The organism is Epilithonimonas zeae (assembly GCF_900141765.1).
Lineage (GTDB): Bacteria > Bacteroidota > Bacteroidia > Flavobacteriales > Weeksellaceae > Epilithonimonas > Epilithonimonas zeae.
Window position 1 is genome coordinate 922,745 of the sequence record NZ_FSRK01000002.1, and the last position, 41,890, is coordinate 964,634.

The following is a 41,890-nucleotide window of genomic DNA, read 5'->3' on the forward strand; positions in this document are numbered from 1 at the left end:
AAAGAAAATATAAAACCCTCTTGAATTTTCAGGAGGGTTTGTTTTTTACTTCAAAGATTTGATGTAATCAGCATATCCGCTTTTCTCGAATACAATTTGAGAATCCATTTTATAAATATCTTTCCAGCTATCCTTTCCGTGTTTTTCAACGTATTTTTCTATAATTCTAAAACCCATCCAATAGTTTAAACTTTTGGGAGCGTCTGCAAATAGTTTGAATTTTTCATTTCTCAGCAAAGGATTATTACCACTTTTATCGTAAAAATATTTCTCTAATTCCTGATAAAGCTTTTTCTCATTAGTCAAATACCAAGCCCAATCTTTTTCGGACATATTTTCAACAGCTTCGTTTTTTGCAATTTTCTTGTCAAAAAATATCCAAGTAAAATAGCACGCAAAACCTTCATCAATGGTTTGTGCTAGAGCCGTTTCTTTATTAGAGTCATTGGTATGGAAAGGTTCATAAACCAAATGATTGAGTTCGTGAGGAATTCCTTTTTCGATCGTGTAATTGACGTTGTATTCTTTATTATTCAATTCAAAAGCAAATTCTTCTGCGCTGCAACCACCAAAACCGATTCCTTGTAACGGCGTAAACAGAATGCTGATTTTGGCTTTCGGTGGATAAGGAACCAATTTTTCGAATTTTTGAAGATTCTGTTTTAAAGTTTTTTCTAAATTAATGTTCAAAAGTTCTGAAGTCCGATTGTCAAAAAAGTCTTTATTATCAGGATAAAGCTTTTTATTCCAATCAACCATTCCTTTTGAATTATTGAATTTTGAAGCATTTTCTTCTCCGAAAATCATTCCGTAACAGTTGTTCCAAAGTTCTTTATGTGGCTGATAAACCTTTTGAACAATTCGTAAACTGTCATATTGGGATTGATGCGCTAAAATTTGATTTTTGAAAAGATTAAGAATAGTGATGTTTCCAACTTTAACGCTGTCTGGGACTTTTTCTAATTTTTCAAAAATATTTGATGATTCATTTTGAGATTTTGAAACTTGATTTTTACAAGATGTAATTAATAACGAAATTAAGATGGATGGTAATATTAGCTTTTTAATCATACAGAATTCTTACAATTCAAATATAATTAAATTCACTCCGCCACCCAAACACTCACACTCCCTGCTGGACAAGGGAAATTGGCCCAGCCATTTTCATCAATTGTAATTTTTTCCTCAAGATGTCCGGTGAAATCATAAAATGTTTTTCCCGCGTATCGTTTTCCTATTTCCATAGATTTTTGATTCACATCCTTGTTACTCAAAACAATGGCACAACCTTGGTGTTCATCGTCACCTTCACGAGTCCAGCCAATGCAATGCGCATCATCAAAATAATCTCTTTGCTCCCCATAAGCAAAATCCTTTCTGGCTCGGATGAGTTCTTCAATCGCATCTACTTTGTCGAGGAAGATTTCATATTCGTTGCCATCTTTTCCTTGGTCTTTGTAGCTCGCGCCGTATAAATCGGGATAGAAAACGCAAGGATAACCATCTTTTCTCAGCAAAATCAAAGCATAAGCAATCGGTTTGAACCAAGTTTCAACCGGAGCTTCCAAAGCCTGAAGCGGCTGCGTGTCGTGATTGTCAACAACTGTTACAGCTTTATTAGGATGAGAACCGACAAGCGTTCCATTGAAAATTTCTCTCAAATCATAATCCGGATTTTTGGAGGCCTGATGCAAATTATGCTGCAAGGAAGAATCAAACAAGCTCATACAACCTTCGGTAGAATCTATGTAAGCTTCCAAAAGTGGCAATTCTCCAGGAGCCCAATATTCACCAACTGCAAAAATATTTTTTCCGGAGTTGGAGCGCAGAAGCGTTAACCATTCTTTATAAAAATCAGGCGAAATATGTTTTACGGCATCCAGTCTCACACCGTCAAAATCCGTCTGGTCAAAATACCATTTTCCCCAATGATTCAGTTCTTCGCGAACAAAAGGATTACGATGTTCGATATCATTATACATCAAAAAATCATAATTTCCTTTCTCATCAGAAATAATATCATCCCAGCCATCGGCGTGTTCGTGGATAAGACGGAAAATACCTTTTTCTTTACCTTCCGCATAATCTACACCTGTAAAACAGTTGAAATCCCATTTGAAATCAGAATAAGTATCGCCTCTTCCAGGAAAGGTGAATTTGGTGTAAGATTCGATTTCCATAACATCAGAAATATCTTTGTTGCGGTCTTCTTCATCCACCTGTATAACCTTGAATTTCTCAAGCTCATCACCGCCAGCTTTGTGATTCAGAACGACATCTACTATGACTTGAATGTTTTTTTCTTTCAAAGATTTGATGGCGTCAAGATATTCATCCTTCGAACCATATTTTGTAACAGTCGTTCCTTTTTGATCAAATTCTCCCAAGTCAAAAAGATCGTAAGCATCATAACCAACGGAGTAGCCACCGTTAGTGCTTTTGTAAGCCGGAGGAAGCCAAACTGCTGTGATTCCTAAGTCGGAAAGATATTGTGCAGAGTCTTTGGTGTGTTTCCAAAGGAAAGAATCCCCATCGGTATACCAATGGAAAAACTGAATCATGGTCCCGTTCATAAGATTGTAGATTTTTTCAGATTGTTTGATTTGATGTTTCGTTCTATGAAAATATCAAGCCACTTCAAAAATTCAAGATAAAGTAAAAAGAATCGAGGAGAATTATTTGGGCGCCTTTATCCGCCTTCCGTTCCCGCTTTTTTCTTTTTTTCTCAAAAAGAAAAAGAGCTCCACTCAAGTCGGGGCGGGCTTCGCGAAGTTGAAGATTTGTCATAAATCCAAACTTAACACAAACACAATTTTGTCATTCCGGAGGAATCTCAACAGTCTAGATTCCTCCGGAATGACAAAATGAACTTTAAAACTAAATTATTTGCTGAGCAAAGCGCCTTTGCGGAATTTGCGTTTAAAAAACTTAATCACCAAACTCCTCAAAAGGAATTTTCAACTGGACAGAAATCTGTTTTTTTTCTTCTGTATTAAGATTGGAAAGTGATAATCCAAGCAAGCGAATCGCTTTGTCAAAAGGCCTCAATTCCCAAAGTTGTTTTGCCGTGTTGTAGAATTTCTCCGCATTTTCAAAATATAATTCCTGAGTTTTGCTTCTCGTATAAAGTGAAAAATCTTTGTACTTGATTTTAAGCGTTAAGGTTTTTCCTTTGATTTCTTTTCTCCCGAGACGTTCTTCCAGTTCCTGACTCAGGGATTTTAGTTTTTCATCAATTTCCTCATCTTCATTGATGTCATCCCAAAACGTTCTTTCAACTGCCACGCTTTTCTGGATTCGGTTAGGTTTTACTTCACCATTATGAATTCCTCGCACAACATTATAATAATATACTCCGGATTTTCCGAAAAGACCTTCGAGCTGTTCCAAAGTCTTGGCCTTCAAATCTGCCCCTTTGAAGATGTGAAGCGTGTGCATTTTATTAGCAGTCACTTTTCCGACACCATAAAACTTCTCAATGGGGAGATTTTCCAAAAATTCATCAATTTTTGTGGGATGAATGGTTTTCTGCCCATTCGGTTTATTGATATCAGATGCGACTTTTGCTAAAAATTTGTTGACAGAAATGCCTGCAGAAGCGGTTAATCCGGTTTCTTCAAATATTCGTTTTCGGATTTCTCTGGCAATATCGTTGGCAGATTCTATATCTTTTTTATTTTCCGTAACATCCAGATAAGCCTCATCCAAAGAAAGTGGTTCGACCAAGTCTGTATAATCGTAAAAGATGTTTCGGATTTTGTTGGAGATTTCTTTGTAACGTTGGAATCTCGGCTTTACAAAAATGAGATGCGGACATTTTTCTTTGGCAGTCTTACTTGGCATCGCAGAACGTACCCCGAATTTTCTTGCCTCATAACTTGCTGCTGCAACCACGCCACGATGCTGTCCGCCAACAGCAATAGCTTTCCCACGCAGGCTCGGGTCATCAAGCTGCTCCACGGAGGCATAAAATGCGTCCATATCTACGTGGATGATTTTGCGTTGCGATTGCACCAAACAAATTTAGGCAAAAAAAATCCCGAAATTTTCGGGATTGTCAATTGTTATTTTGTCAGTTTATCGATTGTCGATTGGATTTCCGGGTCTTCCGGAGAAATTGCATAATATTTTGCAATATCCGATTCTTGGTCAACCACAATGTATCTCGGAATCCAGTTGAGGTCCACATAATTGTTGAAGTCATTTTTCCAACCGGAAGCGAACCAATAATTTTCTTTGTCAGTCATTCCGTGCTTTTCGAGGCTTTTATCAAAACCTTCTTTTGAGCGTTCCAGTGAAAGGAAAACAAAATCGATATTGGGGTTGTTTGCTTCCAGTTCTTTAGCTTTTGGAAATGCTTTTAGACAGTCTCTACACCAACCGGCCCAGAAATCTAGTATCAAAACTTTTCCTTTGTGCTGATGCAAAATGTCTTTTATGGAAGTTTCTTTTCCATTTTCATCTTGTAATTTTTGAGCGAGTGCTTCTTTGGAAAATTTGGTTTTCAGAACTTTTGGAACTTCCTGAGAAAATCCCAATTGAAACACAAATAATAAGATGTAAACTAATATCCTCTTCATTTTTTTTAAATTTTGATGAACGAAGTTAGTAATTAATATCGAATTTGTAAGTGTTAAGAATCTTTGTGTTGAAAAATGATTAATCCGTAAGATATTTTTAAATTTGTTTTGAATTTGATTGAAATTATCAAAATATATTTAATTTTGATTAAAAATTATTAATGGGAAACTCGGATTTTATTAAAAGAAAATTTGAAAAATTTGATGAAGGTTTTTATCAGGAGCTCAAAGAATACGGGATTTTTACCTCGGTCAATGCTAAACAGGAATTGATTGCTGAAGGTGATAAGGTAAAATTTATCCCTATACTTATAAAGGGTTCGGTAAAGGTGTATAATTTGAATGACGGGAAAGAGCTTGTTTACTATTATATATCACCAGGTGAGAGTTGCATTATGACTTTTTCTACGATATTCACCGATAAAGTGAGCCGAATCTACGCCGTCTCTGAGGAAAAATCCGATGTTCTCCTTCTGCCTGTTTCTCAATTTTTAATTTGGCTTCAGAAATATCCCATGCTGAACCAAATGTTTTTCCTGGAATATGATTCCCGATATAAGTTTATGATGGAAACAATTAATAAAATTGTTTTCCAAAAGCTTGACCATAGGGTGTTGGAATATCTCCACGAACGAATCAGAAGAAATGGGGCTGATGCTGTGAAGGTTTCACATAAAAAGATTGCTGATGAATTGGGAACGGCGAGGGAAGTCGTAAGCCGTATTCTGAAAAAATTTGAAAAAGAGGGGTTGATTACACAAAGCCCATTGGGTATAGGAATAATTGAAAAACGGTGACTTTAGTCACCGTTTTTTTGTAGAGAGACGTTATAATTTTGACATTAAAAGGTTAATATGTCAAAATTTTTATCATTTATTTCTCTGTTTGTTTTAATTTTCTCTTATGCACAGGATGATTTGTTAAAAGAAATTGATACTGTGAAAACAGAGAAGCCATATTCTCCCAGTTTCAAAGCACTGCAGGTTGTTACTGCACAATCCACAAAATTACCTGCAAGAAAAGAATTCTATCTTGACATCTCTCATAGATTCGGAGATGTAAGTGATGGGTTCAAAAATTTCTTCGGATTAGATAATGCGACCACAAAATTAGGTCTCATCTATGGATTGAAAGATTGGCTTGCTTTGAGCGCTTCCCGACATACTTACCAAAAAACTTATGAGTTTGGTGCAAAATACAGACTTTTCAAACAAGAAAAAGAATCACCATTTGATATTGTCGGGTACAATGTTTTGGATATTAATTCTGAACTTAGAAAAGATGATTTTCCAAAGCTGGAATTCTCGGACAGATTTGCCTATCTATCTCAATTATTGATTTCAAGAAGATTCACAGAAAATCTGACGTTACAATTGATGCCAAGTTTTGTTCATAAAAATCTCATCGAGCCAACCATTGATAGCAAAACTCTCTTTTCTACAGGCTTAGGCGGACGATATAAAATCTCGAAACGCGTTTCTATCAATGCGGAATATTTTTACAATTTCGAGGATAAAAACTTTTACAAAAATCCTTTGTCTGTAGGGATGGACATCGATACCGGCGGACACGTGTTCCAGTTGGTTTTCAGCAATTCCCAAGCTAATACGGAAACTGGTTATATCACCAATGCAACTGGTGATTGGGGAAAAGGGCATTTCTTTTTTGGATTTAATCTTTATAGAGTTTTTTAAAAATGCTGATTATGAAAAAAACAATAAAATTAGTCATTCCGGTTTTAGGATTTTTGATAGTGATGAGTTGCGATACCAAAACTTATGAAGATATTTCTGATGCAAAACCAATTACAGAAACCGTTACGTACAACAAAAATGTGAAAACAATCATTGATAATAATTGTGTTGTTTGTCATTCTGCAACAGGTTCTAATCCCTATTTCCCGCTGACAGATTACACGGCTGTGAAAAATTCGATTGATAATATTATGGACAGAATTCAGAGAGCTAATGGCGACCCTTTGAAAATGCCTCAGGGCGGAACATTGTCTCAGGATAATATCAATATGATCATCAAATGGAAAGCAGACGGTTTACTGGAAAATTAATCTATAAACAAATGAAAAAATGAAAGCTTTAGTTTTTTTAATGGGCATTATTCTAACCTCGAATTTTGTTTTTGCTCAAAAATATTCTACCAAAACCGGGAAGATTACTTTTGAAGCTTCAGTCCCGCTATTTGAGGATGTTTATGCTGAGAATAACAATTCAACAGCAATTCTAAATTCTGATACAGGCGATATTGCTTCGCTTGCAATGGTTAATGGATTTACGTTTAAAGTCACTCTCATGCAGGAACATTTTAATGAAAACTATGCAGAATCTGTCAAATATCCCAAGACGAGTTTCAAAGGAAAAATCCAAAATTTCAATAAAAATGATGTGTCAGGCAAACCAAAAGCTTACACCATTTCCGGAACGCTAAACTTCCACGGTGTTGACAATGCGGTTCAATCAACGGCTAACGTCTATCTGAAAGATGACAAAATTGTTGTTCAGGGAAAATTTGTCGTAAAAACAGCAGATTATAAAGTTAAAATTCCAAAAATGGTGGCTGCAAAAGTAGCTGAAAATGTGAATGTCAATTATAACTTCTTACTTCAGAAATAATGAAAAAGTATTTTACAGTAATTCTTTTAGTAATGTTTTTCGGGTTGAGTTTTTCTCAGACTAAAAATGTTTTTGATATCGCCCGAAGCGGAACTCTTGACGAAATGAAAGCTTTGGTGAGTCAAAATCCAGAGATCATTAATTCTAAAAATGAAAGAGGTTTTACACCCTTGATTTTGGCTTGTTACAGAGGCAATACCGAAGTTGCAAAATATCTGATTGATAACGTAAAAGACTTGAACTATCTCAGTCAGGAAGGAACAGCACTTTCGTCACTTTGTATTAATTATAATAAAGAGCTTGTAGAAAAAATGCTATCAAAAAATGCTGACCCTAATATTCAGGATTCTTTTGGAAATACACCACTTTTATGGGCCGTAAAAAGAGGAAATCTAGAACTCGTAAAAATACTTTTACAAAATAAAGCGGACAGAACTATAAAAGATTCGCTTGGAATTTCCGCGTTTGAATATGCCGTAAAATCTAATAATAATGAAATGATTAATCTTCTAAAACTTTAATAATATGTTTAAAAAAAATCTACTTTTAGGAATTCCGCTTTTTATGAGCGGTATGTTTTTTTCTCAGTTTTCTACTGGGATGGTCAGTTTGCCCACAACTTCTATGTCAGTAAAAATTGATGTTGATGCTACAAATGTCACTATGACTTTAACGGGGAGTAGTACCAGTTGGTTAGGAATTGGATTCAGTGATGAAGGGATGAAATCAGGAGCAGATGGATTTATTTACAATAGCAGTGCTGATAGAGACTACACTTTTAATGGAGTAGGAGTAGCTCCATCGGCAGATGCTGTACAAAACTGGACAGAGCTTTCTAATATAGTCGCTTCCGGAATACGGACTTTGGTTGTAAGAAGAACTCTTGCAGGAGGAGCTGGTGATTACGCATTTACGAATGCTGCAGGAAGTCTTCCTATATTCTATGGTAAAGGAACTTCCACAGCTTTGGCATACCATGGCGTAGGAAATAAAGATTTTGCAACCTTGACATTCTCTCCTGCTTTGGCTGTTGATGATGTTAATTCTTCAGCGAAGAAAATAGGCGTTTATCCTAATCCGGTAAATGATGTTTTGAATTTTACTAATGCGGATAAAATCAGTTCGGTTAAAATTTATGATTCGACTGGAAAACAAGTGGTGTCTCAAAAATCTGTTGTAAGTCTGGATGTTTCTCAATTGATGAAAGGTGTTTATTTCATAGAATTTGAAAATATAGACGGCTCCAAGAGTTATGAAAAGTTAATCAAGAATTAAAACAAAATCCTCAGAATTTCTGAGGATTTTTAATTTTATTTAATTGTAATTTTTTACAAGACCTTTTACGATTTTGATGACGTTAGGCATTGCTTTATTGGCTGCTTCCAAAACTTCTTCGTGAGAAACAGCGAAGGAAATATCCGGACCTCCTAAATCTGTGATGATGGAAAGACAGAAACAATCCATTCCCTGATGTTTTGCAACAATGACTTCCGGAACAGTACTCATTCCAACAGCATCTCCGCCAATGGCTTTTACCATTCCGTATTCTGCAGGTGTTTCAAAAGTTGGTCCTGTCAAAGCGACATAGACACCTTCTTTTAAATCTATGTTTTCCTGAACAGCAATGTTTTTAGCTAATTCAATCATTTTGCGATTATAAGGCTCACTCATATCCACAAAACGAGGTCCTAATTCATCAATGTTTTTACCTCTCAAGGGATGCTCGGGCATCATATTGATATGATCGGTTAAAACCATAATATCCGCTACTTTGAAGTTGGGATTCACGCCCCCACAAGCATTAGACAAAATCAAATTCTTAATTCTTAACAAATGAAAAACTCGGAAAGGAAAAGTGACAGTTTCCATAGAATGACCTTCATAATAATGAAAACGACCACTCATCATCAAGACTTTTTTGCCTTCTAGGATTCCGTAAATCAATTTTCCGCCGTGACCAATAACTGTAGTTTGGGGAAAATTCGGAATGTCTTTATAATCTAAAGTATGAATCGCCTCAACCTCGTTTTGAAGTTTTCCAAGACCAGAACCCAAAACAATAGCAAAATCAGGAGCTTCCCCAATAATGTTTTTGATGAACTCTGCCGTTTCTTTAAACTTTTCTAACATAGTTTTGAATGATATTGTTGAACTCCTCCGGTTTGTCTATCTCCACATTGATTGGCCAATAATATATTTTATTTCGAAGATAATCAAATGTTTTCAGGCGGACATAATCTTTCTCGGTTGTCAAAATGATTTTGTACTCGCATAATTTTTTATACTCAGCAGTAATCTTTTTGATATCATCGTCAGTAAAATTATGATGGTCTTTGAACTGGAGATGTTTAATCTTTTTGTTGTATTTGGAAATCTCTTTCAGAAGTTGAGAAGGATTTGCAATTCCGGTAATCAGTAAAACATCGTAATAATCCAAGTTCTTTACAGGCATCATTTTATCAATGCCAAGAATATTCTCATCATAAGAAATTGATGAAAAAAATACTTTCTGGTAATGTTGTGGTCTGATTCTGGAAATATAATATTGCTTTTTTTCCTCAGTCAAATCATCCGGACATTTCGTTACCATTATAACATTCGCACGGCTCATTCCGTGTCGGCTTTCACGAAGATCACCAGCAGGTAAAATGAAATCTTTAAAATAAGGATCGTTGTAATCTGTTAAAAGAAGATTCATCCCAGGTTTTATCGCACGATGCTGAAAGCTGTCATCCAGAAGAAGAACATCCAGATCCATATCTTCGATGATTTTTTTTGCACCATAAACACGGTCTTCACAAACACCAATAACGAAACGATTACGAAAACGTTCGAACAACTGCATAGGCTCATCACCCACCAATTTATAATTGCTGTCGTAGTTAACAATGCTGTAGCCTTTTGTGATTCTTCCGTAACCACGTGAAAGAACACCAGTTCTGTAGAATTTGGATATATAATCTGCCAAATACATAACCATTGGCGATTTTCCGCTGCCACCAACTGACAGGTTTCCGACGCCAATTATTGGTGTTCTGAATTTCGTAGAAGAAAAAATTCCCCAATCATACATTCGGTTTCTAATAGAAGTTCCCAAATGATAACCCAAGGAAAAAGGGTAGAGATACCATCTTTTCATATGTGGCAAAAATAAGGATTTCTATGGAATTAAAAGTATGTTCTGACTGATGAAAATTTATCTAACCAAAGATTATTATTTATCAATAATAAATTTGAAACTTTGTTTATAACCAGAATCGGTTTTGATATTAAGAATATAGTTTCCATCGGATAAACTGCCAATAAAAACACTTTGATCAATAGGGTTTTGATTAATAGTTTTCACAATTCTTCCAGCTTTAGAATAAATTGTAATATCTAAAAATGACTTTTCAGTTTTATTATTTTTATCAACGAAATAAATGTAGTTTTTTGCTGGGTTTGGATAAAGAACAAATTTCGAGTTTTGTTTTTCTTGTTCTACAATGGGTGGTGTTCCGTTCGACCCAAAATCAAATATTTTGTCAAGATACTCTATTCTTTTCGTCAACCATTCACGGATGTAAGCAAATTCTTCATACTCTGAGGATATTGTACTTCCAGAATTCGCAATTTGATCTCTTTCTAAAGCTCCATTATCTTTTAATTGATTGAAGTTGTCAATCAGTATTTGCATAATCTTATCAACAGTAAAAGAGCTAGATCTTAATTCTGTCCATCGATTTTTTAAGTCTAAGCGGAATCCATCTGTTCGTGTATCATTGTAAAGACGGTTAAATAATCCATTACTCATCAAATCATCTGTAATATTAGATATAGAAGATTCATATGCTCTACCAAATACTGCATCTAAATCCCAAGGAATGAAAAAATATTTTTCATTTTTATTATATCTCGCTGTATAGAGATTTTTACCCATATTGTCTGATGCTCTAATTAGGTTGATGAAGACAAAATAATCAATCAGGTTTTGACTGTCATATTTTTCATTATAATGATTATAAAAATCATCACTTGTACTGTTAATAACAAAATCATGAAGATTATAAAAAGAACTCCAGTCTCTTAAGTCTTTTGGATATTTATGTTCGTATCCTCCCCATATTTCAGAATTGTTATCAAAAGCATCTAATCCTTGATAAATCGTATTGGCCTCCCATTGGCTTCCTTTGTACAACTCTCCGCGTATCTCATCAGCAGTATTTTTTTTAAGTTTAAGTTGCTTTCTGTCAATTTTTTCTGAAAGAGCATATAGACCTTGATATTTATTGTTAATGAAAACTTCGACATAATTAATAGATATTCCTGTCTTTCCATCAGGTTCTTTGTCTTTATAATATAACTGGCTAATATTATTCCAAATATCCCAAGCACTTTTACTTGCTATTTTAAGAGGTTCATTATACATTGCCTGTAGATTCCAATCTTTATCCTCTCTCATGCCTAATAGAGAAATATCAGTTGTGTCATCTCCTGTATTATCATTCCAGAATTCAAATTCATAAGATTTTTTAGGATAAAGTTGTGAGGTATCCCCTCTGTATTCTATACCTGCATTGGATTGAGTTATAGTTCCGTTATTTTCAATAAGTTGTATTGTGGATAATACTTTAGGTGTATCGACAATATCAAACGTAGTATCAATATGTAATAATGGAAGATTGGTAAAATAAATAGAATATCTGTTGAACTCCCAATTAATAGTATATCTAATGCCGATTTTCAAAACTGCAACATTATCAAGAACTTTGAAATCATTACCATTGATGTTTATAGTAATTGCCTGTCCGTCAAATTCTAATTTACTGAGATCCGTATTGCAAACAATCAGTTTTTTTTCTTCATCTATTCTGTAACTGTCTTTAGGAAGTTCAATTGTTGAGGCATAAGAAAAAGTACTCAACAAAATTAGGAAAAGGGTTATTAGTTTATTCATACTGCATATTTTTAAGGGTGCAAAGATATTATTTTTCAAAAATTTTAAACACTCATTTGAATTATTTTCTACAAAACAAGATCAATATCATTAAGATCTTGCCAATAGTTTTTTAATTATCTTTGCAATCTTATATAGAATCGTATGATATTATCTATGACAGGTTTTGGGAGAGCCGAGACTGTTTATCAAGGAACAAAGATTACCGTTGACATCAAATCGCTGAACAGCAAAAATTTTGATTTGAATGTTAAAACACCACTTAGGTATAAGGAAAAAGAATTTGATATTAGGAAATTACTGAATGATAAAATCCTTCGTGGAAAAGTAGATTGTTACATCAACTGCGAAAGTCTGGATGACAGCAATGATGTGAAAATCAATCAAGATATTGTCAAAAATTATATTGAACAATTGAGAGCGGTTGCTTCTGATGCTCCAGAATTCGAATATCTGAAAATGGCGGTAAGAATGCCAGATGTTTTATCAACAAAAAGTTCTGAGTTGGAAGAAGATGAGTGGAAGGCGCTTCTTGCTGTTGTGCAAGATTCAGTAAGTAAATTTATCGAATTCCGCCAAACAGAAGGTAATAATCTAGCCGAAGAGATTGAGAAAGTTGTCCAGAATATCGAGTATAACCTAAGTCAGGTAGCCCAATACGAAGAAGAAAGGATTCAGCCCATTAAAGATAGATATCAGACGGCACTTAAGAATTTTGAGAATGTCGATGAGACAAGGTATTACCAAGAAATGGTTTATTTTGTGGAGAAACTGGATATTTCCGAAGAAAAAGTTCGTCTTTCTCAACACATCAAATATTATCTTGAAGTAATGAAAAACGAAGATTTCAACGGAAAGAAATTGGGTTTCATTGCTCAGGAAATGGGAAGGGAAATCAATACTTTGGGTTCAAAAGCCAATCATTCTGAGATTCAGAAATTGGTGGTTGAGATGAAAGATGATTTGGAGAAAATCAAGGAGCAAACACTGAACGTATTATAAGTGATAAATTATAATTGATGAATAATTCGATTGTCGCTTATCATTTATCAACAATCAATTATTATAATGGAAAAAGAATCAAGTTTTTCAAACTTCGAAGAAGCGAAATATTGATAGAAAATTGAACGATTAATCAAAAGCTCCGAAGGAGCGATATATCAATTATGAATGTTCTCTTCAAAATTTTGTTTATTTTTTCGATAACACTTTTGAAATCTCAAAATGTAGATTCACTAGCAAATATTCCGTCTGAATTAAAAGAAACTGAAATCAGAATTTATAAAGACAGAGGAATTACAAATAGCGGTTTTGTTTTCAGAGTTTATAAAGAAGATAAAACTTGGAAAGCGAATTTAACCCAGTGGTTTTTGCCTAAAGAAATCAGCAGAGATGAGGTTGAATGGATAAAACCAAACATCACAATTCTAAAATCTGAAAAGCCTTTAGAACTGTTATTTCTAAATTTACAAGCATTACATATAGAATTTCTTCCAAAAGAAGAATACTTCCAATACAAAAAGAATAAAAGTAGGGTCGTTTATGATGAGAAGGAAAAAGATTGGGTATTTGAAACGACAAATTCAATACAGATTTTGGACGGAACAGATTACTTAGTAAAATATCAATCAGGAAAACAGCGAAATGAATTCAATTATAATAATCCTGAATCTTATTTAAAACATTATCCAGAGATTGATGAGCTCCAATATTTTGTAGATATTTTAAAATATATCAGAAAAGAATTTAATATAGAATTTTAAAAATCAAATTTTGAGACAAAAAGTTATCATATTCTCCGCACCATCCGGAAGTGGGAAAACAACATTAGTAAAACATGGGCTATCTGTAGTTCCTCAATTAAGTTTTTCAATTTCAGCAACTACAAGACAACCAAGAGGTGAAGAAGAACACGCCGTAGATTATTACTTTTTAACACCAGAGGAATTCAGAAACAAAATTTCTAAGGATGAATTTGTAGAATTCGAAGAAGTTTATACAGATAAATATTACGGAACATTAAAATCCGAAGTCGAAAGAATCTGGAAAGAAGGAAAAGTCGTGATTTTCGATGTGGATGTAAAAGGCGGAATCCGACTGAAGGAGATTTTCGGAGACAAGGCTTTATCGATCTTCGTAATGCCGCCAAGCATTGCCGAGTTGGAACAGAGATTGATAAAAAGAAATACCGACTGCGCAGAAACCATCAAAACCAGAGTGGAAAAAGCAGGCGAGGAAATGACCTATCAAAAGCATTTTGATAAAATTATTGTTAATACAGATTTGGACGAGGCAAAAGCGGAAGTCGAGAAAATTATTAATAACTTTATCAACGAATAAAATCTTAAAAACACGTAATGGAAAATACATTAGACATTGCAATCAATAATATGCCTGTAAAAGGTTTTCTAGACCTTAAGGAATTTGCGATTCCGACAGGTGATGACCTTGTAAAAGCAATTCTTGACCTTAAAAAAGAAAAAAATGCGGTTATTTTAGCGCATTATTATCAGCCGGGTCCGATTCAGGATATCGCTGATTTTCTTGGTGATTCTTTGCAATTAGCAAGACAAGCAAAGGAAACCGATGCAGATATGATTGCTTTTTGTGGCGTTCACTTTATGGCAGAAGCTGCGAAAATCCTTAACCCGACCAAAAAAGTGGTTCTTCCCGATACTTTGGCCGGTTGTTCTTTGGCTGACGGTTGTTCGGCGGAAGGTCTTAACAAAATGCGTGAGCAACATCCAAATGCTTTGGTAGCGACTTACATCAATTGTAATGCGGAAACCAAAGCTGCTTCTGATATTATCGTAACAAGTTCCAACGCAGAACAAATCATCGAGGCTTTGCCAAAAGATCGACCGATTATTTTCGCCCCAGATAAAAATTTAGGAAGATATCTTAGCAAAAAAACGGGTCGAGATATGATTCTTTGGGACGGAAGCTGTATCGTTCACGAGGCGTTTTCTATGGAACGTATCGCAAAACAGCTAGCTGACCATCCTAACGCAAAATTAATCGCTCATCCGGAAAGCGAATCTCCGGTTTTGGAATTGGCACATTTCATTGGCTCAACTTCTGCACTTTTGAATTATGTTGAGCAAGATGATTGTCAAGAGTTCATCATTGCAACAGAAGAAGGAATTCTTCACGAAATGAAAAAACGTGCACCACACAAGTCTCTGATTCCGGCTTTGGTTTTTGACGAGAGCTGCAACTGTTCAGAATGTTTTTTTATGAAGAGAAACACTTTGGAAAAACTCTATCTGTGTATGAAGTACGAACTTCCGGAAATCATAATGGATGAAGAAATTCGTCTCAAAGCACTCAAACCAATCGAAGCAATGCTGGAACTTTCCAAAAGCATCAAATAAATTACAAACCTTGTCTTCCCAGATGAGGTTTTTTCATATAATTATTTGGGCAATCCCCTCGCCAATGCTTTTCCAGCCACTCAGGTCGGGCTATCCGTTGCAATCTTTTTTTTGCAAAAAAGGATTTCCACTACTATCCCTATTGCAGCTTTGCAAGAAAGAAAGTTTCTACAAAAAATTCAACATTTTTTAATTGCAATATTTGTCACTCGGAATGAATCTTGGTAGCTTCGTTTAGATTCTTTCGGAATGACAAACTTTATGTTTAAAAATATAATTTTCTTTTGCTGAGCGAAGCGCCTTTGCGAACCTTAAGAATATTTTCAGTTTTGATAAAAAACCTTTGCCGACTTTGCGTTCAAAATATTTTTCTATTTTTAAAGAATGAAATCAAAAATCATTTTAGAAGACATAAAAATCTACGCCTATCACGGTGTTCTGCCAGAAGAAGCTTTAATAGGGAATTATTATATCATCAATGCAGAATTACACGCCGATTTAGAAAAAGCATCACAAACCGATAATCTGGATGATACTATCAATTATGCTGAGGTCAGTGCTATCATTCATCAAGAAATGGCAATCCGTTCCGAGCTTTTGGAACACGTGATTGGAAGGATCATTAACAAAATTGAAAATACATTTACTCAAATCACTTTCATCAAAATCAAATTGACGAAAACAGTTCCGCCAATGTCGGGAGAAATGAAAGGTGTAAGCTTAGAATTTGAGAAATCGATATTCTAATAAAAGATACTAATCAACCCCTTCAGAGTTTAAAACTCTGAAGGGGTTTCAATTAGATAAATAATGTTAATAAAATCTTAAAATTTGGTATCAAGTTTGATGCAAAGAACTCAAATATAAAATTTATGAAGAATTATATTGCGGTTGGAATTGCTGCTTTGGGTTTTATTATTGCGGCTGCTTTATTGGGAAGCGCAGTGAAAAACAGAAACAAATCAGAAAATACGGTTTCTGTAACTGGACTTGGTTCCAAAACCTTTACTTCAGACTTGATTTCTTGGTCCGGAAGTTTTTCCAAAAATAGTTTTGAGTTGAAATCGGCTTATGACGCTTTAGCAATTGACCGGCAAGTGATTTCTCAATATTTGAAATCAAAAGGAGTGAAAGAAAATGAGATGATTTTTTCCGCTGTAGATATTCAGAAACAATTCAGAAGTTTTACAGATTCTAACGGTAATTATCAGCAAGGCGAATTTGCAGGTTATAATTTAACACAAAGTGTTTCCATCAAATCCAAAGAAGTGGCGAAGATTGAGAACATCTCCAGAAACATCACAGAAATCATCAACCGTGGTATTGAATTCACTTCTTCATCACCTCAATATTTTTATACAAAATTGTCTGATGTAAAACAGGAGATGATTGCCAGCGCTACAAAAGATGCGAAAGAACGTGCAGAAAAAATTGCGGAAAACGCAGGAAGTAGTCTTGGAAATCTTAAGAAAGCGACAATGGGCGTCATCCAAATCACAGCGCCTAACTCCAATGAGGATTATTCTTACGGCGGAACTTACAATACAACTTCCAAAGAAAAGGAAGCCAGCATTACCATAAAACTTGAATATGAAGTCGATTAAAAGTAAAGGAGCAAATATTTGCTCCTTTATAATTTGGTCTTACTGTCAAAAACTAAGGTTACTGGACCATCATTAATTAATGATACTTTCATATCTGCTCCGAAAATCCCGCTTTCGGTTTTCAGTCCGGATTTCTTCATTTCATTTTTGAAATATTCAAATAATGGGATGGCTTTGTCTGGCTTTGCGGCTTTTATATAAGAGGGGCGATTGCCTTTTTTATAATCAGAAATCAAGGTGAACTGACTTATGCAAAGGATTTCGCCATTGATGTCTTTTATTGAATGATTCATTTTTCCTTCATCATCAGAAAAAACTCTTACATCAAGGATTTTCTTTACAAGCCAATCTGCGTCTGTGTTTTCATCACTTTCATCAACGCCAATTAAAAGCATTAATCCTTTTCCAATTTCTCCGACAATTTCGTTGTCAACTTTTACGCTCGCTTCAGAAACGCGTTGGATTACGACTCTCATTTTAATTATAAATATCTAAAATATTGGACGCGGAATTAAAACTATATCCATAAGTCTTGGGAGCAATTTTTGCGACGCTATTGTCTGTCGGCTGACCTGTGATTAATATCCATTGTGAACCATCTTTCGGACAATAAATAGATGTGTCGTTCTTAACTTCCAAGGTTGTATCTGTATCTGGACAAATATGCGGCGCATTTCTATCATACACCTTGAATCCTGTTGTTGTTCTTACCACAATTAATCCTCTTGTTCCGGCTCCATCTACACTAATATATTCCCAAGCTCCTACTGTTTGTAATTTATAATATAAAGGTAGCCTGAGGTCAAGTTGGACTGAAATAATTGAGTTCGGAAAACAGCTTACGGTTTCATTTCTTTCACTACAAGAATTATTGATGGTTAAAATACTGATAATCAAAAATAATGCTAATGATGATGTGATTTTTTTGGCTTTCATTTCAAAATAAATTATATATTTGTAAACTCGATTCGAGACAAATTAGTATCCGGCAAAGGTCGGATTATTTTTTTATACAAACGATAAATTTTATTGTTATGAACTATGTGACCAAAGAAGGTTTGGAGAAAATGAAATCCGAGCTGGAACAACTAGAAACGATTGAAAGACCAAAAATAACGCAGCAGATTGCTGAAGCAAGAGATAAAGGTGATCTGTCTGAAAATGCAGAGTACGACGCAGCCAAAGAGGCGCAAGGGATGTTGGAAATGAGAATTTCTAAACTGAAAGATGTTATTTCTACATCCAAAATCATCGATGGAAGTCAGCTTGACCTTAGCAAAGTATCTATCCTTACAACGGTTAGATTGAAAAATAATGCAACTAAAGGAGAACAAAAGTTTACTTTGGTTCCTGATAACGAAAGTGATATAAAATCTGGAAAAATTTCTGTAAATACGCCAATTGCTAAAGGTCTTTTGGGTAAAGCTGTTGGTGAAACTGCAGATATTGTATTACCAAATGGTAACAAGCTTTCTTTTGAAATTTTAGAAATTTCATTATAAAATAAATGTGGTATGTTGGTTTAATAATTGCTGAAAATTAAAATCAATATTAAAAAAATTATGAGCACTATTTTTTCTAAAATCATCAGCGGAGAAATCCCAAGTTATAAAATAGCAGAAGACGACAAGCATATTGCTTTTCTAGATGCAATGCCTTTGGTAAAAGGTCATACTTTGGTTGTTCCGAAAAAAGAAACCGATCTTATTTTTGATTTAGATTCTGATGATTATAAAGAGCTTTGGGCTTTCACCCAGGATATTGCAAAACAAATCAAAAAAGCTATTCCTTGTAAAAGAGTAGGTGTGGCTGTTGTTGGGTTGGAAGTGCCTCACGCTCATATTCATTTGATACCACTTAACAGTATGGATGAGCTTAATTTTAAAAATGTCAGGCTGGTTTTTACGCCAGAAGAGTACAAAGAAATTCAGGAATCCATAACAAAAGCATAAAAGAAGTCTTGAACTTCTTTTTTTAATTTTAGAACTTAAGAAAATTATGAATCCAAATCAGTGTTCATTTTGTGGAAGAAAAAAGGATGAAGTTCAAATCCTGATTTCTGGACAGAATGGCTTTATATGCGAAAATTGTATTGAACAAGCACATTCTATCGTAAAGGATAGTGTAAATAAAACTTCAGAATCTGCTTCTATGGCAGAATCTCTGGAAGAACTTAAAAAACCTAGAGAAATAAAAGCTTTCCTTGACGAGTATGTGATCGGTCAGGATCAAGCTAAAAAACAATTGTCGATTGCAGTTTATAATCACTACAAAAGATTATTACATGCGCAAGACGAAAACCGCGAGGTTGAGATTGAGAAATCGAACATCATAATGATTGGCGAAACTGGAACAGGAAAAACACTGTTGGCAAAAACGATTGCAAAACAACTGAATGTTCCTTTCTGTATCGTAGATGCAACAATTCTTACAGAAGCAGGTTATGTTGGGGAAGATGTAGAAAGTATTCTTTCCAGATTGTTGATGGTTGCAGATTATGATGTAGAAAAAGCTGAAAAAGGAATCGTTTTTATTGATGAGATTGATAAAATTGCCAGAAAATCTGATAATCCGAGTATCACAAGAGATGTCTCTGGAGAAGGTGTTCAGCAAGGTTTATTGAAATTGTTGGAAGGAAGTATTGTCAATGTTCCGCCTCAAGGTGGTCGTAAACACCCGGATCAGAAATATATCCAGGTTAATACTCAGAATATTTTGTTTATTGCTGGTGGTGCTTTTGACGGAATGAAAGAGATTATCGAGAGAAGGTTGAATAAACAAGCCATTGGTTTTTCTGCGGAAAAAATCAATAAAACAGAAGAAGACGATTATATCCTAAGTCAGATCAATGCGATCGATTTGAAGAGTTTTGGATTGATACCTGAACTTTTGGGGAGATTTCCAATCATTACTTATCTGGATAAATTAACAAAAGAGACACTTGTAAGAATTATGAAAGAACCAAAAAATTCGATTATCAATCAGTTTACAGAGTTGTTCAAAATGGATAATGTTGTTCTTGAATTTACAGATAATGCGATTGAAGAAATTGTGGAAGATACTATGAATAAAGGACTTGGAGCAAGAGGGCTGAGAGGGACAACCGAAAAGGTTTTGGAGGATTATATGTTTGATATTGAAAATAATCCAAGCGTTAAAATTGAGTCAATATTATAAAATCTTTAATTATTCACATATTTTTTTCAAGTATTTAAAAAATTAATATCTTTGCAGGAAGAACACACAAACACATACACACGATGATACGAAAATTATTTATTCTCCAACTAATACTTTTTAATAGTATTGCATTCTCGCAAGTACTTACTTATGTAGGTAATTCTGCATTAGTTACTGTACAAAGCCAGACTTTGGTTTACAACGGAGGAGGACTACAAACAGCCGGAAATGCTGTAGTTAATAACTCCGGAAATATTATGATTGTTAAAGATCCTTCTACGGCTGATATCTTTAATATTGCATCTACCTCAAGCTTGAATTTAAAATTTAATGGCGCTCAAAATTATGGGCAACTTTATATTAAAGATATTCCTCAAGGAAATATTACAGGTAAAGTAAACAAGGAATATCGGGCGGACGCTAATAGCGGAACTACTGCAAAACAACAGTTAGCTTTGCCATTTTTCAATTATACTATATCTGACTTAGTAGCTAATGTAACAAGTAGTCCTGGAAACACGGGAGGTAATTATTTGAATGTAACAAATGGAGCAAATACACCATCGGGACGTTTTAGCCCAAATTCCGTATTCAGATGGAATAATGCTAGAGCTAGATTTGATCAGATTGCTGCTGGTAGTGCTAACCTAGCAACGACTAATGTTGGAACTCCGTTAGATTATTATATTATACCAAGAAGAAATGCTTCTGGAACTGTAGTGTGGGATGCGGCATTATCATCTGCAGTGACTACATTTGCAGGGACGCCTGTCTCTGATGTTAGCGGAAACCAAACCTATTCATTTACTGGAGCTTCTAGCGGTATTAATTTTGGATATAATGGATCTGCTTCCAATTATTATACAGAGAAATATTATAGTTATTTAGATGATCCCTTTCGTTCAAAGACTGCAAATGCTGGTGGTTGGGCTGTAGATTATGCTAAAAACCTTTATCAGGTTTCAAATCCTTTCTTGACGAATATTGATCTTAGGTATATTGGACAGTCTGAAGCTGCAAATGCAGATGGTAATGCAATACCAAATTTGCTAGGAGTGGCGTATTATACTTCTGGATTAACCTGGACAAGGGCATCTGGAACAGGATATCCTACAGAAAATCCTACTGGTTCAGCTAATGGTACAGCCGGAAGAACTGTAGTTATGATTGCTAGTTCAGGAGTTTTTCAAGCTGGTGACGTTAGTGGTAGCCGTTTGATAATAAAACCTATGGGAGAATTCATGGTTAAACTTTCTGCAGACAATGGTAGCAGTAGTGCATCTTCTATTAACTATACATTGTTAAGACGTTTTGCTTCTACATCAAGAGATAATACAACTCAGACTACTAATCCTACAAGTAAAATATCAGAAGATACAGATGTACCTACAGATAAAATAGTGAAGCAACTTGCAGTTATTATGTATGATAAAGATAGTTTAGAAATAGGGCGGACATATTATGCGGTTTCTCCTTCTGCTATTACAGGAAATGATCCTGAGAATACTAATTTGCAAGCTTATAGTAGCAATGAAAGTTTTATATTCACTAAAGAAGAAGTCACAAATGGTGGTGAGAATATTAACCTTTTAGGTAAACTTTATATTAATGAGGCTAATGAAATTGGATTCAGATCTAAAGAAATTCCATTATATATCAATGATATTGGAGAACCTTACTACTTGAAATTTGAGGTTTATGAAAAAGGAAATAGGATGCCTGAAGGCTTAAGTAATGGGGAGAGTTTTTATCTTAAAAACAGTCAGAATCTATTTGTAAAAGCCGTTGATGGTGAGAGTCTTTCAATGAATGGGTCACAAAATTTAGGACTTTATTATGGATTACCTGAAGGTGCAACTTTAGGAACAGGGAACGTTAATAATTCTCAAACTGTTATTGCTAAAAAAGATTCTAAGTGGACTGTGAGATTTGCGAAAGCTTGGAATAAAGCTACTGTCGAAGTTTATTCTTCAGCTGGACAGCTTTTAAATACAAAATCAGGTATTTCTACAAATACAGATTATACTATTCCTTTGAACTATCAGGCAAAAAGTATTTTCGTAGTGAAAGCAATTTCTGATAAAGGAGAAGTTGTAATTAAAAAAATTGTTAATTAAACACACAAATATTTAATGATGACAAATCTTTTATTTAAAAAAGTATACGGTTTTTTATTTTTAGTAATGAGTATACTTGCTTTTGGGCAATCTGTCCCGCCACCACCCGAAAATCCAGAGTCTGGAGATATTGGAGCTTATCCGGCATCACCGATTGATGACTATGTAATAGGCTTATTTCTAGTAGCCTTAGTAATGATTGTAGTCTTTGTAATAAAATCAAGACAAAGAACATTACAATAAAAAATATATTTTAGTACTGTAAAACTCACTTTTTTAGTGGGTTTTTTTTAATTTTATTCTATGAAAAAATTATTATTCGTTAGCAGTGTTTTATTATCTGCATATGCGTTTCCGCAGTTCACTGTAAGCGCCGATATACCAACTTATTTAGCGGATTCAGAAGTTTATCTATATGGATTCAATGGATCAAAAGAAATACTCTATTCCAAAGCTAAAATTACCAATAACAAAGCTGTTTTTAAAGTTGATAAAAAATACATAGGGATGATGAGAGCTTTTTTTCAAAAGTCCAATTCATCCATTAATATGGCTTCTGAGAACTCCAATATTAATTTTAAAGTTGAATTGGACAGTAAAAATAAAATCTCCAATGTAGTTTTTACTGATGCGACCAATCAGCTTTTTAGTAATGATGTAGAACTTCAAAAGAAACAGGAGTTGATCTTGCCTGCTCTTATTCAAATTAAAGATTATTATAAACCTTCTGAGACTTTTTATAAATCATTAGAAACAGAAATCAATGCTCTTTCTAAAAATGATTCATCGCTTTACGCTTCACACCCTTTTTTAGATTATTATAATAAGAATCAAAAATTTTCTGTTCAGGAAAAAGCTGCAGAAATAAAACCACAGGATTATATCGATTTTTATTCTAAATCTGGTGAGTATCTGGAGACATCATTAATATTAAAACCATCCTTAATTAACTATCTAAACGCATCCAAATCAAATGTTGAAGGTGGTGTTGATAAGTTGTTGGATGCTGTAAACCTTGAGACGCCACGTGGACAGACGATATTGTCTGAGCTTATCGATATTTTTAATTCTTACAATATGGATAAATTGAAGGAGAAATATCTTGCCCAAGCTAATAATCTGAAATGTACAATCAACGACAGGTTATCCTCTACACTGAAGGCGAATAATAATACAGAGATTGGCGCAAAAATGCCGAATAATACATTAGCTAATGCAATCCATACAAAAGCTAAATCTCTATATGATATCAAAGCTTCTAAAAAAATCGTTGTTTTTTGGTCTTCCACTTGTTCGCATTGTGAAGCCGAGTTGCCTAAATTACTCGAGAAATATGACAAACTTAAAGCGCAAAATATAGAAATTGTTGGTTTCTCATTGGATAGTAGTTTGGATGAGTTCAAAAACAAAGCAAATATCTATCCTTGGGTAAGTGCATCAGAAGGGAAAGGTTGGTATAGCTCTTATGGAGAAACTTATAATATCGTTGCTACACCTACATATTTTGTCTTAGATTCTGATAATAAGATTCTTAGCAAACCTAATCATGTAGGTGATGTTTTAGATTATTTAAAAGTTAATTAAAAGTTTGTGGAAATGCAAATAATCCTTATATTTGCACCACAAAAATGGCGAGGTAGCTCAGTTGGTTAGAGCGCAGGATTCATAACCCTGAGGTCACGGGTTCAATTCCCGTCTTCGCTACAAGATAAAACCGTAAATTGATTTCAATTTACGGTTTTTTTAGCTCTATATTTAAGAAAGATTCCAATTTTAAAAATGGACCTAAGCTTTATGATGAGTTCAATATAATAAAAAATGGAAGCAAGTTATTTTATTACTCACTTCCATTTGATCACTTGTGTTTTTGTGTTTTTATAAATTATAAGTTTCTATTGTTGTTTAAAAATCAATAATAACTATTTACGTTCAAATTTCTTGTACAAAAATAGTCTATAGAGATAAGGGAAAGAAATTATTATGAGAATAATTACAGAAATCATACTATTGTTTTTAATGCTTTAGTTGTTGTTTTTCAATTTGTTATAGTAGGTTTTGCGCCTTCAATTTGCTCATTGAAAATGATTCAAATAATGGACTTAAAATCTATTTTATTTCTAATATTTTTAAATAATCAGTTTGATAACTTTAGTTTTAACTGATTTAAATGAACAATACCAAAAATTTTAATTTATTGATTAATAGTTTGTTTTTAATATTTGATAAATATTTTTAAATATATATTTGGAGGTTACATTTATATGTTGTACTTTTACGGGGCTTTTGAGACAATCACTCAGGAGCAATAAATTTTTTTTCATCATTTGTGTTTTTAGAATCGTACCTAGTACGATTCTTTTTTTGTTTCATACATCACCAAAAGATTGATAAAATAGGAATAAGTCACCCTTCCGTCTTGTTGATTTGACTTCAAAAATAAATCATTGGTTACACCAAAAAAGTCACTTATAATTCCTTCATTCTTTTCGTAGAATTCTAATTCGTTTTTTCTATCTCTTTGCATTTTTTCAGAATACTGAGAAATCATTTTTAAAACAAAATCTTTATTCTCTAAGTTTCTCGACAATGCCCTTAATAGACTTTTTAAAACATAAAGACGAGTGCTATATTGTAAATCTACATTGTTGGTGTTTTTTGCACATAAATAAGCGATAAAACTGGCTTCTTGTTCTCTTGCATAGCCAAGTTGATGCGACATTTCGTGAGCAAGCGTAAACGGAATATTTGTCGCTGGAAGATTTGGATTAAATTGTGATTCTGCTGTGAAAGGATTGTAATAGCCTAATATTCCTGTGTAATTCATAAAGCTATTGTAAAGACTTGATTTTACAGATAGAATCTTAACGGTTTCTTTTGTGTTGATGAAATGTGGTAAACTCTTTTGTTGCTCAAGAATTTCATATTTGATTTTATCAATATCATTAATTGTGAAAACACCGTTTTTGTCTTCGGAAACTTTTTCTCTCGTTTGTTTGCAAAGTTCAAGATATTTCAGACTCAAAGTTTTTAAATCAGAATCATTAATCTTCATTTCTTTATTCGAAAGCTTTTTTATAATCAAAGGCTGGAAATATAGCATTCCCCAAAAACATTGATATACGAAATAAAAGACATTTACAAAAATCAATATTTTCCTTAAAGTCAAACTCTTTTTCGTTCTTATTAATTTGATGATTGAATAAACTAAGGCAAGCGACACAATCGTATAAATAACATCGCCAACAGAAAATCCGAATCCGGAAAATAATCGGACATGAAAATCCTTTTTCCATTCATATAGATTCGAAAAGAATGTTGTAGCAAATTCAAACTTCGATAGGATATAGAATAACGAAAATTGGGCAACCAAAATGATTGCCCAAAGTTTATTTTTTATAAAGATATTTTTTTTAGTGTCCACCAGATATTTTTTTATCAAAACTAATACCTTGGCTCTTCAGTATTCCACTTACTCTCCAAGCATAGAATGCAAGATAAGCAAAACATAAGACTCCAACAATATAACTGTTTTGGATACCAATACTTTCGGAAACGAATCCTTGCAACCAGCTTACAATTCCACCTCCCATAATCATCATAATCAAGAAACTACTTCCTTGGCTGGTGTGTCTTCCTAAACCGCTTACTGCTAGTGTAAAGATACAAGGCCAAAGCGTACTACAGAACAATCCAACACTTGTGAAAGCATAAATACTGATAATTCCATCTGTAAACATACCAATTCCAGTAGCTACAATCCCTAAAGCTGAGAATATCAAAAGCATTCTTGCGGGATTTCCTTTACTCGCCATATCTGCGGCAATCAATACTAAGATAATTAATCCGTAAACATAGAAAGGTGTCAAATCGTGTTTTGCAATAGCGTTAACCAAAAGAAAAACTCCGAATGCTAAATAAGGTGCTAAAAATCTCAAAATTTTCTGCAAACTCATATTATCTGTAAAAGCTTCTACCGCACCAGTCCAACGACCAATCATCAAACTTGCCCAATATAGAGAAATGTATGGTGAAATTTCTTGCAAAGTGTAAAGAACGCCAGTTTCAGAATTCACAATAGATTCCATATAAGCAGGTAGGTTACTTGCGGTTGAAACCTCTACACCTACGTAGATGAAAATTGCTAACATTCCCAATAATAATTGTGGATATTTCAAAGCAGAACTTCTTACAGTTCCTTCATCTTTTACAGATTCTTCGATAGTGTCTGGATGTTCTGGCAAAGATGATAACTTAAGCAAAATAGCAACGGCTAAGAATGCTACACCTAAAACCAAATAAGGAATTTTCACACTTTCGATGCTCATTTCTGTATTCTCAGAAGCTGCTGAACCGAAGATGGCGAAACTCACAATCAATGGACCAATTGTAGTTCCAAGATTATTAATTCCTCCTGCTAATGTTAATCTTTGAGAACCCGTTTTTACAGGACCAAGTGCAATCGCAAGTGGGTTAGCAACAGTTTGCTGTAATGAAAATCCTAAAGCCACAATGAACAATCCAGAAAGCATTAATGGAAACGAATGCAGATTAGCCGCAGGATAAAACAATAATGTTCCTATTGCGGAAATTACAAGCCCTAAAGCTAAACCGTTTTTATAACCAATTTTGTTGACCAAATCTTTTCCAATAGCTAATGAAATCAGCATATAAATGATTGAACCAACTGTGTATGCAATATAAAATGCCACAGATACGAGTTGACTTTCTCCTTGCGACAGGCTAAAAGCTTTTTTGAAAACTGGAATCAAGATGTCGTTACTCGCAGCAACAAATCCCCAGAAAAAGAAAACGGTAACAAGCGGGATAAACTGCGCCCAATTGGTTTTTTGTGTTTCCATTATTTAATTTATTGTTAATTTAAGGTTAATATTTAAAAACAAATGTAAGTAAAAAGTCTTATTTGGAGAATAATTATTTTAATTCCTCAATTAGAGACAATTGGATTTCTTCAAATGCTTTTTCTTTTAATTCTTTTTGTGTCGCATCTGGTGTCAGGATATCATTGAAGAAAACTTTCACTACTCCGGGATAACCTTTTTTATTATCAAAGGGGAACATTTCCTTCAAGCCTCGGAAAGTGAAAACCGCAATCGGGAATTGATGTTTAGCAGCTAAAATAAAAGCACCATCTTTGAACTGGTCAAGAATTACACTTGTATCATCAGGAACGCCACCTTCTGGAAAAATCACAACACTTTGTCCGTCCTGCATTCTTTCGGCGCATCTCCGGTAAACATCGGCGCGACTTCTGGCACTTTTTCTATCGACCATCACACAAACTCTTTTGTAAACCGTTCCAAAAATCGGAATCTTTTCAATTTCCTTTTTTCCTACATAACAAAGTGGATGATTTGGAAAAAGAATACACGGCAACATCACATCCATAATAGAAGTATGGTTGGAGATGATGACGTAAGGTTGATTTTTATCAATTTTTTTCGTGGTTTTGAGAATCTTTTTATAACGGAAACCCATTCCGTAGAACATTCCAATCGCCCAAAGCCGGATGAAGAAGTAACAATATTTATAATGCTCTTTTCGAAAAGATAAAATATAAACAGGAAGAAAGAAGATTAATGTAAGAACGGTTCCCAAAATTACCATCCAAAATCGCCACGCATAGACCAGAATTGTTCTCATTAATCTTACTTAAAATTTAACTCAAATCAAAAATAGTTTTTTATCCGTTAAAAATCACTTTTTTCTTTATAGAATAATTAAGAAGAGACACAATAATAATGGAAGTGATCTTGCTCATCATTTCTTGCGAAAGAACATAAACTCCCAAATCTATGGCGTCTTTGAAAACAAAATGATATAAAATCTGAAACAGAAACAAACTGATGAATGTAGAAACTACCGACACAGAAATGAAATAAACAAACTCTTTTTTCTTAGAATGTTTCCCTCTCTCAAAGACAAACCAGATACTCAAAAAATAATTTGTGATAATTCCGCAGCTTGTGGACAGGATATTACTAAACGGATATTTAATTCCAGACAGATTATATTCCCACGAGAACACTTTCGGGAGGTAAACACTTAGCATTTTGAAGCTGCCGATTTCTACAATCGCACTTAGTCCACCAGCGATGATGAAGAGTAGAACTTGCTTATGACGGAGAATTAATTGTTTCATTTCATTTGCAAATTTATACGAATTGTTAAATGTTTTAAAATAATAGTTAAATAATTTTTTAGTCTCAAAAATATTTTTACTTTTATTAAGTATTAATGGTTTTCACGATTTGCATGAAAGATTAATTATTAAATAGTTAATAAATTGTGAAAATGTTAATGTTAGTCGATGATATAATCAAATCCTGACTATGTTTTTGGTCGGGAAATTTTTTCATCTCTTTTTAAGTCACCACAATTACAAAATAATTAATGAAAAATGAAAAATTCTAGCAGGCCTTACAGAAAATTTCTGCCTCAGCAAAAAAAGATTGAGGAGTTGGAAAAAACGAGCTCACGTTTCAAAAGAATCTATTCAGAATATGAATTGATGTCCGATGAACTTTGGAATCTCGAAAGCAGCGATTCTACAGAAAGTATTCCCGACGATTTCATTAATGCAATCAAATTACAAACAAATTATCTGGAAGACGAAATCGAAGATTGGCTCATCCAAGACAACGCCGAAAAAAAGTAAATCGCCAAACCTTCCCGAAAAAATATTATTTTAGCATTCTAAATAATATATTATATGATTGCCATTGTTGACGGCGGTTCTACCAAATGCGATTGGGTTATTCTGGAAAACGACGGTACAGAAGTTCTGAAGACGGAAACCGTTGGATTCAATCCGAATATCATAAAACCAGAACTGATTACAATTGAAATAGAAAAAAATCAGGCACTTACCAAATTCAAAGACTATCTGGAAAACATCTTTTTCTACGGTTCTGGCTGCGGAACTCCCGAAAATAAACTGATTGTAGAAAGAGAAATTCAGAAAGTTTTCAACACAGCACAGATTCGAGTAAAAGAAGACCTTTTGGCTGCGGCGTATGCTGCATACAGAGGTGTTCCGGCTATTGTCTGTATTCTCGGGACAGGTTCCAATGCCTGCTATTTCGATGGCGAAAATGTCAAAACAGAGTTACCTTCTTTAGGATTTCTGATTGGCGATGAAGGAAGTGGAAGTGCACTAGGAAAACAGTTGGTTCGTCATTATTTTATGAAGAAATTACCGCCCGATTTGCATCAGCAATTTACTGAGATTTATCAGTTGAACATAGACGATTTGCTCAAAAATATGTATCACAATCCACGGGCGAATGCTTATATGGCAGATTTCACAAGGTTCATTGTGGACAGAAAAACACATCCATATTTTCAGAATTTTATTTACAAAGAACTCAAGAACTTCCTTGAGTTTCAGGTAATGCCGTACGAAGAATGCCGTGAAAGCGAAATCAATTTTATTGGTTCAATTGCCTATTTTTTTGAGGATTCTTTAAGAGCTGCGGCATCGGATTTTCACTTCAAAATCGGAACCGTTGTTCAGCGTCCGATAGAAAGTCTGGTAAATTATCATCGTGACTATATCATTCCAAAGCTTTAACTTTGCAATAATAATTGGGGCGTATCCCTTTGTTTTTCCGAGCTGAACCAGCCACAAAAACAAGCGGGTCGGTCTGCGGGCAGTCGCTCTCGCCTCTGGCGAGGAGCTCCAACAATGCCCTCCGCCCTTACGCAGAGAAAAATAAAAACCCGTGACTCTATATAATATTAGAAGCACAACAAAAGTAAATTCAACAATGTCAAAAAATTCAAGAGACCAAAATGCTTTTGATAAAGCCGCTTTAGATTACCACCGTCAAGAACCGAAAGGTAAGATCGAAGTTATACCTTCCAAACCGCATTCATCACAGAGAGATTTGTCTTTGGCCTATTCTCCGGGTGTGGCTGTGCCTTGTATGGCCATCCACGATGACCCACAAAGCGTTTACGAATATACTTCAAAAGGAAATTTGGTTGCTGTAATCTCTAACGGAACAGCGGTTTTAGGTTTAGGCGACATCGGTCCCGAAGCTTCAAAGCCAGTGATGGAAGGGAAAGGTTTGCTTTTCAAGATTTTCGCAGGAATCAATGTTTTTGATATTGAAATCAACGAAAAAGATCCGGACAAATTCATCGAAACTGTAAAAGCCATTGCGCCAACTTTCGGAGGAATCAATCTGGAAGATATCAAAGCACCGGAAGCTTTCTATATTGAACAAAGACTTAAAGAGGAATTGGATATTCCATTGATGCACGATGACCAGCATGGAACTGCAATCATTTCTGCCGCAGCATTAATCAACGCTTTGGAAATTGCAGGAAAGAAAATTGGGGAAGTGAAAATGGTGATCAATGGCGCTGGAGCGGCGGCGGTTGCTTGTGCTAAATTGTACATTTCTCTAGGCCTTAATCCAAAAAATATATTGATGTGTGACAGCAAAGGGGTCATCAATCAAAGAAGAGAAAACCTGACGCCAGAGAAATTAGATTTCATCGCTCAAACCGATATCGATACATTGGAAGATGCTATCAAAGGTTCTGATATTTTCATCGGTTTGTCAAAGGGAAATGTGATGTCTGCAGAGATGTTGCTTTCTATGAAAGAAAATCCAATTGTTTTTGCTTTGGCAAATCCAGACCCGGAAATCAGTTATGACCTTGCATTAGCAACAAGAGATGATGTGATGATGGCTACTGGAAGAAGTGATTATCCTAACCAAGTGAATAACGTTCTTGGTTTCCCTTATATTTTTAGAGGCGCTTTGGATGTTCAGGCAAGAGGAATCAATGAGGCTATGAAACTGGCTGCGGTTCACGCTTTGGCAGAAATAGCAAAAGAGCCGGTTCCGGAAATGGTAAAACTGGCCTATAATGTGACTAATATGAGTTTTGGAAAGGAATATTTTATCCCAAAACCATTCGATAACAGATTGATTACAAAGGTTTCTATCGCTGTTGCAAAAGCAGCTATGGAAAGCGGAATTGCCGGAAAACCAATTGAGGATTTTGAAGCTTACGAAAATCAACTTCTTGATAGAATGGGAAGGGATGAAAAACTCGTAAGAATGATGCAAAACCGCGCAAAAGCAAACCCAAAAAGAGTCACGCTTGGAAACGGAGAAGAGTACAATATTCTGAAAGCTGCTCAGATTCTTCAGGAAGAAGGAATTGCTTATCCTAGTTTGTTGGGAAGCAAAAGACTCATCAAAGAAAAAATGGAAGAATACGGAATCACATTAGACATTCCGATCATCGACCCGAATGATGATGAGCAAAAAGAAACCCGAAAAAAATACCGTAAAACCCTTTGGGAAAAACGAAACAGAAAAGGAATCAATGAGTACAAAGCAAAACGCTATGTAAGACAACGTGATTATTTTGGACCATTGATGTTGAAACACGGTGATACCGATGCTTTGATTGTTGGATTCTCAAAAAGTTATGCTTCTATTCTAAAGCCAGTTTTAGAAATTATTGACAGAAAACCAGGCGTAAACAAAGTAGCGGCAATGATGATGATTTTGACAGAAAAGAAACCATTGTTCTTTGCGGATACTTCTATCAACAAGAATCCAACTGCGGAAGATTTGGTAGAAATCGCAAGAATGGCAGAATATACAGTGAAGTCTTTTGCTATAGAACCAAGAGTGGCAATGTTAGGATTTGAGAATTTCTCGGCAAAGGCTGATACTTCTAAAAAAGTGGCTGCTGCAGTGAAAATTCTTCACGAGAAGTATCCAAAAATGGTTGTTGACGGAGAAATTCAGCCAGATTTTGCTTTGAATGCCGACCATTTGGCAGATTATCCGTTCTCAAAATTAGGAACTAACCCAGCAAACGTTTTGGTTTTCCCAAATCTTGAAAGTGCCAACTTATCTTATAAAATCATCAGAGGAATGAAAGCGGCTCAAACAATCGGCCCAATCCTAATGGGACTAGACCAGCCGGTTCACGTTCTGCAGATGAGATCTAGTGTTGATGAAATTGTAAATCTTGCAACAATTGCAGTTCTTGACGCACAAACGAAAGACAAAAAGTAAACATTTATTTAAAAATATTCATTTAAAGCCATTTTAAGAAATTAAAATGGCTTTTGTTTTTAAGTTAATTTATATCTTCGCAAAACCCTAATTTTTTATTAATTCAATGATATATTCGCTAAAAGGAGTTGTTCAGGAGTTAACGCCCACATTTGCTGTGATTGATGTTAACGGAATTGGATATTATGTAGGCATTAGTCTGCAGACATCCCAAAATCTGAAATTAGAATCTCCGGTTTTATTATACATTCAACAGATTATCCGTGAAGATGCTCATTTGCTTTTTGGTTTCTTTACCAAACAGGAAAAAGAGATGTTCAACCTGTTAATAAGTGTTAATGGTGTAGGACCTGTTTCTGCATTAATATTGTTATCTTCGCTCAGTTTATCAGAGGCTGCTAATGCTATACTTTCCGGTAATAGTGGACTTATCCAAAAGGTGAAAGGAATAGGTGTGAAAACTGCGGAAAGAATCATTATAGATTTGCGGGATAAAGTCGGTAACTTCGGGAATTCTGAAGAAAAACTTTCTGTTTCTGCAAACAATAAAAACAAAAATGAAGCGTTATCTGCTTTAGAAGTTTTAGGGATTTCCAAGAAAGTAAGCGAGAAGATTGCTGATAGAATTTTGAAGCAAAACCCCGATGCTTCTGTAGAAGAATTAGTGAAAGAGATTTTAAAAAATATTTAACAAATGAGGACAATTTTGTCATCAGTTTCTTAAAAGAATATAAGTGAAGAAAAATATTTACCTTTATAAATTAACCCTCCTTTTTTTATTTTTTGTAGGCTTTACCAACATTGCTGCGCAAGAAAAACCTGCCGACACTTTGGTGACGGGTAGAAAAGAATTTAGCCTTGGTGATCCCATTCGTTATGATGCCTTTTATGACATCAAAACGGGAATGTATTATCTGTATCCGAAAATCGGAAATTCGGTTGTAGGCTCTCCGATTGCCATGACTTTTGAGGAATACAAGAATTATGTAATGGAAAGCAATCTTCGTACCTATTACGAAGAAAAGTCATTATTAAATGATCTTGGAAGGAGAAAAGATCAGACAGATGCCAAGAAAAAAGGCTTGATTCCGGCTATTACCATCAAAAATAAAATGTTCGAAAATATTTTTGGAAGTAATAAAATTGAATTGATTCCTCAAGGTTTTGCATCATTTGATCTGGGTGGACTTTATCAGAAAATTGATAATCCATTGATTCTTCCTCAGAACAGAACTAGTTTTGCAATTAATATTCAGCAAAGAATTCAATTAGGAATTACCGGTAAAGTTGGAGAAAATCTTCAGTTAAAAGCCAATTACGATACACAAAGTGGATTTGCTTTCGAAAACCGGATGAATATGGTTTGGCAGGCAAAAGGCTCATGGAAAGATCTACAGTCCAAAGGTCTAAATGAAAAAGGACAAGATCCAGAAGATAAAATCATCAAAAGAGTAGAAGTAGGTAATATCAGTATGCCACTTTCTACAAGTTTAATCAGAGGTTCTCAATCTTTATTTGGTCTTAAAACAGAATTCCAGTTGGGTAAAACAACCGGAACTTTGGTGTTTTCACAACAACAAGGTGAAGCTAAAACCATTGTTGCCCAAGGTGGTGGGACGATGAGTACTTTCAAAGTTAATGCTTATGATTACGAAGATAATCAGCACTACTTTTTAGGACATTATTTCAAAGATAATTACGATACATCATTAGAAAATTATCCATTAATCAATTCCAGAATCAATATTACAAGACTTGAAGTTTGGGTTTTGGATCAAGGTGGCGCTAATATCGAATCTCAGAAACCAATTGTCGGAATTAGAGATTTGGGTGATGGACAAGGAGTAACACCAAATAACGCAAATAACAATTTATATCAACAGATCTCTTCTGCATTAGGAACTACAAGAGATGTTGTTGCAGCTTACAGTACTTTGAATGGTAGATCTTTCCCAAATGCTCAAGGAACACCTGAGCCATTTGTTTCGGGAGAACATTTCATGAACAATGTAAAGGCAAGAAAACTGACTTCTTCAGAGTATAAATACAATACACAATTGGGTTATATTTCCCTAAATCAAAGGCTGAATGACAATCAATTTGTTGCGGCTTCATTCTCATATACAGTCAATGGGTCTAGTCAGGTTTATAAAGTCGGAGAGTTTTCTGAAGAAAATGCAGTCTTGATTACAAAACTTTTGAAATCCAATGTTACTGTAAAACCTACATCTCCAATGTGGGATTTGATGATGAAGAATATTTATTCTCTTAATTCAAGTCAACTTCAGGCACAGGATTTCTTATTAAATGTCTACTTCAAAGATCCGTCTTCTGGAGGTAAGGTTAATTACTTGGCTGGTGCTACTTATAATAATAATGCTGATGGTAATTTTACCAAATTTGAGCAAGAGAATCTACTAAGAGTTTTCAACTGGGATAGGTTAAATGCAAATAATGACTTGCAAACCAATGCTAACGGAACAACTGGTGATGGGATATTTGACTTTGTAAGCGGAACAACTGTAGATGCGGAAAATGGAAAAGTAATCTTTACTAAAGTTCAACCGTTTGGTAGCTACCTAACCAAAATCTTACAAAGTAATAATACAAAAGATTATGTCTACAGTGACTTATATACTAAATTAAAAGAAACTGCAAAACAAAGCAACTTAGCGCAACGATACACGATTGAAGGTCGTTATAAAGGTGCTCAAGGACAAGGGATTTCTCTTGGTGCAATCAATGTTCCGCAAGGTTCTGTAAAAGTTACGGCTAATGGCGCTCAGCTTGTAGAAGGTGTAGACTATACTGTAGATTATATGTCTGGAACAGTTAACATCATTAATGAAACAGTAAAACAATCTGGACAGGCAATTAATATTTCACTGGAAAATCAATTAACTTTTAATACTCAGAGAAAAAGTTTCTGGGGATTGAATTTGGAAAGAAAATTCAATGAACATTTGACAGTTGGTGCAACTGCAGTTAATTATACAGAAAGACCATTAACCCAAAAAGTAAATTATGGTCAGGAAGCGGTAAGTAATACAATGGTAGGCTTCAATATGATGTATAACAATGAGCTGCCATTCTTGACGAGATTAACAGATAAAATTCCGTTCATCAATACAGAAGCGCCGTCTAATCTAAACTTTAAAGCTGAAGGAGCTTACTTGATTCCTGGTCAAAGTAAAGGAATCAATGATCAATCTTATATTGATGATTTTGAACAAACCACTTCAAAGATTTCTTTGAAAGAACCTGCAATGTGGAGTTTGGCATCTCGTCCGGAAAAGAATAAGGATTATCCTGCGCTTTTCCCAATGAATGTCAATAATGATGACACAACGACTGGAAACGGAAGAGGGTTGTTATCATGGTACACCATCGATCCCAGATTCTATGGAGTTGGCGGTGCGGCACCAAACGGAATTAATGCCCAAAGACTTTCCAACCATGCATCCAGAAGAGTTCAGATGCAGGAGATCTACAGCAACAGAGATTATGTTGCGGGAGAACAAACGCTTCTTAATACTTTCGATATTACGTATTATCCGCAAGAGAGAGGGCCTTATAATGTCAACCCAGGTACAGAGACAACTTCGCAAAGATGGGCTGGTTTGATGAGACCAATTTCGGTTACCAACTTTGTAACTTCTAATATAGATTATGTAGAATTCTGGATGATGGATCCTCGTGCAGATGGCAATAACTTAGGAAGTGATCCAAAATTATTACTACAATTAGGAAACGTTTCTGAGGATGTTTTGAAAGATGGCAGATTGCAATACGAAAACGGAATGCCAACAGGAAGTGTGCCTTCCAATACAACGACATCCAAATGGGGAACACAGCCAAAACAGGTTCCAATTCTTTATGCTTTCTCATCAGAAGGTGATGAAAGAGCGCAGCAGGATTTAGGTTATGATGGATTAAGTGGGACACAAGAGCAAGAAAAATTTGGTGTTAATTTTGTGAACCCAGTTACGAATGAACTAGATCCGGCTTCAGATAACTTTGTTTTCTATTTGTCAGATCAATTTCAGGGTGATTTAGCTTCTTCATTGACAGAGCGTTATAAATATTTCCGTGGACCTGAAGGTAACTCTGCAGCCAACACATTGGAAGTGGCAACACAAACTCCCGATGCAGAAGATATCAATAGAGATTATAACCTTGATCAGACAGAAAATTATAATCAATATACAATCGACCTTAATCCAACAAGTATGGTGGTGGGGCAGAATAAAATTGTTGATGTAAAAGAAGTTGATGTTAAGTTTGAAAACGGACAGGCTGGGAAAGTAAAATGGTATTTATTTAGAATTCCAGTTGCAGAGTATGATGGAGTAGGTACTTCAGGTAATACTAATCCATATGTTCAGGATTCCGAAGCATCTGTTCTAAATAACGTAAGATTTGCCAGATTATTGATGAAAGGTTTTGACCAGACATCAACATTGAGATTTGGTTCTTTTGATTTAGTACGATCTGATTGGAGAAAATACACAAATAAAATCTTTAGTGAAACTGTTACAGCTGCTGACGAAGGAAATAGCGCAGACGCCAATATTAATTCTAACTTTAATGTAGGAAGTGTCAACTTAGAAGAAAATGCGCAAGGAACGCCTCCTTATGTTTTGCCTCCAGGAATCGACAGACAAGTGTTGAGTGGTAATGCTGGAGCACAAAGACAGAATGAATCTTCTTTGTATATGAAAGTAGATAATCTAAAAGGAGAGTCAAGAGGGGTTTTCAAAAATACAAGTCTGGATATGCGTCGCTACAAAAAATTAGCTTTGTTTGTACATGCGGAAAACCAAACTAACCAAACAACTTCTAATACAAGTACATTAGATCCAAATGCAAAATTCTTTATTCGTTTTGGTAGTGATAATACAGATAACTATTACGAGTATGAGTCTTCTTTAACTTATACGGCAAGTAATGCAACATCACCTTTAGACATTTGGCCAGATGCAAACAATGTAGATTTAGAAATTGAGAATTTTGTCAATGCTAAATTAAAAAGAGATGAGTTTATTAGAAACAACCCTAATTCTCAAATTAAAATAGACTCAAGATATCCTTATGCTGATTATGGAGATAACGACAAAAAGATCTATGTCAAAGGTCGTCCAAGTATTGGTAATGTCACCACTATCATGATTGGTGTTAGGAATAATGATGTAAGTTCTGCAACTGGAAAAACTCTTGTGCTTTGGGTTAACGAAATTCGTTTGTCGGAAATCGAGAACAAAGGTGGTTATGCAGGTAATGCGAGTTTGAACTTCAATCTTGGAGATTTTGCAATGGTGAATGCTAATGCTTCTTATGCATCAATCGGATTTGGAGCAATTGATCAAAAACCATCAGAAAGATCTCAGGATGAGAATTCTGCTTTCAGTATTAATACGACTGTTAACGTAGATAAGTTCTTGCCGGAAAAATCTGGGATGAAGATTCCTTTGAACTACTCTTATACTCAGACAATGACCAATCCAAAATATAATCCTTTGGATAATGATGTTGAATTGTCTAAAGCTCCGAATCAAGAAGAACTTAAAAAAGTAGTCAGCACCTACACACAACAAAGAAGCATCGGAGTTGTGAATATGAGAAAAGAAAGAATGAATCCGGATAAAAAGCCAAAATTCTATGATGTAGAAAACTTAAATGTTACGGCTATTTATAATGATGATTTCTATCGTGATGTTTATACGAAACGTAATTACAAACAATATTTGAATGGTTATTTGGAGTACAACTATACTTTCAAACCGTATGTTCTGAAGCCATTCAACAAAATGGTTAGCGATACAGCGAAATCATACAAATATTTGAGATGGGTTAAAGAATTTAACTTCAATCCGGTTCCTACAAGATTATCTTTCAGAACTATTTTGGATAGAAATTACAATGAGCTAGAATATAGAAATGTTGATGCTTTACTTTCCGGAAGTGGAGGTCAGGATTTTGAAACTATCAGAAACCGAAACTTCTTCTTTGGATGGCAATATAGTTTAGGATTTAATTTTACTAAGTCTTTAAAATTAGAAATCAATTCTGAAACTAAAACATTGAATGACCAGATGGATGTTAATTCTATGAACAACAAATCTATCTTCAGCAATCCATTCAGAGCGGGTCGTCCTGTTTTGTATAACCACAGAGCACAGTTGAATTACAGATTGCCGTTTGAGTATTTGCCATATTTGGATTTCATCAATGCAGAATTGAGTTATCAGTTCCAATATAACTGGAATGCTAGATCAACTGCTGTTAGAAATTTCTATAATGAGGACACTAAGGAGTATGATAATTTGGGTAACATTTCTCAAAATACCAACGCCATTGTAGCGACTTCAACTGTAGATGTTCCGAAGTTTTTAGGTAAGTTCAGCTATTTCAGAAAAATAAATGAAACGATGCAAAAACGTCGTCAAGAGATAGATTCTCTTGGTAATGTTTATAATACAGCATTTACTAAAAAGAATAGCAGATTCAAATTCAAGAATTATAAATTCAAGAATAAGTTGAAACCGCTTCAGGCTGTAGCTTATGCATTAACTTCATTGAAGCAATTGAATGTTAATTACAATGAAAATAATGGAATTGTTTTGCCAGGATTATTATCCGCACCTAACTTCTATGGTTACGGACAAACACTTGGTGGTCCAACTATTGGATTCTTATTAGGATCGCAAGCTGATATCAGAAGAACTGTAATAGAAAATGGATGGGTTTCTAATTCAACATTGATGAATGATGCTTACTCTGAATTGAACAACAGAACCTTTACAGCAGACTTACAAGTTATGCCGGCAAACGATCTTAGAATAGATTTCAATGTGTTGCAGAATTACAGTAGAAATTATGTTCAAGGTGGCTATAATGTGGTTAACGATTTAGAAAACTATCGAGGTTACAGAGATGCTTTCGGAACAGAATTGATTACTTACTCCAATACATCTTGGTCGTTCAATACAGCATTCAAAGATGGTGCTGCACTTTATCAATCTATAAAAGATAATGCATTAGCCATCTCTCAACAGTACGAAGGAATTAAAGATGCGGAAGGTTACACGGCTGGTTACTCCAGAAGTAATTCTTACGTTTTGATTCCGGCTTTCAAAGCTGCTATAGAAGGTAAATCTCCTAAGAAAATGGGCAATCCTACTAAAGCTGGAGTTCCATTACCAAACTGGAAATTAGTTTACTCAGGACTCAGAAACTTACCGATTGTTAACAGTCAATTCTCTAAGTTTGATGTTTTACATTCTTATGTTTCAACATTTACGATGTCTGGTGTTCAGGCGAGTGTAGATTATTTTGACAGAGACCTTAGAGATCCAAGCACAGCTTATGACTCCAATGGTAACCGATATAATCCTTATACATTTACACAAGTTGGATATGTAGAATCGTTCTCTCCGTTGATTGGTTTTGATGTAACGATGAGAAACAATATGCAGTTCCGTTTCAACTACAATAGAGATAGAACTTACTTGTTAGGGTTAGTTAATACAACATTGACGGAGGAGTTAGGAAACGAGTTCGTCGTAGGTTACGGATACATTTTGAAAGACCTTAAGATTAGAATTAATTATAAAGGAAAAGGTAGAGACATCAAGAGTGATCTTAATATGAGAGCAGACTTATCAATGAGAGATAGTAAAACAACCATTACCAATATCTTGATAGACGACTCTCAGGTAACAGGAGGACAAAAGATTTTCAGCCTCAAGTTATCCGCAGATTATAATATGTCACAAAATCTGAACCTGAAATTCTTCTACGATCAGATGATGACCAAGTATAAGATTTCAACAGCCTTCCCGCTGTCAACCATCAGAGCTGGTATTACAGCAACGATGACATTCGGAGGAGCTAGTAATTAATAAAAAAAAGAGTAAGCAAATTTGTTTACTCTTTTTTTGTAATTTATTTTTATTCTATTGTTATATCCTAATTATATAATTAAATTTGCCAAAACCTAATCTAAGAAAATGAACACACCATCAGAACTAAAGTACACCAAAGACCACGAGTGGATTAAAGTAGAAGGCGATACAGCAACTATCGGAATTACAGATTATGCCCAAGGAGAATTGGGAGATATCGTTTTCGTAGATGTTGATACCGTTGACGAAGATCTGAACGAGGGCGATGTATTCGGAAGTGTAGAAGCAGTTAAAACTGTTTCCGACCTTTATCTTCCGGTAGCAGGTACAGTTTTAGAAATTAATGCAGATTTAGAAGATCAACCAGAATTGTTGAATACTGACCCGTATGGAAAAGGTTGGATCATCAAACTGAAGATTTCTGACTCAGCAGATTTATCAACGCTATTATCTGCAGAAGAATACCAAGAAGTTGTTGGATAATATCATAACAAAATACAGTAAGATTATATTGCCCATTTATTGGGCATTTCTTACTTATATGCTTTTGCGTCCCGGGTTGGAAAATCAGGAATACTCCTTTATGTTCCCCCATTTGGACAAGCTTATTCATTTTACCATTTTCTTTCTTTTGGGATTTTTCTTCAGGCTCCGTTTTCCCAAAACGTCTTTACTTTATTTTTTTCTGATTCTAGTTTCTTACGCATTATTAACAGAAATTTTACAAGACATCATGAAACTCGGTCGTTCGCTCGAGGTTTTAGATGCAGTTGCAGACACATTAGGATTATCCTTTTCATACTATATATATAATAAGTATGAAAAATTCCAAAACCGAATCTAAGATTATTTTGAATCATATTAAATCTGCTCAATTTGCGAGAAATTGCACTAGGTTTTAAATATTTGATTAACCAATTCCTGTACTTTGGGCGACTGCCAAAAAGCCCAAACTTTACCAAGCTATTTTTGTCACCGAGCTATCCGCTCATATCTTTTGCTTTTTTTGTTATTATTTCACCTTTTATATATATAAAGAATATACAACCCAAGTTGAACTTTAGTCTCACAATCGGAGAAAAAAGCAAAAGGATAACCGCTACTATCCCTGCCGCAATTTCCACAAAACTTACATAGTTTAACAGTTTTTATCTATTTAACATAATGTGGATAACTTTAAATGATTTTATAGTAGTCTGTTTTACAGTTATTTAATTAAGCTAGTTTTACACAATTGTAAACGTATTGTTAATTCCATTTGCAAATACAGATTATTCCACCCTATATTTGCAGAACCAAAACGAGAGAATTGGTAGCGCAGGAGAGGAGTGAAAAACATATTAAAAACGGATTTGTGGTTAATTAAAAAAAACTTCAAAAAAGTTTTGGTAGTTTAGGAAAAGCTTTTTACTTTTGCACTCGCAAATCAGGGACAAGATGACAGATTAAGATTCCTGATGAAGCGAAAAGAACAAAGTTCATTGACATAACATATAAC

General features: G+C 34.7%; 38 protein-coding genes and 1 tRNA gene. 26 read left to right on the forward strand and 13 right to left on the reverse strand.

Annotated features, from left to right (window positions below):
• Positions 1-45 precede the first annotated feature (45 nt).
• The 4 genes from BUR19_RS16025 to BUR19_RS16040 all read right to left on the reverse strand — a co-directional run bounded on the left by BUR19_RS16025 (position 46) and on the right by BUR19_RS16040 (position 4,580).
• Complete coding sequence (locus BUR19_RS16025) at positions 46-1,071, reverse strand: DUF2268 domain-containing putative Zn-dependent protease (protein WP_245799093.1); 1,026 nt, start codon at positions 1,069-1,071, stop codon at positions 46-48.
• Between the two features lie 32 nt (positions 1,072-1,103).
• Entirely contained in the window at positions 1,104-2,573 is a 1,470-nt protein-coding gene (locus tag BUR19_RS16030) for an alpha-amylase (protein WP_074236430.1), read from the reverse strand.
• A 355-nt stretch (positions 2,574-2,928) separates the two neighbouring features.
• Positions 2,929-3,981 carry a DNA polymerase IV gene (dinB, locus tag BUR19_RS16035; protein ID WP_245799098.1) on the reverse strand — a complete coding sequence of 351 codons (1,053 nt, stop codon included), beginning with the start codon at positions 3,979-3,981 and terminating at the stop codon, positions 2,929-2,931.
• 83 nt (positions 3,982-4,064) lie between these two features.
• Positions 4,065-4,580: a TlpA family protein disulfide reductase gene (locus BUR19_RS16040; protein ID WP_074236432.1), complete on the reverse strand. Its 516-nt coding sequence runs from the start codon at positions 4,578-4,580 to the stop codon at positions 4,065-4,067.
• 161 nt (positions 4,581-4,741) lie between these two features.
• On the opposite strand from BUR19_RS16040, the gene BUR19_RS16045 reads away from it, so the two are divergent.
• The 6 genes from BUR19_RS16045 to BUR19_RS16070 are packed head-to-tail and all read left to right on the forward strand — an operon-like array spanning position 4,742 to position 8,482.
• Positions 4,742-5,377 carry a Crp/Fnr family transcriptional regulator gene (locus BUR19_RS16045; RefSeq protein WP_074236433.1) on the forward strand — a complete coding sequence of 212 codons (636 nt, stop codon included), beginning with the start codon at positions 4,742-4,744 and terminating at the stop codon, positions 5,375-5,377.
• Between the two features lie 57 nt (positions 5,378-5,434).
• Positions 5,435-6,274 (forward strand): DUF5777 family beta-barrel protein, encoded by an 840-nt coding sequence (locus tag BUR19_RS16050; RefSeq protein WP_074236434.1) that lies wholly within the window; start codon positions 5,435-5,437, stop codon positions 6,272-6,274.
• 11 nt (positions 6,275-6,285) lie between these two features.
• Complete coding sequence (locus BUR19_RS16055) at positions 6,286-6,645, forward strand: c-type cytochrome (protein WP_074236527.1); 360 nt, start codon at positions 6,286-6,288, stop codon at positions 6,643-6,645.
• 19 nt (positions 6,646-6,664) lie between these two features.
• Positions 6,665-7,207 carry a YceI family protein gene (locus tag BUR19_RS16060; RefSeq protein ID WP_074236435.1) on the forward strand — a complete coding sequence of 181 codons (543 nt, stop codon included), beginning with the start codon at positions 6,665-6,667 and terminating at the stop codon, positions 7,205-7,207.
• Complete coding sequence (locus BUR19_RS16065; RefSeq protein ID WP_074236436.1) at positions 7,207-7,728, forward strand: ankyrin repeat domain-containing protein; 522 nt, start codon at positions 7,207-7,209, stop codon at positions 7,726-7,728. The genes BUR19_RS16060 and BUR19_RS16065 overlap by 1 nt, the downstream gene beginning before the upstream one ends.
• A 4-nt stretch (positions 7,729-7,732) precedes the next feature.
• Positions 7,733-8,482, forward strand: coding sequence for a T9SS type A sorting domain-containing protein (locus BUR19_RS16070; RefSeq protein ID WP_074236437.1), 750 nt, complete (start codon positions 7,733-7,735; stop codon positions 8,480-8,482).
• A gap of 39 nt (positions 8,483-8,521) precedes the next feature.
• Here the strand turns inward: BUR19_RS16070 and BUR19_RS16075 are convergent, their stop codons facing one another.
• The 3 genes from BUR19_RS16075 to BUR19_RS16085 all read right to left on the reverse strand — a co-directional run bounded on the left by BUR19_RS16075 (position 8,522) and on the right by BUR19_RS16085 (position 12,143).
• On the reverse strand, positions 8,522-9,337 hold the full coding sequence (locus BUR19_RS16075) for a purine-nucleoside phosphorylase (RefSeq protein ID WP_074236438.1): 816 nt from the start codon (positions 9,335-9,337) through the stop codon (positions 8,522-8,524).
• Positions 9,321-10,346: a tetraacyldisaccharide 4'-kinase gene (lpxK, locus tag BUR19_RS16080; RefSeq protein ID WP_074236439.1), complete on the reverse strand. Its 1,026-nt coding sequence runs from the start codon at positions 10,344-10,346 to the stop codon at positions 9,321-9,323. Before lpxK ends, BUR19_RS16075 begins: the two co-directional genes overlap by 17 nt.
• 75 nt (positions 10,347-10,421) lie before the next feature.
• On the reverse strand, positions 10,422-12,143 hold the full coding sequence (locus BUR19_RS16085) for a CotH kinase family protein (RefSeq protein ID WP_074236440.1): 1,722 nt from the start codon (positions 12,141-12,143) through the stop codon (positions 10,422-10,424).
• A gap of 144 nt (positions 12,144-12,287) precedes the next feature.
• Between BUR19_RS16085 and BUR19_RS16090 the strand changes: the two genes are divergently transcribed.
• From BUR19_RS16090 to BUR19_RS16120, 6 genes are all read left to right on the forward strand, one after another.
• Positions 12,288-13,145, forward strand: a complete 858-nt coding sequence (locus tag BUR19_RS16090) for a YicC/YloC family endoribonuclease (RefSeq protein ID WP_074236441.1) — start codon at positions 12,288-12,290, stop codon at positions 13,143-13,145.
• 164 nt (positions 13,146-13,309) lie between these two features.
• Positions 13,310-13,906 carry a hypothetical protein gene (locus BUR19_RS16095; RefSeq protein ID WP_074236442.1) on the forward strand — a complete coding sequence of 199 codons (597 nt, stop codon included), beginning with the start codon at positions 13,310-13,312 and terminating at the stop codon, positions 13,904-13,906.
• A gap of 10 nt (positions 13,907-13,916) precedes the next feature.
• Positions 13,917-14,483, forward strand: a complete 567-nt coding sequence (gmk, locus tag BUR19_RS16100) for a guanylate kinase (protein ID WP_074236443.1) — start codon at positions 13,917-13,919, stop codon at positions 14,481-14,483.
• Between the two features lie 17 nt (positions 14,484-14,500).
• Positions 14,501-15,517 carry a quinolinate synthase NadA gene (gene nadA / locus BUR19_RS16105; RefSeq protein ID WP_074236444.1) on the forward strand — a complete coding sequence of 339 codons (1,017 nt, stop codon included), beginning with the start codon at positions 14,501-14,503 and terminating at the stop codon, positions 15,515-15,517.
• Positions 15,518-15,901: 384 nt separating this feature from the next.
• Positions 15,902-16,264, forward strand: a complete 363-nt coding sequence (gene folB / locus BUR19_RS16115; protein ID WP_074236446.1) for a dihydroneopterin aldolase — start codon at positions 15,902-15,904, stop codon at positions 16,262-16,264.
• Between the two features lie 125 nt (positions 16,265-16,389).
• Positions 16,390-17,121: an SIMPL domain-containing protein gene (locus BUR19_RS16120; protein WP_074236447.1), complete on the forward strand. Its 732-nt coding sequence runs from the start codon at positions 16,390-16,392 to the stop codon at positions 17,119-17,121.
• Between the two features lie 26 nt (positions 17,122-17,147).
• Here BUR19_RS16120 and dtd read toward each other — a convergent pair whose 3' ends face one another.
• Positions 17,148-17,597 carry a D-aminoacyl-tRNA deacylase gene (gene dtd / locus BUR19_RS16125; protein ID WP_074236448.1) on the reverse strand — a complete coding sequence of 150 codons (450 nt, stop codon included), beginning with the start codon at positions 17,595-17,597 and terminating at the stop codon, positions 17,148-17,150.
• 1 nt (position 17,598) lies between these two features.
• Positions 17,599-18,057 carry a hypothetical protein gene (locus tag BUR19_RS16130; protein WP_074236449.1) on the reverse strand — a complete coding sequence of 153 codons (459 nt, stop codon included), beginning with the start codon at positions 18,055-18,057 and terminating at the stop codon, positions 17,599-17,601.
• 98 nt (positions 18,058-18,155) lie between these two features.
• Between BUR19_RS16130 and greA the strand changes: the two genes are divergently transcribed.
• From greA to BUR19_RS16165, 7 genes are all read left to right on the forward strand, one after another.
• On the forward strand, positions 18,156-18,623 hold the full coding sequence (greA, locus tag BUR19_RS16135) for a transcription elongation factor GreA (RefSeq protein ID WP_074236450.1): 468 nt from the start codon (positions 18,156-18,158) through the stop codon (positions 18,621-18,623).
• 60 nt (positions 18,624-18,683) lie between these two features.
• Positions 18,684-19,073, forward strand: a complete 390-nt coding sequence (locus BUR19_RS16140; RefSeq protein ID WP_074236528.1) for an HIT family protein — start codon at positions 18,684-18,686, stop codon at positions 19,071-19,073.
• Positions 19,074-19,119: 46 nt separating this feature from the next.
• A complete protein-coding gene (clpX, locus tag BUR19_RS16145; protein WP_074236451.1) occupies positions 19,120-20,298 on the forward strand; it encodes an ATP-dependent Clp protease ATP-binding subunit ClpX in 1,179 nt (392 codons plus the stop codon).
• Positions 20,299-20,381: 83 nt separating this feature from the next.
• Complete coding sequence (locus BUR19_RS16150) at positions 20,382-22,418, forward strand: hypothetical protein (protein ID WP_074236452.1); 2,037 nt, start codon at positions 20,382-20,384, stop codon at positions 22,416-22,418.
• 18 nt (positions 22,419-22,436) lie between these two features.
• The gene (locus BUR19_RS16155) at positions 22,437-22,661 is read left to right on the forward strand and encodes a hypothetical protein (RefSeq protein ID WP_175565925.1); all 225 of its coding nucleotides are present in this window, start codon (positions 22,437-22,439) and stop codon (positions 22,659-22,661) included.
• Between the two features lie 60 nt (positions 22,662-22,721).
• On the forward strand, positions 22,722-24,002 hold the full coding sequence (locus tag BUR19_RS16160) for a thioredoxin-like domain-containing protein (protein WP_074236454.1): 1,281 nt from the start codon (positions 22,722-22,724) through the stop codon (positions 24,000-24,002).
• A 46-nt stretch (positions 24,003-24,048) separates the two neighbouring features.
• Positions 24,049-24,122: transfer RNA gene (locus BUR19_RS16165), tRNA-Met, on the forward strand.
• Positions 24,123-24,762: 640 nt separating this feature from the next.
• Here the strand turns inward: BUR19_RS16165 and BUR19_RS16170 are convergent.
• The 4 genes from BUR19_RS16170 to BUR19_RS16185 form a co-directional block, all read right to left on the reverse strand.
• A complete protein-coding gene (locus BUR19_RS16170; RefSeq protein ID WP_074236455.1) occupies positions 24,763-25,839 on the reverse strand; it encodes a DUF3810 domain-containing protein in 1,077 nt (358 codons plus the stop codon).
• Positions 25,829-27,277, reverse strand: coding sequence for an MFS transporter (locus BUR19_RS16175; protein WP_074236456.1), 1,449 nt, complete (start codon positions 27,275-27,277; stop codon positions 25,829-25,831). The genes BUR19_RS16170 and BUR19_RS16175 overlap by 11 nt, the downstream gene beginning before the upstream one ends.
• 73 nt (positions 27,278-27,350) lie before the next feature.
• A complete protein-coding gene (locus BUR19_RS16180) occupies positions 27,351-28,079 on the reverse strand; it encodes a lysophospholipid acyltransferase family protein (protein WP_139297388.1) in 729 nt (242 codons plus the stop codon).
• A gap of 40 nt (positions 28,080-28,119) precedes the next feature.
• Positions 28,120-28,578: a GtrA family protein gene (locus tag BUR19_RS16185; protein ID WP_074236457.1), complete on the reverse strand. Its 459-nt coding sequence runs from the start codon at positions 28,576-28,578 to the stop codon at positions 28,120-28,122.
• Between the two features lie 258 nt (positions 28,579-28,836).
• Here BUR19_RS16185 and BUR19_RS16190 point away from each other — a divergent pair, with 258 nt between their 5' ends.
• From BUR19_RS16190 to BUR19_RS16220, 7 genes are all read left to right on the forward strand, one after another.
• A complete protein-coding gene (locus BUR19_RS16190) occupies positions 28,837-29,094 on the forward strand; it encodes a hypothetical protein (RefSeq protein WP_074236458.1) in 258 nt (85 codons plus the stop codon).
• 54 nt (positions 29,095-29,148) lie between these two features.
• Positions 29,149-30,009, forward strand: a complete 861-nt coding sequence (locus BUR19_RS16195; protein WP_074236459.1) for a BadF/BadG/BcrA/BcrD ATPase family protein — start codon at positions 29,149-29,151, stop codon at positions 30,007-30,009.
• Positions 30,010-30,205: 196 nt separating this feature from the next.
• A complete protein-coding gene (locus BUR19_RS16200) occupies positions 30,206-32,488 on the forward strand; it encodes an NADP-dependent malic enzyme (protein ID WP_074236460.1) in 2,283 nt (760 codons plus the stop codon).
• Positions 32,489-32,594: 106 nt separating this feature from the next.
• Positions 32,595-33,179: a Holliday junction branch migration protein RuvA gene (ruvA, locus tag BUR19_RS16205; protein WP_074236461.1), complete on the forward strand. Its 585-nt coding sequence runs from the start codon at positions 32,595-32,597 to the stop codon at positions 33,177-33,179.
• Positions 33,180-33,222: 43 nt separating this feature from the next.
• Positions 33,223-40,389 (forward strand): T9SS outer membrane translocon Sov/SprA, encoded by a 7,167-nt coding sequence (sov, locus tag BUR19_RS16210; RefSeq protein WP_074236462.1) that lies wholly within the window; start codon positions 33,223-33,225, stop codon positions 40,387-40,389.
• A gap of 108 nt (positions 40,390-40,497) precedes the next feature.
• The gene (gene gcvH, locus BUR19_RS16215) at positions 40,498-40,875 is read left to right on the forward strand and encodes a glycine cleavage system protein GcvH (protein WP_074236463.1); all 378 of its coding nucleotides are present in this window, start codon (positions 40,498-40,500) and stop codon (positions 40,873-40,875) included.
• Between the two features lie 58 nt (positions 40,876-40,933).
• Positions 40,934-41,236: a VanZ family protein gene (locus BUR19_RS16220; RefSeq protein WP_317041456.1), complete on the forward strand. Its 303-nt coding sequence runs from the start codon at positions 40,934-40,936 to the stop codon at positions 41,234-41,236.
• Positions 41,237-41,890: the final 654 nt, after the last annotated feature.

Bases quoted from the DNA above. Each gene is read 5' to 3' on its own strand.
- BUR19_RS16025 (WP_245799093.1), bottom strand. From the start codon at position 1,071: ATGATTAAAAAGCTAATATTACCATCCATCTTAATTTCGTTATTAATT.
- BUR19_RS16030 (WP_074236430.1), bottom strand. From the start codon at position 2,573: ATGAACGGGACCATGATTCAGTTTTTCCATTGGTATACCGATGGGGAT.
- dinB (WP_245799098.1), bottom strand. From the start codon at position 3,981: ATGGACGCATTTTATGCCTCCGTGGAGCAGCTTGATGACCCGAGCCTG.
- BUR19_RS16040 (WP_074236432.1), bottom strand. From the start codon at position 4,580: ATGAAGAGGATATTAGTTTACATCTTATTATTTGTGTTTCAATTGGGA.
- BUR19_RS16045 (WP_074236433.1), top strand. From the start codon at position 4,742: ATGGGAAACTCGGATTTTATTAAAAGAAAATTTGAAAAATTTGATGAA.
- BUR19_RS16050 (WP_074236434.1), top strand. From the start codon at position 5,435: ATGTCAAAATTTTTATCATTTATTTCTCTGTTTGTTTTAATTTTCTCT.
- BUR19_RS16055 (WP_074236527.1), top strand. From the start codon at position 6,286: ATGAAAAAAACAATAAAATTAGTCATTCCGGTTTTAGGATTTTTGATA.
- BUR19_RS16060 (WP_074236435.1), top strand. From the start codon at position 6,665: ATGAAAGCTTTAGTTTTTTTAATGGGCATTATTCTAACCTCGAATTTT.
- BUR19_RS16065 (WP_074236436.1), top strand. From the start codon at position 7,207: ATGAAAAAGTATTTTACAGTAATTCTTTTAGTAATGTTTTTCGGGTTG.
- BUR19_RS16070 (WP_074236437.1), top strand. From the start codon at position 7,733: ATGTTTAAAAAAAATCTACTTTTAGGAATTCCGCTTTTTATGAGCGGT.
- BUR19_RS16075 (WP_074236438.1), bottom strand. From the start codon at position 9,337: ATGTTAGAAAAGTTTAAAGAAACGGCAGAGTTCATCAAAAACATTATT.
- lpxK (WP_074236439.1), bottom strand. From the start codon at position 10,346: ATGAAAAGATGGTATCTCTACCCTTTTTCCTTGGGTTATCATTTGGGA.
- BUR19_RS16085 (WP_074236440.1), bottom strand. From the start codon at position 12,143: ATGAATAAACTAATAACCCTTTTCCTAATTTTGTTGAGTACTTTTTCT.
- BUR19_RS16090 (WP_074236441.1), top strand. From the start codon at position 12,288: ATGATATTATCTATGACAGGTTTTGGGAGAGCCGAGACTGTTTATCAA.
- BUR19_RS16095 (WP_074236442.1), top strand. From the start codon at position 13,310: ATGAATGTTCTCTTCAAAATTTTGTTTATTTTTTCGATAACACTTTTG.
- nadA (WP_074236444.1), top strand. From the start codon at position 14,501: ATGGAAAATACATTAGACATTGCAATCAATAATATGCCTGTAAAAGGT.
- folB (WP_074236446.1), top strand. From the start codon at position 15,902: ATGAAATCAAAAATCATTTTAGAAGACATAAAAATCTACGCCTATCAC.
- BUR19_RS16120 (WP_074236447.1), top strand. From the start codon at position 16,390: ATGAAGAATTATATTGCGGTTGGAATTGCTGCTTTGGGTTTTATTATT.
- dtd (WP_074236448.1), bottom strand. From the start codon at position 17,597: ATGAGAGTCGTAATCCAACGCGTTTCTGAAGCGAGCGTAAAAGTTGAC.
- BUR19_RS16130 (WP_074236449.1), bottom strand. From the start codon at position 18,057: ATGAAAGCCAAAAAAATCACATCATCATTAGCATTATTTTTGATTATC.
- greA (WP_074236450.1), top strand. From the start codon at position 18,156: ATGAACTATGTGACCAAAGAAGGTTTGGAGAAAATGAAATCCGAGCTG.
- BUR19_RS16140 (WP_074236528.1), top strand. From the start codon at position 18,684: ATGAGCACTATTTTTTCTAAAATCATCAGCGGAGAAATCCCAAGTTAT.
- clpX (WP_074236451.1), top strand. From the start codon at position 19,120: ATGAATCCAAATCAGTGTTCATTTTGTGGAAGAAAAAAGGATGAAGTT.
- BUR19_RS16150 (WP_074236452.1), top strand. From the start codon at position 20,382: ATGATACGAAAATTATTTATTCTCCAACTAATACTTTTTAATAGTATT.
- BUR19_RS16155 (WP_175565925.1), top strand. From the start codon at position 22,437: ATGACAAATCTTTTATTTAAAAAAGTATACGGTTTTTTATTTTTAGTA.
- BUR19_RS16160 (WP_074236454.1), top strand. From the start codon at position 22,722: ATGAAAAAATTATTATTCGTTAGCAGTGTTTTATTATCTGCATATGCG.
- BUR19_RS16175 (WP_074236456.1), bottom strand. From the start codon at position 27,277: ATGGAAACACAAAAAACCAATTGGGCGCAGTTTATCCCGCTTGTTACC.
- BUR19_RS16180 (WP_139297388.1), bottom strand. From the start codon at position 28,079: ATGAGAACAATTCTGGTCTATGCGTGGCGATTTTGGATGGTAATTTTG.
- BUR19_RS16185 (WP_074236457.1), bottom strand. From the start codon at position 28,578: ATGAAACAATTAATTCTCCGTCATAAGCAAGTTCTACTCTTCATCATC.
- BUR19_RS16190 (WP_074236458.1), top strand. From the start codon at position 28,837: ATGAAAAATTCTAGCAGGCCTTACAGAAAATTTCTGCCTCAGCAAAAA.
- BUR19_RS16195 (WP_074236459.1), top strand. From the start codon at position 29,149: ATGATTGCCATTGTTGACGGCGGTTCTACCAAATGCGATTGGGTTATT.
- BUR19_RS16200 (WP_074236460.1), top strand. From the start codon at position 30,206: ATGTCAAAAAATTCAAGAGACCAAAATGCTTTTGATAAAGCCGCTTTA.
- ruvA (WP_074236461.1), top strand. From the start codon at position 32,595: ATGATATATTCGCTAAAAGGAGTTGTTCAGGAGTTAACGCCCACATTT.
- gcvH (WP_074236463.1), top strand. From the start codon at position 40,498: ATGAACACACCATCAGAACTAAAGTACACCAAAGACCACGAGTGGATT.
- BUR19_RS16220 (WP_317041456.1), top strand. From the start codon at position 40,934: ATGCTTTTGCGTCCCGGGTTGGAAAATCAGGAATACTCCTTTATGTTC.